At 46.8% G+C, this 57,671-nt stretch carries 54 protein-coding genes (1 of these 54 running past the window's edge); 19 read left to right on the top strand and 35 right to left on the bottom strand.

Translation table 11 applies throughout. The features are described from left to right. Nucleotides 1–777 carry the 3' end of a tetratricopeptide repeat protein gene (locus SIB66_RS10620; protein ID WP_236070340.1) on the top strand. It extends 1,293 nt beyond the left edge of the window, so only the last 777 of its 2,070 coding nucleotides appear in the window; its start codon lies beyond the left edge, outside the window; the stop codon is at nucleotides 775–777. Between the two features lie 1,429 nt (nucleotides 778–2,206). On the opposite strand, the gene SIB66_RS10615 is transcribed toward SIB66_RS10620, so the two are convergent. Both SIB66_RS10615 and SIB66_RS10610 read right to left on the bottom strand, forming a co-directional pair. After that, the gene (locus tag SIB66_RS10615) at nucleotides 2,207–3,412 is read right to left on the bottom strand and encodes a hypothetical protein (protein WP_063421705.1); all 1,206 of its coding nucleotides are present in this window, start codon (nucleotides 3,410–3,412) and stop codon (nucleotides 2,207–2,209) included. A 438-nt stretch (nucleotides 3,413–3,850) separates the two neighbouring features. Then, entirely contained in the window at nucleotides 3,851–4,873 is a 1,023-nt protein-coding gene (locus tag SIB66_RS10610) for a hypothetical protein (protein WP_236073777.1), read from the bottom strand. Nucleotides 4,874–5,496: 623 nt separating this feature from the next. On the opposite strand from SIB66_RS10610, the gene SIB66_RS10605 reads away from it, so the two are divergent. Further along, nucleotides 5,497–6,213: a GUN4 domain-containing protein gene (locus tag SIB66_RS10605; RefSeq protein ID WP_063406743.1), complete on the top strand. Its 717-nt coding sequence runs from the start codon at nucleotides 5,497–5,499 to the stop codon at nucleotides 6,211–6,213. A gap of 64 nt (nucleotides 6,214–6,277) precedes the next feature. Then, nucleotides 6,278–6,772, top strand: coding sequence for an ATP-binding protein (locus SIB66_RS10600; protein WP_011826268.1), 495 nt, complete (start codon nucleotides 6,278–6,280; stop codon nucleotides 6,770–6,772). 628 nt (nucleotides 6,773–7,400) lie between these two features. Here SIB66_RS10600 and SIB66_RS10595 read toward each other — a convergent pair. Then, nucleotides 7,401–7,706 (bottom strand): DUF3104 domain-containing protein, encoded by a 306-nt coding sequence (locus SIB66_RS10595; RefSeq protein ID WP_063397536.1) that lies wholly within the window; start codon nucleotides 7,704–7,706, stop codon nucleotides 7,401–7,403. A 179-nt stretch (nucleotides 7,707–7,885) separates the two neighbouring features. Further along, nucleotides 7,886–8,140 carry a DUF6439 family protein gene (locus SIB66_RS10590; RefSeq protein ID WP_063397535.1) on the bottom strand — a complete coding sequence of 85 codons (255 nt, stop codon included), beginning with the start codon at nucleotides 8,138–8,140 and terminating at the stop codon, nucleotides 7,886–7,888. A gap of 54 nt (nucleotides 8,141–8,194) precedes the next feature. Here SIB66_RS10590 and SIB66_RS10585 point away from each other — a divergent pair, with 54 nt between their 5' ends. Continuing rightward, nucleotides 8,195–8,467: a hypothetical protein gene (locus SIB66_RS10585; RefSeq protein WP_074159195.1), complete on the top strand. Its 273-nt coding sequence runs from the start codon at nucleotides 8,195–8,197 to the stop codon at nucleotides 8,465–8,467. Between the two features lie 17 nt (nucleotides 8,468–8,484). Here the strand turns inward: SIB66_RS10585 and SIB66_RS10580 are convergent, their stop codons facing one another. From SIB66_RS10580 to SIB66_RS10525, 12 genes are all read right to left on the bottom strand, one after another. After that, the gene (locus SIB66_RS10580; protein ID WP_063397533.1) at nucleotides 8,485–8,805 is read right to left on the bottom strand and encodes a hypothetical protein; all 321 of its coding nucleotides are present in this window, start codon (nucleotides 8,803–8,805) and stop codon (nucleotides 8,485–8,487) included. Nucleotides 8,806–8,901: 96 nt separating this feature from the next. Continuing rightward, complete coding sequence (locus tag SIB66_RS10575) at nucleotides 8,902–9,975, bottom strand: class I SAM-dependent methyltransferase (protein WP_063397532.1); 1,074 nt, start codon at nucleotides 9,973–9,975, stop codon at nucleotides 8,902–8,904. A 522-nt stretch (nucleotides 9,976–10,497) separates the two neighbouring features. Then, nucleotides 10,498–10,737, bottom strand: coding sequence for a Nif11-like leader peptide family natural product precursor (locus SIB66_RS10570; protein WP_041384951.1), 240 nt, complete (start codon nucleotides 10,735–10,737; stop codon nucleotides 10,498–10,500). Between the two features lie 1,196 nt (nucleotides 10,738–11,933). Further along, nucleotides 11,934–12,194, bottom strand: a complete 261-nt coding sequence (locus SIB66_RS10565) for a hypothetical protein (protein WP_011129994.1) — start codon at nucleotides 12,192–12,194, stop codon at nucleotides 11,934–11,936. Further along, the gene (gene secF, locus SIB66_RS10560) at nucleotides 12,187–13,266 is read right to left on the bottom strand and encodes a protein translocase subunit SecF (RefSeq protein WP_063406746.1); all 1,080 of its coding nucleotides are present in this window, start codon (nucleotides 13,264–13,266) and stop codon (nucleotides 12,187–12,189) included. Before secF ends, SIB66_RS10565 begins: the two co-directional genes overlap by 8 nt. 3 nt (nucleotides 13,267–13,269) lie before the next feature. Then, nucleotides 13,270–14,757, bottom strand: coding sequence for a protein translocase subunit SecD (secD, locus tag SIB66_RS10555; protein ID WP_063407047.1), 1,488 nt, complete (start codon nucleotides 14,755–14,757; stop codon nucleotides 13,270–13,272). A gap of 3 nt (nucleotides 14,758–14,760) precedes the next feature. Next, nucleotides 14,761–15,744, bottom strand: coding sequence for a pyruvate dehydrogenase complex E1 component subunit beta (locus SIB66_RS10550; RefSeq protein ID WP_011826254.1), 984 nt, complete (start codon nucleotides 15,742–15,744; stop codon nucleotides 14,761–14,763). A gap of 203 nt (nucleotides 15,745–15,947) precedes the next feature. Beyond that, nucleotides 15,948–16,301: a DUF3082 domain-containing protein gene (locus tag SIB66_RS10545; protein ID WP_063397527.1), complete on the bottom strand. Its 354-nt coding sequence runs from the start codon at nucleotides 16,299–16,301 to the stop codon at nucleotides 15,948–15,950. Further along, complete coding sequence (gene ispE / locus SIB66_RS10540; protein ID WP_063406747.1) at nucleotides 16,298–17,257, bottom strand: 4-(cytidine 5'-diphospho)-2-C-methyl-D-erythritol kinase; 960 nt, start codon at nucleotides 17,255–17,257, stop codon at nucleotides 16,298–16,300. Before ispE ends, SIB66_RS10545 begins: the two co-directional genes overlap by 4 nt. After that, entirely contained in the window at nucleotides 17,254–18,096 is an 843-nt protein-coding gene (gene rsmA, locus SIB66_RS10535; RefSeq protein ID WP_063395827.1) for a 16S rRNA (adenine(1518)-N(6)/adenine(1519)-N(6))-dimethyltransferase RsmA, read from the bottom strand. The genes ispE and rsmA overlap by 4 nt, the downstream gene beginning before the upstream one ends. 712 nt (nucleotides 18,097–18,808) lie before the next feature. Further along, nucleotides 18,809–20,164, bottom strand: a complete 1,356-nt coding sequence (gdhA, locus tag SIB66_RS10530; protein WP_063406748.1) for an NADP-specific glutamate dehydrogenase — start codon at nucleotides 20,162–20,164, stop codon at nucleotides 18,809–18,811. A 251-nt stretch (nucleotides 20,165–20,415) separates the two neighbouring features. After that, on the bottom strand, nucleotides 20,416–20,796 hold the full coding sequence (locus SIB66_RS10525; protein WP_063407049.1) for a YraN family protein: 381 nt from the start codon (nucleotides 20,794–20,796) through the stop codon (nucleotides 20,416–20,418). Nucleotides 20,797–21,353: 557 nt separating this feature from the next. Between SIB66_RS10525 and SIB66_RS10520 the strand changes: the two genes are divergently transcribed. From SIB66_RS10520 to SIB66_RS10510, 3 genes are all read left to right on the top strand, one after another. Continuing rightward, entirely contained in the window at nucleotides 21,354–22,370 is a 1,017-nt protein-coding gene (locus SIB66_RS10520) for a DMT family transporter (protein WP_413681287.1), read from the top strand. Between the two features lie 231 nt (nucleotides 22,371–22,601). After that, nucleotides 22,602–23,078, top strand: a complete 477-nt coding sequence (locus tag SIB66_RS10515; protein ID WP_063407051.1) for a pentapeptide repeat-containing protein — start codon at nucleotides 22,602–22,604, stop codon at nucleotides 23,076–23,078. A 22-nt stretch (nucleotides 23,079–23,100) separates the two neighbouring features. Beyond that, nucleotides 23,101–23,532: a hypothetical protein gene (locus SIB66_RS10510; protein ID WP_063406750.1), complete on the top strand. Its 432-nt coding sequence runs from the start codon at nucleotides 23,101–23,103 to the stop codon at nucleotides 23,530–23,532. Nucleotides 23,533–24,737: 1,205 nt separating this feature from the next. On the opposite strand, the gene SIB66_RS10505 is transcribed toward SIB66_RS10510, so the two are convergent. Beyond that, nucleotides 24,738–25,091 (bottom strand): rhodanese-like domain-containing protein, encoded by a 354-nt coding sequence (locus SIB66_RS10505; protein ID WP_041384953.1) that lies wholly within the window; start codon nucleotides 25,089–25,091, stop codon nucleotides 24,738–24,740. A gap of 532 nt (nucleotides 25,092–25,623) precedes the next feature. Between SIB66_RS10505 and SIB66_RS10500 the strand changes: the two genes are divergently transcribed. Then, a complete protein-coding gene (locus SIB66_RS10500; protein ID WP_063406753.1) occupies nucleotides 25,624–25,998 on the top strand; it encodes a DoxX family protein in 375 nt (124 codons plus the stop codon). A 545-nt stretch (nucleotides 25,999–26,543) separates the two neighbouring features. Here the strand turns inward: SIB66_RS10500 and SIB66_RS10495 are convergent. Then, on the bottom strand, nucleotides 26,544–27,179 hold the full coding sequence (locus SIB66_RS10495; protein ID WP_413681286.1) for a gonadotropin-releasing hormone-like protein: 636 nt from the start codon (nucleotides 27,177–27,179) through the stop codon (nucleotides 26,544–26,546). Nucleotides 27,180–28,063: 884 nt separating this feature from the next. Further along, nucleotides 28,064–28,285: a hypothetical protein gene (locus SIB66_RS10490; protein ID WP_063421697.1), complete on the bottom strand. Its 222-nt coding sequence runs from the start codon at nucleotides 28,283–28,285 to the stop codon at nucleotides 28,064–28,066. A 193-nt stretch (nucleotides 28,286–28,478) separates the two neighbouring features. Between SIB66_RS10490 and SIB66_RS10485 the strand changes: the two genes are divergently transcribed. From SIB66_RS10485 to SIB66_RS10470, 4 genes are all read left to right on the top strand, one after another. Next, a complete protein-coding gene (locus SIB66_RS10485; RefSeq protein WP_063406758.1) occupies nucleotides 28,479–28,931 on the top strand; it encodes a 23S rRNA (pseudouridine(1915)-N(3))-methyltransferase RlmH in 453 nt (150 codons plus the stop codon). A gap of 358 nt (nucleotides 28,932–29,289) precedes the next feature. Then, a complete protein-coding gene (locus SIB66_RS10480; protein WP_063421693.1) occupies nucleotides 29,290–29,550 on the top strand; it encodes a 2TM domain-containing protein in 261 nt (86 codons plus the stop codon). 345 nt (nucleotides 29,551–29,895) lie between these two features. Then, the gene (locus SIB66_RS10475) at nucleotides 29,896–30,234 is read left to right on the top strand and encodes a cupin domain-containing protein (protein WP_236069646.1); all 339 of its coding nucleotides are present in this window, start codon (nucleotides 29,896–29,898) and stop codon (nucleotides 30,232–30,234) included. A 181-nt stretch (nucleotides 30,235–30,415) separates the two neighbouring features. Then, on the top strand, nucleotides 30,416–30,892 hold the full coding sequence (locus SIB66_RS10470) for a LexA family protein (RefSeq protein ID WP_063407053.1): 477 nt from the start codon (nucleotides 30,416–30,418) through the stop codon (nucleotides 30,890–30,892). 113 nt (nucleotides 30,893–31,005) lie between these two features. On the opposite strand, the gene SIB66_RS10465 is transcribed toward SIB66_RS10470, so the two are convergent. After that, a complete protein-coding gene (locus tag SIB66_RS10465; protein ID WP_413681285.1) occupies nucleotides 31,006–31,482 on the bottom strand; it encodes a hypothetical protein in 477 nt (158 codons plus the stop codon). 288 nt (nucleotides 31,483–31,770) lie between these two features. Further along, the gene (locus tag SIB66_RS10460; RefSeq protein ID WP_155724662.1) at nucleotides 31,771–31,944 is read right to left on the bottom strand and encodes a hypothetical protein; all 174 of its coding nucleotides are present in this window, start codon (nucleotides 31,942–31,944) and stop codon (nucleotides 31,771–31,773) included. A 64-nt stretch (nucleotides 31,945–32,008) separates the two neighbouring features. Here SIB66_RS10460 and SIB66_RS10455 point away from each other — a divergent pair, with 64 nt between their 5' ends. Continuing rightward, a complete protein-coding gene (locus SIB66_RS10455; RefSeq protein ID WP_063403921.1) occupies nucleotides 32,009–33,283 on the top strand; it encodes a Y-family DNA polymerase in 1,275 nt (424 codons plus the stop codon). A 428-nt stretch (nucleotides 33,284–33,711) separates the two neighbouring features. Here the strand turns inward: SIB66_RS10455 and SIB66_RS10450 are convergent, their stop codons facing one another. The 4 genes from SIB66_RS10450 to SIB66_RS10435 all read right to left on the bottom strand — a co-directional run bounded on the left by SIB66_RS10450 (nucleotide 33,712) and on the right by SIB66_RS10435 (nucleotide 37,670). Then, nucleotides 33,712–34,008, bottom strand: a complete 297-nt coding sequence (locus tag SIB66_RS10450) for a hypothetical protein (RefSeq protein WP_011130018.1) — start codon at nucleotides 34,006–34,008, stop codon at nucleotides 33,712–33,714. Between the two features lie 39 nt (nucleotides 34,009–34,047). Next, nucleotides 34,048–34,302 carry a hypothetical protein gene (locus SIB66_RS10445; RefSeq protein ID WP_011130019.1) on the bottom strand — a complete coding sequence of 85 codons (255 nt, stop codon included), beginning with the start codon at nucleotides 34,300–34,302 and terminating at the stop codon, nucleotides 34,048–34,050. A gap of 345 nt (nucleotides 34,303–34,647) precedes the next feature. Next, nucleotides 34,648–36,702, bottom strand: a complete 2,055-nt coding sequence (gene dnaG, locus SIB66_RS10440; RefSeq protein WP_063406766.1) for a DNA primase — start codon at nucleotides 36,700–36,702, stop codon at nucleotides 34,648–34,650. A gap of 185 nt (nucleotides 36,703–36,887) precedes the next feature. Continuing rightward, nucleotides 36,888–37,670, bottom strand: coding sequence for a CsgG/HfaB family protein (locus SIB66_RS10435; RefSeq protein ID WP_413681284.1), 783 nt, complete (start codon nucleotides 37,668–37,670; stop codon nucleotides 36,888–36,890). A 253-nt stretch (nucleotides 37,671–37,923) separates the two neighbouring features. Here SIB66_RS10435 and SIB66_RS10430 point away from each other — a divergent pair, with 253 nt between their 5' ends. The 4 genes from SIB66_RS10430 to SIB66_RS10415 all read left to right on the top strand — a co-directional run bounded on the left by SIB66_RS10430 (nucleotide 37,924) and on the right by SIB66_RS10415 (nucleotide 41,220). After that, on the top strand, nucleotides 37,924–38,838 hold the full coding sequence (locus tag SIB66_RS10430) for a DMT family transporter (protein WP_063421691.1): 915 nt from the start codon (nucleotides 37,924–37,926) through the stop codon (nucleotides 38,836–38,838). An 854-nt stretch (nucleotides 38,839–39,692) separates the two neighbouring features. Continuing rightward, the gene (gene ruvA, locus SIB66_RS10425) at nucleotides 39,693–40,370 is read left to right on the top strand and encodes a Holliday junction branch migration protein RuvA (RefSeq protein ID WP_063407055.1); all 678 of its coding nucleotides are present in this window, start codon (nucleotides 39,693–39,695) and stop codon (nucleotides 40,368–40,370) included. A 58-nt stretch (nucleotides 40,371–40,428) separates the two neighbouring features. Continuing rightward, nucleotides 40,429–40,698, top strand: coding sequence for a 30S ribosomal protein S15 (gene rpsO, locus SIB66_RS10420; RefSeq protein WP_011130024.1), 270 nt, complete (start codon nucleotides 40,429–40,431; stop codon nucleotides 40,696–40,698). Between the two features lie 36 nt (nucleotides 40,699–40,734). Next, entirely contained in the window at nucleotides 40,735–41,220 is a 486-nt protein-coding gene (locus SIB66_RS10415) for a PAM68 family protein (RefSeq protein WP_063406772.1), read from the top strand. Here SIB66_RS10415 and SIB66_RS10410 read toward each other — a convergent pair. From SIB66_RS10410 to trpD, 8 genes are all read right to left on the bottom strand, one after another. Further along, nucleotides 41,209–44,724, bottom strand: coding sequence for a DNA polymerase III subunit alpha (locus SIB66_RS10410; RefSeq protein WP_063406774.1), 3,516 nt, complete (start codon nucleotides 44,722–44,724; stop codon nucleotides 41,209–41,211). The genes SIB66_RS10415 and SIB66_RS10410 overlap by 12 nt on opposite strands. Nucleotides 44,725–44,800: 76 nt before the next feature. Next, the gene (gene gatA, locus SIB66_RS10405) at nucleotides 44,801–46,261 is read right to left on the bottom strand and encodes an Asp-tRNA(Asn)/Glu-tRNA(Gln) amidotransferase subunit GatA (RefSeq protein ID WP_063406776.1); all 1,461 of its coding nucleotides are present in this window, start codon (nucleotides 46,259–46,261) and stop codon (nucleotides 44,801–44,803) included. Between the two features lie 36 nt (nucleotides 46,262–46,297). Continuing rightward, nucleotides 46,298–46,555 (bottom strand): DUF1816 domain-containing protein, encoded by a 258-nt coding sequence (locus tag SIB66_RS10400; protein WP_063407057.1) that lies wholly within the window; start codon nucleotides 46,553–46,555, stop codon nucleotides 46,298–46,300. An 83-nt stretch (nucleotides 46,556–46,638) separates the two neighbouring features. Further along, on the bottom strand, nucleotides 46,639–48,246 hold the full coding sequence (gene rlmB / locus SIB66_RS10395; RefSeq protein WP_063421689.1) for a 23S rRNA (guanosine(2251)-2'-O)-methyltransferase RlmB: 1,608 nt from the start codon (nucleotides 48,244–48,246) through the stop codon (nucleotides 46,639–46,641). A 14-nt stretch (nucleotides 48,247–48,260) separates the two neighbouring features. Continuing rightward, nucleotides 48,261–48,668, bottom strand: coding sequence for a Mini-ribonuclease 3 (locus tag SIB66_RS10390; RefSeq protein ID WP_063406779.1), 408 nt, complete (start codon nucleotides 48,666–48,668; stop codon nucleotides 48,261–48,263). Continuing rightward, complete coding sequence (locus SIB66_RS10385) at nucleotides 48,665–49,021, bottom strand: STAS domain-containing protein (protein ID WP_081215514.1); 357 nt, start codon at nucleotides 49,019–49,021, stop codon at nucleotides 48,665–48,667. The genes SIB66_RS10390 and SIB66_RS10385 overlap by 4 nt, the downstream gene beginning before the upstream one ends. 73 nt (nucleotides 49,022–49,094) lie before the next feature. Then, the gene (gene carA / locus SIB66_RS10380; protein WP_063421687.1) at nucleotides 49,095–50,234 is read right to left on the bottom strand and encodes a glutamine-hydrolyzing carbamoyl-phosphate synthase small subunit; all 1,140 of its coding nucleotides are present in this window, start codon (nucleotides 50,232–50,234) and stop codon (nucleotides 49,095–49,097) included. Between the two features lie 30 nt (nucleotides 50,235–50,264). Next, nucleotides 50,265–51,320, bottom strand: coding sequence for an anthranilate phosphoribosyltransferase (gene trpD / locus SIB66_RS10375; RefSeq protein ID WP_063403933.1), 1,056 nt, complete (start codon nucleotides 51,318–51,320; stop codon nucleotides 50,265–50,267). 500 nt (nucleotides 51,321–51,820) lie between these two features. Between trpD and SIB66_RS10370 the strand changes: the two genes are divergently transcribed. Then, nucleotides 51,821–53,572, top strand: a complete 1,752-nt coding sequence (locus tag SIB66_RS10370) for an ABC transporter ATP-binding protein (RefSeq protein WP_063406785.1) — start codon at nucleotides 51,821–51,823, stop codon at nucleotides 53,570–53,572. Nucleotides 53,573–53,957: 385 nt separating this feature from the next. On the opposite strand, the gene SIB66_RS10365 is transcribed toward SIB66_RS10370, so the two are convergent. Then, nucleotides 53,958–54,935 carry a DUF7005 family protein gene (locus SIB66_RS10365; protein ID WP_063421685.1) on the bottom strand — a complete coding sequence of 326 codons (978 nt, stop codon included), beginning with the start codon at nucleotides 54,933–54,935 and terminating at the stop codon, nucleotides 53,958–53,960. A gap of 442 nt (nucleotides 54,936–55,377) precedes the next feature. Between SIB66_RS10365 and SIB66_RS10360 the strand changes: the two genes are divergently transcribed. Continuing rightward, nucleotides 55,378–55,689 carry a thioredoxin family protein gene (locus SIB66_RS10360; protein ID WP_236070321.1) on the top strand — a complete coding sequence of 104 codons (312 nt, stop codon included), beginning with the start codon at nucleotides 55,378–55,380 and terminating at the stop codon, nucleotides 55,687–55,689. 1,053 nt (nucleotides 55,690–56,742) lie between these two features. Here the strand turns inward: SIB66_RS10360 and SIB66_RS10355 are convergent. Then, nucleotides 56,743–57,534 carry an ABC transporter ATP-binding protein gene (locus tag SIB66_RS10355; RefSeq protein ID WP_063421744.1) on the bottom strand — a complete coding sequence of 264 codons (792 nt, stop codon included), beginning with the start codon at nucleotides 57,532–57,534 and terminating at the stop codon, nucleotides 56,743–56,745. Between the last annotated feature and the right edge of the window lie 137 nt (nucleotides 57,535–57,671).

Below are 57,671 nucleotides of genomic sequence, written 5' to 3'. Positions count from 1 at the left end.
TATTTAAATTCTGGCAATATAAGTACACGAAACTGTCTAAGGGCATTCGAACATGTCTTAGATCAAGAAGTTTCGACTGAAAGCAGACTCGATGGAATCTTTTATGCTCCTCATGATGTAACGTGGAATAAATTAAAGGAAAATATTGACAAAGTAAGCCAGTCTAATGCACGCATTTTTACAACAATCAGAAACCCTAAGGCAAGACTTATGTCTATGTTGCGCATGAGTGGACATGCCACAAGTAGACATGAGATATTCGAGGAAATAAACAAACATCCATACCAATACAAAAACTGCATGGATAAGTATATATATGATTACGGCCTTGAAGGCTCTATAACCCAACAACCATATTGCCAGCCAACAGACTATGGGCGAATTGATCATATAGAATTTGTTGACATGTTAGATTTATCTACGATTTCAAAGATAAAGTCATCTTATCTAAGTGCAACTTATCTGCCAAATATAGTTCAGTATTCACGATTAAATAGTGCCGTTAAGAGATTGGAAAGAGGTGACCCTCAAATGAAAGAATCTGAGATTGAAATTGTCTATAAGCATTGTTTAGAGAAAGGTTATCTTGATAGGGATATGCAGATTGATTTCGATTTTCTCATCAAGAATAGTAAGGATCGTTTACGCTTCCCAGATTCAATTGAGCACTCCAGTTCAATTCATCCCATTACCTTTATTTACGATAAACATGGAACATCTAGACTGATAACTACCGATAAGTTCTTACATGACCCCTTTGAATTCATCTCTGTGTAGTATGTTTAAATGCCTAGCTTTATTAATACTAATTCTATGAAATAAATCATAACAAAACAACACCTAGGGTTTCTCTGCAAAAAGCCAATTCGAGAATGAAGAGTTACCTAGGGCTAGCAAATACAATCGAAATTTAATAAATCTTACAGTAGCATTACTTTGCTATTTGGACGCTAAAGATTATAGAGTGAGAAATATCACAATTCTCTCTGTTAATAGGGATATAATAAGTAGTAGATCAAAGTGGATAGTTGGAATATTTCATTGTCCGTTAATACTTGTGAGCATTCAGCAAGCTGACTATTGGATTTATTTGGTTTACAAGTATTTATTATTATTTTAAAAAAATATCTAAATAGACAATATTTTAGTCATTCTATTCAGTTATATCCCAGGAAACAACCTAGGAATGCAAACTCTTCAAAATAATGAGGTACTACCTATGGATTAATATGAGGTTATTTTAACTGATTCTTTAGAATTTAAGTTTATTCAATATTGTATCTGGTTTTAACTCCAGAGCATTACTAGATATTGAAGAATATATTTATCCGGAAATATATTCAGATTTTTTTAATATTCGTCGGATTAAAAGTGCAAACACTAGTGAATCTTGTCCATTGAATTTCATAGTTGCTGTTTTCTAAATCAAGTCCATATGCTCGGAATGCTCTTGTCGGAGATGCAAGTCTATATTTACATATCAATAATCTCTATACTAATAACTAAACTGAATCTGTTATTACTATTATCTAAATATACCAAATCTCATTATTGAGTTTTACCCATAATGACGATTCTAATGAAGTTTGATTTCAATGATACAGCAAAGTTTTGCACGCTTCTTCTAAATACTTTTTCCTGGAATTTAAATCATCTTAAGTCGATTAATTAAATAATTATTGCTAGCAATAATTATCAATACCGCCAATAATTTCATTCGGCACAACTAGAATTTGATTCTGATTACTAATTAAAAGATTGCCAAAATAGTAATTTTTTCCAGCGGAAATTTATTCTTTGAGCTGCAATCTTTAGTTCCTTCTTAGAACTCGAATAATTAGCCTGCTCGGCTCTACAACTTATACTATTGATCAATAAAACCTTATGGCTTATCCAATACATAATCCAGCATTGGGCGAAAAATAATCCATAAAATAAACAAAGACTACTGCAATAAAATAGGCTTTTTCCTCTAATCATAAATAACATGTATAAATACTATCTTAGGCTTGACTATCTTCCTATATAAAGTTGGTCTGCTTGACAGATAACTTAGTTGACTTCATGCTTTTCGTGACTATTCAGTACTATTTTTGAGATATTTACTTCATGATTAGAAAGTTATTAGAGTACAACTCTTCAATGTTTTTGAAACATAATTCAAGACAGCAATAAGTTTATCAATAGTTTTGTGTTTCTAACTGCATTATGATTTGAAGCGATTAGGTGACCATATTACCTTGCAACCTGGATTATAGTGGCTAGAAGCGTGACTTATTTGAACAGAGTTTGTCCGATCTATTGCTATGGCTCCCTTCTCCTCTGCTTCCTTGAGTAAACTCCCTAGATTTAGATTGAAATTCCGATAATGATTCTCTAGTTTGCACCTCTCCATATATACTTCAAATGATATTGGATTTAGCATTGACTTGTAAAGATTTAGATCATCAAGTTGCCAGCAAATAGGCTCCAAATGCATGACCTCAATCAAGTTTCGAATGGAAGCAAGCTCTGTAATAAAATCTTTCCGTAATAAGGGAATCTGCTCCACACTATAATTTGTAAATACTATTCCGTACCCTTCCCTTGGGATTATCTCAGCCACATCAGTTTGATAATAATCAAAGGGCATACTTATCAACCTCATCTCATTAGTTAGTGACGCTAGGAGTTTACAACCAATGCGTCCACTTTCCGTAAATTCAGCTGATATGTAAGTTGCTCTAATTGGACCATTATTAAGCCAAATCTTACAGAGATTCTGGCCGCAACCTCCTCCCAACTCTAATATCCAATCAGCGTTAGGATGCTTAGCGCAGAAGGTATACAGACTATTCTCTTTATAGGCATTTGTAGCCAGTGACATCGAATAAGACGATAGCTTTCCAACTAGTGCATCGCGTCCAAGGTAATGGATAGAATCAAATTCTGAAGATGATTGATCTTCAGAAATATCTCTCCAATATCTTATAACTCTTGATAAATTGGTCTCGCCAGTATTTATTAATTTCTGTATCTCAGCAGTTCTTGTGGACCATCCTTTCTCGTATATACTTCGTCTATATTCTTTATTGAGGTTGTCAAAACCATTGCGAAAATATAAGCCATCATCTACTTTTGATAGATGCTCCTGACTCTTTTCGTATGCATCTAACGAATTCTTGACTTCATTTTTATTGTAATAAGCATATCCTAGTAATCTATATGAAGCGTAACTCGCCTTTATCTTAAGTGAGGTCTTGATAGCTTTCACTGCCTCATCTATACATTCAGTGCTCAACAAACACAGTCCCAATCTCCTGTAGTCTTCTGAGTCTTCGGTATACCTTAATCTTTGTTTTAGTAATTTAAGGGCTTTTTCTGTCTCCCCCTTACCAATAAGATCTTCTATTGAACCAGCTCGAAATTCCAACAGATGACTCCTATCAAATCCCGCTCTCATGTTAACAAAAACACTTGATCCTTAGTCTATGACAATTGAATATTTATATCTGCCTTGAGATTAAGCTTAGATTTAATTTAATAGTTTGATATTTAAACGCCTCTGTGCATTTCGGTTAGTTATGGCTGTTTAATAGCCATTGCATTCCTCTGTGACACCTTTTCATCAGCACTAGACCTGTAGGTTTAATCAGCCTAACTCCACTGAGTTCCTGTTTAAATATTGTTAAAGTAAGACTTATTGTCACGACTATATTTTTACTGTAGAATACTTGAATTCTAAAGTAGCTCTCTTCATGAGACCATTACATATCACCATGGTTAAGTATTCTTTCAACGGTTAATATTTTCACGCTTGATCAAGCGATCTCAGTTTTCAAAAGGTGCGTTTGGTTCACTATGTTTGTCACTAAATTTCACCTGAGACCCATGCTAGGCGATACCTTAGATCTGTAGACCATTTGTTTGAGTCAAATTTATCCCAACAGTTTCTATATTCAATACAATCATCATTCATCCAATTAGAGTCCTCACCATCTTCATCCGAAGGAGTCCAAAGCTTTATACATTTACTTCCATAAAGAGGAATTAATCTGGAAAAGTTAGAAGCTGAGGCAATCACATGAGTGGCATTATACAGTAGTCTTAGGTCAAGCAAGGGGTTAGTGCTTGACTGAAGCTTGTATTCTACCCCTTTCTTTTTACACCAATTTATGATTCTATCAGGCACAGGATTAAGGCAACTATGTTTATTTAAGTTGTCAGGCTCGCAAACAATTGTAACAGCATTTATGCCGCTCTCCTCTAAGCATCTTTTATAATAACTCAAAGGCGGCAGTCTCATCGTTCCCTCAATCAACGCGTCTCCACCTCTCACATGCAAAACCAGTGTGTTTGTCGAACTTGTGATCGACTCTCTTTCACTTGTAATGATGTTCCCAAGCAATGCTCTTGGTGCAGACTGAAGTATACTTCGATCAAATTTTATTGTTGAGAATTCAGAATATATGTAATCTCTTATCGAAGAGTAGTCAATAGAAGGTAATACACCTTCGTGAAATTCCTTTTTCGCGACAATGACAGAGCCACCTTCTATGATCCTTGACCGAACAAACAAGATCAAATTCCGCTTCTGTTGAACATGCAGTAATCTAGTCAACTGATCCAAGGAGTCGCCAATACGACCATTTAATAAATTAGCGTAAACAACAAAGTCTGTTTTTGGAAAACCATAAGAAAAATAAACCTCACTGGAGGGAAACGTAATTCCCTTTGCCGCAAGTATCCGAAATAGAAGGAAGTCTAAATTTCGCTTATTTTTAGATGCCAATTCTAATGATACTTTTAGAGTTTTTAGTTGTTCTGGGATTTGATTTGTATTTACACGAGATATAAACTGCAGTAACTTATCAAGAGCTTTTTCTGGCCCCATCTCCTCCAAGATTCTAAGAATAAAGTCTCTAAGCTCGAATTCTGAAGGTGACTGCTCCAATTTTCATGTCCAAATCTTCTTTATCAACATAACCGAGTTTTGACAGTGTTTTCAATATGATTAATTTTTAAGTTTTTGTTTTATTTCTTCTTTTTCCATGTCTGTTTATTCTCTTTATTTTTTAATATACTTCCTGGCTCGAGATTGTCTTCGCTGCTGCTTACTTAATTAACCTCATCCACATTGTCATTATCTTTTCTATTTTTCTAGGCCCTGCCTCTTCTCGACGATTAGTCGATTGAAGAGCCGATTTTTGCTGGTTTTAGTTATTTTTGCTTTCCTTATGGTCTTTACTCCCTGTTCAGTTTTCCATCCAAGCACCCTCTAAGGCTCCTCAGGGAGAAAAAGCCGAAAGTACACCGAAAGAACTCAATATCAGCGATTACAAGACAGAAGATTATGCCTACTTCCGCAGGAAGAACTAATTATTCAAACGCTTGCCAATCTCAATTGTGCCTTTCTTATTGAGAAGTGGCTATCTCTGCCCGTTCGCGCACTCTTGTCACGGTCCCCCTCCCTGACATAGTGGGCCAGCGGCGAGCCAGAAGAGCCGGTTTCGATCCATGATCTCCGGTCCCCCCCCCTCCAACAACCAGAGCGTTGAAGAACTACTGGAACAATTCACCAGTGGTTCAAAGCGTCAACGGCTCAGCTTGGTTAAAACGATTGAAGAACGGGCAGAAGAGCTGGCTGCATTAGCTCAAGCAGCTCTTGCCTCTTTTGACCCAGACGGAGACGACTGGGCTGCAGGATGGATTCTGCAGGTTTTTCAGCGTCATCAGCCGCAGGTTTTGCCCAGCCTGTTGAGCAGCGAGTCGAGTGGCTGGTTCTCGACCCCATCAGCTGTGGGGATCGACTATGAGCCTTTGCAACGCGAGCTGCTAGCCGAAAACTTTGAGGAGGCTGATCGCTTCACCAGTGCAACGCTGCGCAAACTTGCAGGACCTGGAGCCGAGCAGCGTGGTTACGTGTACTTCAGTGAGGTGCATGCGATCAATGGCCTCGACCTGGTCACAATCGATCGTCTCTGGACTGCATATTCACAAGGAAGGTTTGGGTTTACGACCCAAGCGCGCTTGCTGAACGCTCTCGATGGCAGATATCACAGTCTCTGGGCTCGTATTGGTTGGAAACAGGAGGGAACATGGACACGTTATCCAGGCTCCTTTACGTGGTCTCTCTCTGCCCCTGAGGGGCATATGCCTTTAATTAATCAGCTACGGGGTGTGCGCTTAATGGATGCGGTGTTGCATCATCCATCACTTGCAGCCCGCCGTTAGAGCAGATTTCAGTTTGAGTCTCCGGCCTAGAGCACGCGAACGGTTATGGTCAAAACAGGTCTGAATGGTCCTGATGCCTTCCTGGTCACGGGCAGCTTCTAGGCTTCTATTCAGCGTTAGCCCTCAGGGGGTGGCCCCTCTGTTTCGTTGGGCTGATTTCATTCTTCCTTCAACCCTGCAGCTCACTCCTTTGCTGGAGATCCTGCTTGAACCTGTTGCCTGTCAGGACACCAGCTATCGCCTACAGCTGGGATTGCAGGAGGCCTTGGTGAATGCAGTGCAGCATGGCAATTGCGGAGATCCAGGCAAATCTCTGCGAGTTCGTCGAATCTTTACGCCTAACTGGATGATTTGGCAGATCCAGGATGAAGGGATCGGTGTACCGCTCAATGCTCGAGTTGGTTGCCTTCCAGCTCAACTCGAAGCAAATAGTGGACGTGGAATGTTTCTGATTCATCAGTGTTTTGATGATGTGCGCTGGAGCCAGCGTGGCAATCGTTTACAACTAGCCTGTCGACGTCCTAAAGCACTTAACACTGCTGACAGCGTACAAACTTGAATGCTATCAATCATATGAACTAATAATTAGAAGCGAAGCTGATATGTATTCACCATCTAATTAATAATCAAGCAAGAACGTGGATCCATTCATTGTTTTAGTTGACAGCCTAAGTAGTGTCGACATAATTCTCACTTTTTAATTAGTATTTTAGCGCTTGTACAGCTTCATTCATCGATAGACCACTTCTACTTGAAGCAGGCCTTGCCTCTAGCTAAACGCTATTTGCTACGAGGCTATGGCCGACTGAAAGCTTTTCTTCATTGAGACCAAGTATGGACTTGGTGGGCTTCTTAAAATTAAGCTTGACGTTGACAAGTGATCTGTCAATATTTTCAAACAGAGAACTATTTTCTCTATCCAAGCCTTGCTTTTGTTACTCCTCATCGGCAAAAGTAAAGCAATTATCTTTTCCATGATCATTTCCGTAGAGTTGTATGAATTCCAAAGAGCCTAAGAAAAGTTTCGGTCATTCAGCATGAAATAGCACCTTCATGATTTAATCCGCCAAGGTTTTTTAAAAATGATCCCTTCTATATCATGAGCAAATTGATCCAACGTTGTTTCATCTTATTTTCTGCTCTTTATAAGCGATAAAGTCATAACGCCTGCTGTTTTGTCAAGGTGCTCACTTCTCACTAACGCATGCGTTTTGTTGATGTTGAGAGCTAACTGATCGGACCACCTTTGTGACTTGATCAGCATTGACGGTTTTGATTACACCAGTATCAATGCAAGCGACCTGAAATAGGGACGGGTCAGGGCCTCTAGCTCCAGAGACAATATGAATCACTTCTCCCATCCACCAACTCTCAGGCGCATGCCGTTGATTGTCTTGAACAATCACCACATCTCCACAAGTAACAGCAAGGAAGATTGATTCCTCTGGCAAAAAGCCTGGACCTACTTCTGTGGCCCTCGCTAGCGACGCCAACCTGCACTATGCTAGTACGCCTGTCCTAGCATAGTTGTAGCGCTTTGCCTGGTTGAGTGATTGTGGGTTGCTTCGATCGCTGCAGGCCCAGCCAGCGGCATGAATGGGAAGTTCTGATGCAGGTTTGCGTGAGCATTAGGGCGATTGCTGCAAAGGCCATTCCTGTTGCAACAACCGTCTTAATCCCTGCCGCAACCAGGAGCTTTCAGTTCGCGCCTTAGCCAGCGCAGGCTTTGATCGGTAAGGGCCTCAACATCAGAGCGTTCTCCACCTTGAAGCAGCTGGACTAAGGCTCCAGCAAGAAGCTCTGCAGCTCTGCGGTCGGCATCTCCTTTTTGTTGATGCCAGTTGTGATCATTGAGGCTTAACCGAGCATGAAGCTCCATGGCCTGGCGTTGGACCTCAATTGGCCACTCAGCTTGTTTGATTCCCATCTTTATCAACGGATCACTTGGTCTATTTTGCTTGTGATAGCAAAAGCCATCTGAATGGTGATACGGCCACGTCAGGTTCGACTCCGTTGGCTGCATGGGCTGTCAAGGCTGATGCTTTTGGGGCAGCGCCAGGACAGACTGAAAAGATCCCCCAAGATGCTGGCAGCAAGACGGAGCAAACAGAGGAGGCAGCTCGCGCTTCAGATACTGGAAATACCTTCAGCGCAATGGTTGCGGCCTAAGTCGTCTGGCGAGTGGATTTGGCGGGCCCTGCGTTGGGGTGGACCTGGAGTTGCCCTTGGCTGGTGGCTCAGCCAGAGCGGGTAATTGCGTTTGAATTCAGATCAAACGGCTGTTAGTAGATCCTGCTCGACTATTACAAGTGACTTAGAGATATCTGGAATGGCATGCTCCAGAGGAGGCAGTGGCATCTCGCTAGGGTTTGACGTCTGTTGACCGCGCATCCAAGCATTACGAAGAGATTGCCGTCGTTGATCTTCTGCAAGGACCAGTCGGTCTGCAGCGGCTGATGGGCTTTCACCGTGAAGTAATGCCGTTCGCAGGCAAATTCCAAACCCTTGAGCCTCGACTTGCACTTTGCCTTCCATTAAGACAATTTGGAAGGTCCAGCCCTGTAACCACCGCAGTTGAAAGGGATTACTCATGTTGTCCCTTCAGGAAAAAATACACCGGATTTTGCATCTAACAAGAGCACCCTATTTGTGAGACTCGATTGAACTACCGAGTGTCAGGAAACCCGCTTAAGCGTTGTTTTGGAGCGGTTTGAAAGCAGTCCAAACTCGTGTCATGAAGTGAGACTCGGCAGCAATGCCCTCAAAACCGCTTGCTTGGAAACGTGCCTCAATGTTGTCGGAGATGTAATCGCGGTAGTACGGCTCATGAAATATCCGCCGGAAGTTCTCCATGGCAGGGATGAACTTGGGCGAGTCTTCCATTTGTACAGAATCTGCTAGGACCAAAACTCCGCCTGGTTCGAGCACGCGCCAGCATTCGTCAAGAACATTTTGCCGGGCCGAGCTCGGTAATTCGTGAAACAGGAAAACGCACGTGATGCCTTGCACACTTTGATCAGCAAACGGCAGCTGTTCAGCATTACCGCGCACCAGTTGCGCGAGTTCTCCATTGCGGCTATTGAGCGAGCGGCTGGCCTCACGTAAATAAGCTGCTGATAGATCCAACCCCAGCAGTTCAACTTTGGGTAGGGCGCTGCGAATCTGTTGCAGGGTTCGACCGGTTCCAGTTGCGACATCCAACACCCGAAGACTGGCGGAGCTGCGGCTTTGGAAGCGTTTCAGCCCGCGCTTGAGAGGCGCTAAAACCCTGCGCCGCATGGAGTCTGCAGTGCCGTTAAAGAGAATCTCTACCTGCAGGTCATAAAGTTCTGCAGAGTGGTCGCTTAGATAGCCATCGGTTTGATGATGAAAGTTTTGCAGGTAGTAATCGGGATAGATCTCTGAATCGACATCGTTTGGCAGATCATGAATATTGCGTGCCTTGCGCCGCTGCCATGTCGAGGGAAGATCTAACCAGACCAAGGGGTAACGGCTCGCCCATTCCAACCACGGAGCTTCAAAGAGCTGCGTTTTTGGATAAATGCCTTGTTCAGCTTCATGCCAGTCAAGTTGCTCGAGAGCTGACATTGAGCTGCGCAGCTCCATCAGCAATTCTCGCGGAATCGGTTCAATGCTTGGCATCGCATCAGGTGCCAGCAATTCCATCAGCTTTGTGCTCAATTCCTTATGGGCCAGGCCCGCAAGAGTCTTGCTCTGCTGCAGGGTTTGATAAGCGAACTTGGTGAGGCTTGGCTGCGCCATGAACCTGATTTGGGTGTGCTCTATGTCAGCGGATCAGCCTTGCAATTGCTGAGATCTCAGATTATAAGCCTTGCCTATTCAATTAAGGATCTATGACAATGCATATGAAATGCTTCGCGAAGCTTTCGCTTGTGATTGCTTTGAGCCTAATTTCTTGTTGATTAATCCAACAGATCAGGATCCAGTTACGAAGAATGACCAATGGCTAAAGGCCTAATCATAAGGATATTTCGTATTAATCATTGGAAGCATCTATTGATTTGTTGCTAATCAATTGGCCTTTGTGATTGATGCTATTAGAAAGAAGATTGGCGATCTAAATGCATCTTAAAGGCACAGGCCTTGATATTAAAGAATAATGCAAGTTAAAGTCTATATCAATAATGTCTGTGATGCGTTGCAGTGAATAGCTTTGTAAGCTTATATAGAGCATTCGGTTGATATTAGAAGGAATGAATACATGAGCCAAATCACGAAAGGTTCTTTGGCTAGATCAGTTTAAATTGCTACTCGTCCACAATTTTATAGCCAGGGACGCTCGTCTGCGGTTTGATTATTAAGCACTCCATCAGCCTGCTGAAGGTCTTTACTTTCTAAAGCCTGAGCTTGTTTTTTGAGGTTGTCCACTGTGATAGAGAATCCAGCTTCTTTGGCAAGCACCACAAACCAATGAGTGTCAACACGTTGTGCTTCAAGCTTCTGCTGAAGCACCGGATCTGATGCAACTTTGGAAAGCAACGCTTTAAGATCCTCCTCTGGCATGCTGATCAAAGAATGAAGAAGACAATGATTTTACTATAAATGGGAAATACTCTCGAAGAGAATCATATAAGTTGTTCATGTTTACAGAGAATTTTGCTATTGATATCTTGCTTGGCTGGCCGATGTGCTTAGAAATAGTGCAAACCTGCTTTGCTTAGCTTCCTGCGAAGCTCTGTCATTGAGCTTCTGTGGAGTTCATCCCTTTTTCAATGTTGAAGGCTGTCCTGAAATAGGTCTCCTTGAATGAAAGAACACCATTGGGGCTGATTTCCTATTCTTGTGGTTGTATGAGAAACGTTTGCGGTTAGGCGCTTGTGGATCTTGTGGCTAACCATTCTCGCGCATTGAGAAATTGGCTGAGGTGATGCATCCGACCAATCTTCAGCTTTGAAGGTGGCATATGGAGACGAAACAGGCGCCATGAATTGAAAGCGGTACACATGTACTAGCGCGCCAGTATCGCCTTGTCAACTCCATTCATCACTTTTCTTTCAGGCCAGATCTGAATGGCTACACAAGCCCATCAGTGCAGAAGCCGCCCTTGCTGATTTCATGAGAGAGGCCATCTCTTGCAGAGGGGCATCCCACGGGCCCCATGGATCAAGCTGGCAAGTCAGATCGGCAGTTGACTGGCTAACACCTTTGGGGATCAAAACCTATTTGAGCTGCTAAGCCGAAATAGAAATCATCGAAGGGAACCTTTTAGCTGCCTTGCACAACGATGAATACAGCGGCATAGGCTGAAACTGCCATTGCTATCTATGCCTTCTTCCTGCTCAACTTAATGATCTCAACCCGAACTAATCACCGCGATTTCAGATAACATTAGTTTCTCTTCATTGAGGATCGGTAAAGTGCACTCTGCAGCGATAACGAGTGTTGCCAAGCCAGGCTTCGATTGTGGTGCACTTCTCCCCACTGACCGTTGCATCTGCATGTATTTGCAGCCAGGCTCGCTCGATGGCGTTGTTCTGACTCCAATTGATTCAGCGGTAATACTGCCGGCCCAACTCAATGGGACAACGAGCATAATGATTGGAAAACAGTTGCCAACAGTGGAGCCTTCATAGTGAGATGAAAGGTCGCAAAATCAGTCTTTTGATTGAGGACATTATTCCTTTTCTTAACTCGCTAACACGAATTCTAAGTAGTATCAATAACCTTGCGAATAGATCATCCAAGCCTTAATCTTTGCATCATTCAATTGGCCCTTTAATGTTGCCGCCGGCATCTGAACGCCGCCGCGAGACCCCATATCGGCGCCAAAGCGAAGGACTGCAAAACAGCACAATCACAGCAAGGCAGTGATGGCGAACAGCAAAAATCAACTGTGTAAAGGTGAAATGCTCCCAGAGCAAGAGAAACTCTGTTCGTAAATCCCAGAGAGACAGACCCAAAAGAAGAACGGGCAACCAACGATCGCCAGATAGGCCACGGGAACGGGCCCTTTCAGCCATTTGAAATCGTATCTCCTCCCTCAATCGGAGGCTGGGAGGAAGACAACGGCGGTTGTGGAGCAGCAGCAGGGGCTGGTAAAGGCCCTGCCGGAGGACCACTGCCTTGCCAGAGGCTCAACAATGAAGGGGCTAGAGCAATACTCGACCAGCTACCAACCACCACTCCAAGAGCAAGTGCAACCGCAAACCAGTAGAGCGTTGCACCGCCAAAGAGGATCAGAGCGAGCAGAGGCAGCAGGGTCGTACCGCTGGTGTAGAGGGTCCTTGTGAGGGTCGCGGATACGGCACGATCAACCTGTTCCGTCAGTGGCAGTGAGTTGTCTTCACGACTGCGCTCACGAATCCGGTCAAAGACCACCACAGTGTCATTGACCGAGTAGCCGGCAATGGTGAGCAGCGCTACCGCGAAGAGGCTATCCACCTCAAGCGTTATCAACAGGCCCAGCCAAGCGAATATCCCACAAACAATGATCACGTCATGGGCAAGGGCCACAAGGGCCAGAAGGGCATATCGACGGTCGTAACGGAGGCTGATGTAGATAGCGATTCCCGTGAACGCCACCAAAAGAGAAATCAAGCTGCTGCGCAGCAATTGGCCTCCCAGACTTGGGCCAATGGTGTCGACCGATTGACCACCACTCTGAAACGGACCCGCTACAGGATCCATTGCCTTGATGACAGCTTGCCCCTGAGCAGCAGAGAGGAAGGGCAACCTCAAGACCAGAGACTGACCCCCATCAAGAAGCTGAACCCTGGCTCGTGAGAGGTTTGGAGCAACCTTGTCTTTGTCAGCGGGTAACTCAAGAGCCCCCAAAACCTCTTCAACACTTGTGGTTTTCAGCGACTGACAGCTCTTGCTACAGCTGCGCTCCAGCTGGATTTGAGTTCCACCAGTGAAGTCAAGTCCTGGACGAAGGGGAGCACCAATCGAAGGGTTCAGCCAACAGAGGATCAATCCCACCAAACTCAAAACCACAAACAGGCCTGAGATTCCCCAAACTCGTCGTCGTTGACGACAAAGTTCAAATCTCAGTGGGCGTTGACGAGTTCCTGAAGATGATGAAACAGCCATGGATCAGGCGAGAGAAGAAGGCAACTGTTTGGCAGGCAAAAAGTTGGTAGGTCGCCTCAAAGCCTGATAGCCCATCAAAAAACGCAGCAGAGTGCGAGTGCAGCTCAATGCCGTAAACAAACTGAGCACAACACCGATGCCGAGGGTGGCGGCAAAACCTTTAACCAAACCCGTACCCAGAAAAAAGAGCGCTGCGCAACTAATCAGAGTGGTGAGATGGCCGTCAACGATCGACGACAAAGCCTGGGAAAATCCAGTCTCGATCGAGCGAATCAAGGTGTTTCCACGCCGCAATTCATCTTTGACACGCTCAAAGATCAGCACATTGGCATCCACTGCCATGCCAATACTGAGGATGAAACCCGCAATCCCAGGCAGGGTAAGGATGACAGGAATCAGAGCATACATAGCGAGATTGAACAGGGCATAAAGACTCAATGCCAACACCGCCACCAAGCCCGCAAGGCGATAAGCAACCACCATGAAAACAGCCACCAAGGCGAGACCAGAGAGCGCTGCGATCAAGCTGCGGCGAATGTTTTCAGCACCAAGGGTGGGACCAATGGTTCGAACCTCGAGAATTTCTACTGGTAATGGCAACGAACCACCTCGTAACTGAACTTCCAGGTCGCGGGCATCTTCAGCATTGAAATTACCGCTGATCGTGGCCGCACCACCAGTAATGCCAGCGGCTCTGAACTGTTCCCCGACGCTGGCTTCACTGATCGACCTTCCATCAAGAACGATGCCAAGTAGACGACCTGTGCCAGCAATTGATTGTGTTAGCTCGGCGAATTGATCTCCGCCTTCTCGGTTGAAGCTAAGTGTCACCTCCCAGCTGTCAGGAACGTTCTGCTGTTGCTGACGCCCAGCTGTGACCAGATCCTTCCCGGTTAAGGACGTGGGCTCGAAGAGTTCAGCGATCTTGATGCTGACTTTCTCATTCAACTGTTCCAGCTGCTCGACCTCACTGCCAACACTGCCTTGCAAACCAAAGGCCTGCTGCGCTTCAACAAGTTGCTGTTTGTCGAGTTCATCATCAGAGGGAGACTCTCCGGATATCGCACGCTCCTGCTTGGACTTGAGAATGCTCTCTACCTGTCGTTTTAGGCGCTGAAGGCCGCGAACCTCCTGTTCTGTGCCAGGTTTTTGAGCTCGAAACTCAAGTAAGGCCGTCTCGCCAAGCACCTTGGCAGCCCTGGTGGGATCCTGTTCTCCTGGAAGCTGCAACACCAGTTGATCGTCACCAATGGTCTGCAGGGTGGATTCGGCAACACCCAAGCCATTGACGCGACGATCCAAAACAGCTTTGACCGCCTCTAGCTGATCCGATTTCACGCGAGTGATCTCACCAGCGGGCTGCACTTCAAGAGTGAGCTGACTGCCACCACGAAGATCAAGGCCCAACTCAAGCGGAAAGCTTGCAGTGACAGAACCTGCCGCAATGGCAAGAGCAAGAATGAGCGCAAACCAGCCTTGTTGACGTGCCATCAATCAAAGCCCCTTAAGAACAATCTGCTGAGCCGCTTCAACAATCTGATGAGGCTGAATGATCGTGAAATTCTCCAATTTGCCGTTATAGGGAGTGGGAATGTCCTGACTGGAGAGGCGAATTGGGCGAGCATCGAGTTCGTCAAAACACTGCTCAGTAATCAGCGCAATCAACTCAGCACCAATCCCACCAGTTTTCATACACTCTTCAACCACAATCACCCGATGGGTTTTACGGATGGAGCGAACAATGGTCTCCATATCGAAGGGCTTGAGACTAATCAAATCGATCAATTCCACATCGATGCCGTCTGCCTCCAACTGTTCAACAGCCTTGAGACAGTGATGACGCATACGGGAATAGGTGAGGATCGTGACGTCTTTACCCTCACGAACCAGATCTGCTTGATCTAGGGCACAGACATAATCACCGTCTGGGAGCTCCTCAATCAGGTTGTAGAGCAGCACATGCTCGAAAAAGAGAACTGGATTGTTGTCTCGGATCGCGGCTTTCATCAAGCCCTTGGCATTGGTTGGCGTGCTGCAAGCAACGATCTTGATCCCAGGCACAGCGTGAAAATAGGCCTCAAGTCGCTGACTATGTTCAGCACCGAGTTGGCGTCCCACACCACCAGGCCCACGCACCACGGTGGGAATTGTGAAATTTCCGCCACTGGTGTAACGAAGCATTCCCATGTTGTTGGAGATCTGGTTGAAAGCAAGCAGCAGAAAACCCATGTTCATGCCCTCCACAATCGGGCGTAGGCCAGTCATGGCGGCGCCAACGGCCATACCCGTAAAACTGTTCTCGGCAATCGGTGTATCCAACACCCGCAACTCGCCATATTTCTCGTAGAGATCCTTGGTGACCTTGTAGGAGCCGCCGTATTGGCCGACATCCTCTCCCATCACACAAACATGCGAATCTCTGGCCATCTCTTCATCGATGGCATCTCGAAGAGCATTAAAGAGAAGCGTCCCTGACACGTTTTCGTTGCAATCCCGGCCATGCCGGTGGAAGAGGCCAAGCTATCTCAGCCTGAGCAGCATTAGCCTCCTGCGGCAAATGCTGAAAGCAGCAAAACGGACAGCAACAGACCAGGAGAGAGCAACAGCACCAACTGACCAAGATCGTGAGGCGTCATCTGTAGAAGTCCTGAATCGGCAATCAGGCTGTCAACCCACAAAAGCTAGGCAGCATCTGGCTCCTTGCCAGCAAACAAACTGCGAATAAACACAAGGGTTAGTCCAAAACCAATGAAGGCAAAGCTGAATGTGGCTAGAAAACACATGCCGATGATCAGGGTTTTAAACCCCGAAGCAATGCTTTGGGCAATCGCAGAGCTGTAATTAGGCGAATGAAGAGCGAAATAAGTCACTGTCTTCTGGCTCAAAATCAGGCAAAGCCAGGCAAAAAGTCCACTGGTGATCGCCCCAGAAAGAAAACTGAGCGGGCCCTTGCGTGGTGTCACAGGCGTCTCTGCCAATGTGTTGGATGACTCTGCATCTGCCTTCTCGAAAGAGCTGTTTTTGGAATCGCTCATGCTTCCAGTTTGATGCCTTCACAGCGGAACGCGCAGCACCAACTGCTTAAACCAGCTGCGGCGAAGGCAGGCTGTTGGAGCTGAAGTGCAGCCTGAGCTGAAGCAACGTCAGCAAAAAGGGCAAAACAGCTTGGACCAGATCCACTCATCGATACTGCAAGAGAACCAGGCAAATCAGTGAGCAACTTCAATGTGGTTTGCACAGCCGAAACTTCGGGTGCAACAACCTCCTGAAGGTCATTGCGCAGAGGTGGCGGATCATCAGCCCGCAAAGGATTCAGCCAAGAAGATTCTCTGAGCTGCTGACGACGTTGCTCAAAATCAGATTCCTTTGAAAGATAACGACTACTGAAAAGTTCCTTACAGCGTCCATAAGCCCAGGGGGTTGAAACGCTCACTGATGGATCCTTCACCAACACCACGGCCATTGATGCTTTCATCGCTTGTAGCGATTCCAACCTTTCCCCACGGCCGAAACACAATTGGCTTCCACCTGCCAGGCAAAAGGGCATGTCGGAGCCAAGCTCAGCCGCAAAACCTTCAAGTTGACCCTGAGAAAAATTGAGATTCCAGAGACCGTTTAACCCCACCAGTGTTGCTGCACCATCACTTGAGCCGCCCGCAAGACCAGCTCCAATTGGGATGCGTTTTTGCAATTCAATCGCGGCACCAAGGTCAGAGAACCCTGAGCGCTCGCGTAATAAATGCGCAGCTCGCACGATCAAATTGTCGCCAGCAGTGCTGAGGCTGGAATCATCGCAGCGAAGGCTGATGCTGCCATCAGCCGTATTGCGGAAATGAAGTTGATCAGCGAGTTCGATGCTCTGCATCACCATCGCTAGCTCATGAAAACCATCAGACCTCAGGCCAAGCACCTCAAGATGGAGATTGATCTTGGCTGGCGCCGAGACGCTAACCAGATCCCCTGAAGCAGCTGAAGGGTTAGATATGCTCATGGCTCAGGGTCTACTAGATCCGCCCGATTCAAACCCCTCGCCAATTCCACCCAAGTGGCAGGGGACAGTTCTTGGGGGCGTTGCTGAAGGCTGATGCCAAGATCATCAGCCAGAGCATTCAGTTCAGCAGCAGGAAGAACCTTGGCAAGAGTGTTGCGCAGCATCTTGCGCCTGGCCAAAAAAGCCTGACGCAGCAAAGACTCAACACGTTTGGCGAGCAGTGGCTCAAGGCGCTGTTCAGGAGCAAGAGGTTCAATCAAGATGACCTCAGAATGAACTTTCGGCGGCGGTTTAAAAGAGCGCGGCGGCACTGGGCAAACAGTTGTGCAACGAGCGAGCAACTGCAGGCGCACGCTTAGAGCACTAAAACAGCTCTGCCCGGGCAAGGCACGAATCCGTTGAGCGACTTCCTTTTGCAAAAGAAGCACAAGGCGTTGATAGGGATGATCAACAGGTCGATCCAAGCGACCGAGAAGACGCTCAAGCAGAGGACCGGTGATGTTATAGGGAATATTGGCCACCACTTTGGTCGCAGCACGGCCATCAGCAAGAGTCAATGGAACAGACAACACATCACCTTCTTGCAAGCTGAAGCGGGCTTGATCTGCAAAACGCTGCCTCAACCCAGAGACCAGATCGCGATCAAGTTCAACAGCATGAACAGCAGAGGCAGAAGAGGCCAGCAACCTTTCAGTGAGTGCTCCACGACCAGGACCTACCTCCAGCAGACGATCATCTGGTTGAACATCAGCTGCATCGAGAATCTGAGTCAACACAGCGGCATCGATTAGCCAGTGTTGAGCAAAGCGCTTGCGAGCGTGATGTCCGGAAAAGGCCATCCCTCAACTTTGCACCAATCGGTATAGAGGGCGGCGCAATTGATTGAAGATCAAAAAAAGCTGCAGACAAAACTCGGAGTCAAACTCGCTGTTCCAATGAAAAAGCGGCGATAGATCCCTGATTGTTCCAAGTCTGCGCACTGCATGGATTCTTGATTGGCATCAAAACAACTCAGCTCAAACAATTGGCTTCATCTATAGACCGACAACACCCTTTCCTGCTCATCCCACCAAGACGATCAAAATGGAGTGCTTTTGGAATCCGGGCTCGATTACACCACTAACAACATTGGCTCCACATGATTCAAGGTCTATGCACGTGGTGGCGTTGAAATTTGGGATTCATCCAACCGAAACATCGATTGGAGAGCTTCTGCTGGTTTTACCGTCCAATTCTGATTCAAGCTAAAAAAATCAAAACAACCCTGTTGATCCATTGAGTTGCTTTAATTAGCATCATCAATGTTAGGGCGTCAATTCGAATCCAATCGAGTGTGTTTCGATATTGACGGTCACATCTAATAACGACTTCAAAAAAATCTGTATTTTTATTGGTTTTTTTGCAATCTATGCAGGCACAATGAAAAAGAGAGATTATTAAAGTTCTATCATCGTCAACCCGATACACAGAGTGTAAAAATCATGAAACTTTGCTTGTCCCTTTTGATTCGACCTCAGCCGAACATAATCATATGTATTCACTGATATAAAATCAAACAATTCCATAAGCCAGCATTGCATCAGCAACTTTCGTAAATCCTGCAATATTGGCTCCTGTAATGTAATCAGTGTAGTCTTCGTATTTATGACTATGCTGAACACATTTGGAGTGAATTTCCAACATAATTGACTTTAAGCGTTGATCGACCTCTTCACGACTCCAAGATAGACGCAATGCATTCTGACTCTGCTCAAGGCCAGAGACTGCGACACCCCCAGCATTTGCAGCCTTGGCAGGAGCAAGTATTACTTTTGCATGACGAAATTCATGAATGCCGTCAAGATTGGTTGGCATGTTCGCACCTTCAACAACTGCTTTAACACCATTGTTGATCAGTTCCTGTGAATCTGAACGGTTAATCTCATTTTGAGTAGCACAAGGGAAGGCAATATCACAGGGAACATTCCATGGACGCTTTCCTGCGTAAAAATCAACGCCTTTGTAGTGGTTAGCAAATTCATGGATTCGCCCACGGCGAACAGTCTTTAGCTCCTTGACAAACGCAAGCATATCGAGATTAATGCCGTTTGGAACGTGTACAAAACCATCTGAGTCAGAAAGAGTAACAACTTTGGCTCCTAGTTCAATGGCCTTTTCAACTGCGTAGAGGGCTACGTTTCCAGAACCGGAGATGGAACATATTTTGTCAACGAGAGAGTCCTCTATATGATTGAGCATATTTTCACAGAAATAAGCACATCCGTAACCCGTCGCTTCAGTACGAACAAGACTTCCACCGAATGACAGCCCCTTGCCAGTCAAGATTCCACTAAACCGATTTTCAAGGCGCTTGTACTGACCGAACATATAACTAATTTCACGAGAACCGACTCCGATATCACCAGCAGGTACATCTGTGTCTTCACCAATATGTCTATGAAGTTCAATCATCAGAGATTGACAAAATCGCATTATCTCCCGGTCACTTTTGCCTTTAGGATTAAAGTTAGATCCACCCTTCCCTCCACCCATCGGCAGACCAGTAAGACTGTTTTTAAAGGTCTGTTCAAAACCTAAAAATTTCAGTACACTCAAGGTGACATTGGGATGGAAACGTATTCCACCTTTATAAGGGCCAATGGAATTATTAAACTGTACACGCCATGCTCGATTTGTGCGGATATTGCCTGAATCATCTTCCCAGCAGACTCTGAAGATAACGACGCGGTCAGGTTCCGTCATCCGCTCCAGAATCTGTGCGTCTTTGTAAACACGGTTGGAAAGAATAAAAGGAATTAGAGTTTCAACAACTTCATGGACGGCTTGATGAAACTCAGGCTCTCCAGGATTTCTCTTCATCAGACCTTTCATGAAATGATCTATTTCATGGCTAGTAGCATCAGACATCAGCTGTCCTTTCTCAAGAAGTCACTTAGTATGATTTCATGGCAAGCGCCTAAAGTGACTTTAATACAGAATATTATCCAGATCAGCTTAAAAGTATGACCAAGGCATTCTCAGGAATCATGAAAAACTTGGCAATAAGCAGATAACAGCCTGATCCAGTTTTATGATGCATTTTATCCGCATAGCAAACAGTTGAGGAAGTTAAGGAACTGTCAGCAATCTGTCTTCAAGAGATGATGAATTGAGTTGCTTTAATCAGCAGCATCAATGTCAAGGTCGTCAATTCGAATCCAATCGAGTGTGTTTTGACTCGGCGGTAATGGTACCAAAGCCAACACCAATTCCAAGCTGTGTTCAGCGAAGTAAGGATGAGTTGCCAGCCAACATCCAATCGCACGCATCAATCGCAGTTGCTTTCCTTTGTTAAAGGCACACAATCCCCAATGATCTAATCCACGAGAACGACGAGACTTCACTTCCACAACCAGCAGCCGTTGCTGCTTCTCAAGCACAAGATCTAACTCGCCATAGCGACATGACCAACGTTGGCTCACCAACTGCCATCCGCGTCTTTGTAGGAGGCGTAACACCCGCTCTTCGCCCCAACACCCCTTCCGGGTTGAATCCATCATTTGCTGCTGCATTCACATGAGAATTCCACCCATGCATCGATGCTGTACCAATACACAAAGCAGCACGTATGAATTCAACGCGAAAAGTTCAAGAGAATGATGTCCCAATTATTGCTTATTAAAGTGATAGGTAGATTCATTACTTTAAAGCTAAACCCAATAGGATAGACAAGACCAGTAGTTTTTTTATTGCTGACAAGGTTTAGATTGTGCTGCATTTAAAATCTATTCAATACACTTTATGATTCGCCGGGCGATTGCCTTGTTTGATAGAATTGCATCTTTGAGACTATTTAAAAAAATATTTATCAGTGAATTGATTGAACGGTATGTTTTTGAAGAGTTATCTCCAATTGGGGATTCCTAAATTGAAGCGATTGAGGAATTTTGCTGGTAACAGTGCAGAGTAAAGTCCTAATGCAAAGCAGCATGAATGAACCTCAATGCTAAATTTGTAAATAAGATGAGTTGAATAACGGTATTCTTATGCTTGTTGTTATTACAAGCTTTGGCTAATAAGGAAATGGTTTGCAGATGACCCTATTGATCATGCTCAAGTGATTGAGCTAAGAAGCCTTAAGCAGATGAACTGGGATGCTTCTTATGGCCGTAGAATGATAAAATATATAGAAAGAAATTCGATGGGACAGACAAATCAAATCCAGGGATCTCGATTTCGATATGTACTTCTCATCTTAATTGCTCTAATCTGGGGATCTCAGTTCTTACTTAATGATCTTGCTCTAGAAGTCTTTACTCCTCAAGCAGTTTCATGGCTTAGAGCGACGATTGGCTTCTTAACACTGAGTGGATTCTTGTTGATCTTGCCTGAAGCTCATGATAATCCGGTTTCAAAGATAAGTTATTGGCGTCAAATCATTATAATTGGCTTCTTTGAAGCAACTCTTCCTTTCTTCCTTGTTGCCTGGGGTCAGCAACATGTCAACAGTGCTATTGCCGCGATCCTGATGTCTCTCGTGGCAATCTTTACTCTTATTTTAGTTGTTGTTTTTGTTCGCAGTGAACCAGTTACGAGAGGAAAGTTTATTGGTATTGCCCTTGGTTTTGCAGGTGTTGTTGTGTTGTTATGGCCTCAGGTTAGCCAGTCTCAACAAGGCAACAGCCTACTTGGAAGTGCCGCAATTTTAACCGCTGCACTGAGCTTTTCCATTAGTCTTGTATTGATTAGAACCCTGCCAGAGATGGGTACTCCGATAAAAATAGCAAGAGATATACTTCTTTGTGGTGCCATCGAGTTAGGAGCATTACTGCTTTTGCTTGGCCAACCTTTAACACATCACCATATCGAGAGTAATGCGGTACTAGCAATGGTTGCTCAGGGTGCTTTTGCTGGAGGTTTGGTTTATGTGTTGTATGTTCGTCTTGTTGGTCTTGCTGGAGCTACATTTGCCGGCTTCGTTAACTATCTAGTTCCTTTAGTAGGAGTTTTTCTAGGGGTTGTTTTCCTGCAGAATAAGCTTTCGGCAAGTGCCTATGCTTCTCTGTTGATTCTAGCGCTTGCAGTCTTTGCGAGTGAGTGGAAGCCAACCCGTAAATTAGTAGGTAGGCAATAATCTCAATAGTAAATCTTTAAACAGTCTTTTGTTTTCTTGTATTGGTTATAGGATTTATTTTATTCGATTAACCTGACAAATTATCTACTTGGATGATTCATGGGTAAATGTTGATAGCACTCGTAGAAGCTTTTATGGGGATGCGGATGCGTAGCTCAGCAAACTTCTTTCTCAAGAGCCATCATTCCTCTACCTATGGACCTATGGTTTAACTATTTAACCCCTAACCCAATGTTCGCCCGACTACTTGGCTTTTCTGCTGCTGCCCTTCTACTTCTATTGCCATTGCAACCCAGTTGGGCAATCATGAATCATTCCCAACAGGTGTTGGTCAATGCAGATTTCTCGAACCAAGATCTGCGAGGTGACACATTTAATCTTGCCAACCTGCGAGAGGCCAATCTATCTGGGAGTGATCTAGAAGGATCCACCCTTTTTGGAGCCAAGCTTCACGATGCCAACCTCAGCAACACCAACTTGCGAGACTCCACCCTTGATTCCGCCATATTTGATGGAACTGATCTCACCAATGCAGTGCTTGAGGACGCCTTCGCCTTCAACACCCGCTTCAAAAACGTGACCATTACAGGTGCCGACTTCACCAATGTGCCCCTGCGAGGCGATGCTCTCACAACGCTTTGTGAGGTGGCGGAGGGAACCAACCCGATCACAGGTCGCAATACGGCAGACAGCCTGGGCTGCAGCTAAATACTCCACGCCAACCACTCCGATGAGTTTTGATCCCCGCAGTCTTGAACGTCTACGTGAACTGGGTCGCCAGTTACCCCGGCCCTTGCCAACACCAGTTGCTTCAAGTACAGCAGAGCCTCGAGCAAGCAAACGTCGTCATCGCATCGAAACCGAAGACGATCCCCAGGCCCTCTTCCAGGAATTGATGCAGGTGAGCCCTGATGGCAAAGTTCCTCCTCACTTGATGGCCCGCCTTAAGGCCGCCGAAGCCAAACGACAGACTCAGGAGTCGGCTGAAGGAGTCCGCCAACAACAAGGCGAAATGAACCCCCTCGACAGATCCTCCTCCGCCAGAAAAGGTAAAACGACCGTTGCCAAGACACCCCCGCTGACGCCTGGCAGCACAGAGGAGAGTCTTTATGTTGCTTTCGGGCAGCTGCTTCTCGAAGACGAAGACGAAGACGAGATTTGATCGTCTTAGAACTGAATCCGGCTTGATCAAGTCCCGTGAAGAAAGTGCTTAGCCTGCATATCTTTTCTTAAGACAATGATCGATGCAAAGGGCATCTTCAAAGAGGGCTTAGGTAAAAGTCTCATTAACGAGAGAAGGCAACATTCAACGATAGAACCCTTCATCTGAAGGGTTGATCTAGAGCAGAAAAGGGTTTAGATCTAAATTGTTAACTCCAGAACCTTTGCTTTGAGATTTTCTTTTACCTCTTTTCATTTGAACCCTAACCGATGAAGTCAAAGACTGGTTTGATTGTTTTCGTTTCTACTGGATTGTTTCGTGTCGTTCTTGCTGCAGTTTTAGCGGTAACAGCAATTCCATCAATGCGGATGTCCCTAGCAACCCCCGTAAAGAAACAATTTGAACTCACTACAGGCCAAAGGGAGTTTTTCGGCAGTTTGATTAAGAATTGGAATCAAGACTCATTCTAGTTTCTTTAAGTCTTTCAGCTGCTTCCATCGTCAAAGCAATAACACTTGCCTGTGGAGATGCCAATCTGAAAGGCGGTCACCTTTTGCCGTTGCTGTTAATGCTAGGCAAGCAGACAATGCAATAGATCGATTTGAAAGCTCATTCACTAATAATAATGTCGCTGCATGGTGTTGATGACTAAGTTCCTAAAACTATGATCTTAGCCTATAAAGATTATAGAGGGCAGGAAGATTTTCTTTGAATCACTAATGACAAATTGTTTGTGTGATAAATCAATAATTTCTTGTGCAGACATGCCAAGAATGATTCAGCCTATCGTTTTCTAAGGCTCTTCATTTAGATATAATCCTTTCAGTCTCTTCTGCCTAAGTCTTTATGAATAGGTCGGATCCTTTTTATATCCCCAATCTTGTTCAATCAACCGCTTCACCCGCAAATTAGACTTCTCTTTGAGCTCAAAAATTGTTTTTCCATCCTGATTGTCAATTTGAGATGGTCTTCACCTGCCAACATTTGCAATTGATGACTGCCCATCTTTCTAGATGAGCTATTATAATTTTTTGTCTTTTTGCATGGCTATTCCTAGCATAGATAGTGATCAGACCGGTTTTTAACTTTTCAACATCTGTACAGATCGAGTAAGCTGATAATTCTTTAGTTAATTCCTAGGTTCGAATAAATGTCAGCGTAGTTCTATATCAATCTGGAGCTTTGCATGTGTTTTGAACCCTTGCTTAATAGCGGGGCACGCTTGAGTCGACATTGATGCTCCACGCGTCGATTCCGCCTTCTAGATTCCAGACCTGATAACTAATCTCCTGCTCTAAAAGCCAGGTCCCGAAGTTCCAACTGCGTATGCCAGCATGGCAAATCACGACGACAGGACGGTCGTTTGGTAATAGTTGAGGCAGAGTTTCCATCCAATCAGAAGATCGACTCAGCGGTAAATGCAGTACATCGGCTGGGAATGGGGCTAACTCAAGCTCCTGGTCTTCTCTCACATCCACACAGATTGGTAGAGAGGAGGAGTCGCTCAACCAGCGATGCAGATCCTTTGCAGAAATAGGGGTTGGAGTGGGCTGATTCATTGTTAAATGATTGGCTTCGATGTGAGTTTCGTTCATCTCGTTCCACTTTGATCGCCATTGGTACGGATGATCCTGTATTGCAGTTTGATGTAATGCAATCACTATTAATCTGCCTTACCAAGGTTTACCACTGAGACCATGGCCAACCCTTAAAGGGAATCACATCAGTGTCTCACAGTCAAGTCTAAGAAGATCATATTCATGACATTACTGTGCCTCTTAGCAGCCTGTAGGTTGTTCATCTTTTGCTGAAGAGTACTCCTTCCACTGCTCTTGCTGCTATCAGACCATTGTAATTGCAGAGATTGGATCTAGTGTGTGCTTCATCCAAGCCTTTAGCTGTCTCTGATGACCACACGCGTTGAGTGATCAAATCAGTAGACGCGTCTAGTCTTGAACTCGCTCATGTTCATTGCAGATAGCTCTCAATCCATCAGGATTACTTTCATGAATGCCTTTTTGTAAGGAATCCACACCAATTAGGCCAGTACAACATCATTCGTAGATAATTAGCAAAGAACCAATCAGACCAATGCCTCAACCACATGTATGGAAGTTAGTTGATTTCATCGGCAGGCTTTGTTTATCCGCTGTTTTTGTTGTCGCAGTTCCGTCAAAGATTACCAAGTTCTCATCAGTAGTTGAAGTAATCTCAGGGCAAGGGATCCCTGAATCATTAGCACCCTTCTTGTTGTTGGCAGCAATTGCCTGCCTTATTGTTGGCTCAGTACTTCTTCTATTTGGCAAGAGCCAAAAACTTGGAGCATCACTATTACTTATTTTTCTTGTGCCTACGACAGTCATCTTCCATGCATTCCCCTTTCAGCCTAAAGCACTATTTATGAATCTTGGTTTAATTGGTGGCCTTACTCTAGCCTTGACCAGACCAAAATTCATCGAAAGATAATTTTGCTTATAAACATTAAAGTATGGCTTTTTTGTTGTTCATCTATTATTCATATTAATAACTCTTTTTTATCTGGTCAGGTTAAATAAAAGCTTATATAGCTTTGCTGAATAGCAACTATCCAATAGCTTTAACGACAACATCAGTCTGCCTTATTAGCAGCTCTATCCTTAAAAGTCTTAAGCATTTAATTTTTAATTTAAAGGTGTCTTATTCTGCCTGATGATCAACTCTGTCACAGCAAGTTTTGGTACTATAAACATGAATCTCTTAATATTAATCTTATTCTTATTCCCGTCTAATTTAGCAAGCGAGATCTGTTTTGTTTATTCACAAGGCTTGTTTTAATGGTAAGACTACATATTGAAACCATATGCCAATCCTTTCTTTGTTGACCCATTCTTTATTTTGGCATGATGATCTTCACTTTTAACCACTCTTTTAGGCTTTCAGTAATGCTTCGTGGTTTTGATCCCTGCTTTTTTATTGACTTGATATCATGATAAATACTAATGCTTTTGATTTAGTTTGCCAGATCAGTCGAATCAACCTAGTACAGGACCTGAATTAGAATCCAGGTAGTCTGCCTGACCACTATCTAAATAAGGCTTGACGGTGTTATTAAAATGATCTCCGCTACAAGTAAGCATGATCAATCCGTTGCTTATTTCCCAGTCCCAGTCTTGTTCTTTTTCTTGCTTGGCAAATTCTAAATTTCTTATTGTTAAAGGTAATGAGGATGTGATTAGTCTGATGCCCTCATTCTCTTGTTCTTCAATCACGTCATTACACTCTTCTTTTAGAAAAGCATCCCATTGCTTTGCAATCGCTTCTAATTCCTTATTATTAGAGTTATCAGAAAGCCACTGCCTATTGAAATCAATCGCGCCAATATCTCCTCTACTATCCTCAAGAATAGATCTCAAGAGGTAGTCTTTATTTCGGTCAAAAAGTTCTATTTTCTGGCCATTCGACAACAGCAGTAGTTGTGCTGGAGGGGGAGATTTATAGGCTCTGCCAATAGAAGGAAGGTCAAGTCCACCGATCCTTCCCAGTACATCATCCCAACAATAATTTAACCAACGATCCACCCAGAAAATCTTATAAGAGATTAATTGTTGTTGACTAAGTCTGAAGTGGTCAAACAGGAAGTCTTCTTGCTTCATGATGCTTGCTGTCATAGGTGCCTTTTGGCTTGACAATAGATTACAGCTTCTACCACTGAAGTTGAGAAAATGTTTGAGAACTATGTGAATGGCCTTGTTTGTAAATACTTCTATTACCATTAGTTTTATTATCTTTATGTAGGCAATTAATTTGCTCGATGCTGATTCTAACCAGTTCATCGCCTATCGATATCAATATTACTCTTATCAAGCGAAAATAAGAATAATTACTTTAGAGACAGCTGAACCACTAATGTTAATCTTTATCCAATGGTCTGTTGAGCTTTATTGATATCAGGGGTTTATGCCCAAATGTCTGTTTTTTAAAACTGTATTGGTGCATCAATTCTTCATGAATCTATTCCATAAGTGTTGCTAAGGATTGGCTCCTTTTATTTTTAAATCTAATTGGATTTATTCGCTACTTGCTTTGAACTCTACTCCCTGTAATTTTTATTTGCTTAAGATGAATCCTTTGTAATCATCTCAATAACCAATCGCTAATTCATATTAATTGCCGTCCACTCTTCATATCGCTTATGTACTTTGCCTTGAATATTGTACCGAGGATGCTTCCATGTGCTAGGCAGCTTATGCCACGAAGGCCTTCCCATATTGCATCTGTCTACAGTTAGATCCATATTTAAGCCAATATAATTATTAAGAATAATGCCTGCAGAGATGGCTTTCAGTTGATCAAGGCTTAGTTCTTGATCGTGGCGTTCCATGGACATTGTTTTACTCTGGTTGAGATGGTTGTTTGCCTTCGATGCATTTAGCTTCTCGCTGATCACTCGCTCTGGAGGTGATCTCGTTCAAATGAAAGTGTGACCTAGCTCATCGATCTCTAACTCCAGGGAATACTCCGCTTGCGAATGGAGAGCGCTTGATGTGGCTGTCTACTTCCTTTCCTTCTTTGCCAGTTGTTTCTTTCGCCATTTCCTCCAGGGAGGGACTGTGTGATCACAAGCGACCCACCAGATTAAAAAACCAGGCAAAAACCAGCCACTGCTGCCTCCGGCGAGCATCACCCAGATCCCATGTGCAAATAAAGGCCAAGCCAACCATTGTGACCACTCCTTCGCATACAGCTCCTGCCACTGCACCCAGAGCTTTCTCACCCTTCTCCCCGTAGACGATATCGACCTTTTAGCAAACCATTAGATGCTGTTCTGACTGGTCCTAATCGATCGCGCCATTGACGGCCTTCTATGCGCTGCTTCGCTCTGCGGGATTGCGCCTGAAGCACTTCAAGTAACATTCTCTTCTGGGGATCTGTTGAACAGCGCTTATAACCGAGCATCATGGAGAGTGATGTTGCTGCAACGGTTCTTGAGAAACTGTGCGTTTAGAATCATCGCCGTTGGCAAGGTACGCAAAGGCTGGATCCAAGACGGCCTAGCGATGTATCAAAAACGCCTACCAGGCTTGATTATCACAGAGGTTCGTGATGCATCTATGCCGCGAGAAGCGGAAGCGATCAGGGCCGCACTCAATAGCAACGAAGTGCTGGTTCCTCTTAGCGAAGAAGGGGAAGCGCTGACTTCAGTGTCCTTTGCTAAACGCCTTGAACAATATGGCTCTCAACGTCTTGCCTTTGTGATTGGTGGCGCTGATGGCCTATCAGCAGAGCTGAAAAACTCAACCCAATGGCAGCTCAGTTTGTCTGCGATGACGCTTCCTCATGAACTTGCTCGCTTGTTGCTTGTGGAGCAGCTCTACCGAGCTAAGACCATCCTGCAAGGAGGTAAATACCACAGGAGCTAACGATTCTGCAGATCTGAATTGCGATCACTGATAAAACAGCTGCTTTCGATTAATGCGATAACTCTTGAGCACACTGAAAAGGAAATCATTTTAAGACAATGATGATTCGCAAATGTCAGATTGCTTCAGCAATATATGCCACAACACTCTCTCCAGAATGAAATTCAACCATCCTCCCATTCTTTATCAGTTGCCAGCCTGGGCGTCTGTTAATTCTTAGTTAACGAACTAATATTAGAACCTCAAAATAGGATGCTGTTCAAGTTCATGTCACTAATATTTACTTTGAGCTGACCAAGCTTGCAGTTGACTTTAAGCTGGTTATTGTCCACCTAATGATCAATAGAGGTCTTTTGATATGCCTGATGACGAAATTTTGCGCAAAAAAGCATTATCACAACTCAGGAAGAAAAGGGCACTGAAGAGACAGGTTCAAACCTATTTCACTGTGAACCTTGCTCTGATTGTGATTTGGTTGGTAACTGGCATGGGCTACTTCTGGCCCATTTGGCCTATTTTTGGATGGGGCATTTCTCTTGCTGTTCAGTCTTGGAAGCTTGCTCATCCAGAGAGAGACTTCAGCACAGAAGAGATCGAGGCAGAGATGCGCCGCAGTTGATTTAAATCAATACTATTATATACACCTATCTTTTTCAATTGGCTTCAGTTAAGTGAATGCCCAGAATGATAAGTGAGTTATGATCTGAGGAATATTAAGGCCTAAATGCTTCTGCGATCGAATCTTTCTCTGACCAGCTAATGACTATCAAACGTGTTTCATTGATGCAGCCTATGACGCTAAGTCCCTAATCTTCTTGCGTCTACACCTTTTTAATTGATCATGCAAAGACTATTGCTTGCGCCACTGTCAATTATTGTGGTTTCGACCATTTCATCAACATCCTTAAATGCACATGATAATGCTAAATATAGCAAGGATCTTGGTATTAAGATTGAAACACTTGTGCAAAGCACTAAGCAATGGGATGGAAACTTTCTTCCCGATTATCCAACCAGCAACGCTGAAATCACAGTTCTGCGTATCACGATTCCAGCCGGAGTCACCCTGCCATTGCATACCCACCCAGTCATCAGTGCAGGAGTAATCCTTCAAGGCACGCTTCAGCTAACTCTTCAAGATGGAACGACACGCCTTTTCAATCAGGGAGCTGCGCTGATTGAGACAGTGAATACAGTTCATACCGGGAAAAGTCTTGGTCCAAAAGACACTGTTGTTCTCGTTTTTTATGCAGGCAGTAAGCATCTTCCGAGGACTGTTCAGGTGAAAACGAAAGCCCTTTGAGAAAGGTTCCTTAGACAGCGCTTAAAACTTAAAAGCTGGCAGGTGCTACAGAGCAGCTCGATCAAGCACGAGCGATCCTGTAAAGAGGTTGCTACCGCTTGGGGACACACCCCTATCAAGCCAAATCAGAAAATCACCCCACTGGAACGGGTGTACTATCAGGTTGATGTTCGATGTCGCGATGGAGTTCAGCGAGCCTCTTCTTCATTTGCGCTCCGAGCGGAAGCCGCAGATCCTGCCATTAGCGAGTGAGCACGTGGCGGCAGGCTTCCCCTCCCCTGCTGAGGACTATATCGAGATCGGTATCGACCTCAACGAACAGTTGATTCGTCATCCGGCTAGCACCTTCTTCCTGCGTGTTAGCGGCCACTCAATGACAGGTGTTGGCATCCACAATGGCGACCTCTTGGTTGTCGACCGCAGCCTAGATGCACGCCCCGGTCACATCGTGGTGGCGATTCTTGATGGTGCCTTCACACTCAAACAACTTGTCCGCCACCGTGGTGTACTGCGTCTAGAAGCCGCCCATTCCAATTACCCACCGCTGGATCTGGCCCGCTTCGGTGACGTGCAAATCTGGGGTGTGGCAGTGCATTCCATTCATAGCCTCAACCCTGCGCAGCAAATATCCCACTCAACACAACGCCTACATGAATAGGCTCAAAATAGGCAAGACGATGAATAAGGCTGCCCGGCATAGCAATAGTGTTGTTGCTCACCTTTAAAGATATTGCCTTTAAATCGTATATAGAGATAGGCAAGTTTGGTGGATCAAATGGCTGACTTTTGTTCACCCAGATCGCGTAAGGCAAGGATGCGATCAGACCAATAAAAATGAGAGGAGCCTTTGAAATCCCATAACGTGTCGGTCAACTGACCAAGCCATTGACGCCTTTCTTGTTGTTCATTTGCCTCTTGATCGGAAACCCAATCAGAAACAGAGGTGTGGGAGTAATTCAGGGATTTCTCCTCCGGCCCCCTTGCCCAGCCAAGATCTTCCAGATACTCGTGAACACATTCATCTACAAATGCAAACCAATCATGTAAGTGTTTAATACCATTGGCTTTAATCGCTTTTTGCTGAAGCTCTGAGGCTCCTTCTTGAGACTCAACATGGCCATGCACAGCTAAGATTTCTTCTCTGATATTGAGCCATTCGCAATCACCCTGTGATTGAAGCTCATAGTAACGTTCGCGGAACTGATCATCTTCCTTGCAAAGCCATTCGATCCAGACCTCTTCCATCAACTCTCTGATCTCTTGCCTATCTCCTCTTGATAGCCATTCAGAGAAGGTTTCCTTATTGACTCTCTGCATAATATCTTTCTGATGCTTGCTTAGAGTTGGTGCCATTGCAAATCCTTTGGTCTTGTTGGTTTTACAAAAGACCCGACCGATGCGGTTGCTCATAACATGGAATCAACCTATGTGGCCAGGTTCAGCTAAGACGTCATAGACGACTTTTTGTAGACATTGTTAGGGATTCAGCTACGCCTCGCCGGCCATTGAGCCAGTATCCTCTATTGCAAAAGGTTTCTAGGTCACAACGACAGGCTTGAGGTTGGAAACCTTGATGCAGCCAAGCAAGACCAATGCAGCCAAACAACCAATCAAAGTAATGATTGGCCGCCAGTCTGCATTGACATTCTCCTCGCCACATTGACGACAACCATTGCGACTGGCTGTCACAGCAAAGCACGTTCTCGCCATCAAACAGGCGCTAGTATCTCTGTACTAGGATAGGGCATAGTTTCGCTCGCTTCCCTTCAGCGCCATGTCTCGGGTCACGGCTCTGATCGACGGCAACAATTTCTATGCCTCCTGTGAGCAAAGCCTTGACGCCTCGCTGATCGGTCGTCCTCTGGTCGTGCTCTCCAACAACGATGGCTGCATTGTTGCTCGCAGCTCCGAAGCGCGTGCTCTCGGAATCAGCATGGGCACGCCCTATTTCAAGGTCCGTCACAAATTGGACCGACTTGGCGTTGTCGTGCGCAGCTCCAACTACGCCCTCTACGGCGATATGAGCCAACGACTGATGAGCTTGCTGGAAGCACATTGTGAGGAGCTGGAGATTTACTCGATTGATGAAGCCTTTGCTTACATCAATGGTCCCTCTGATGACAACCTAAAGCCCTGGGCCCGTCAACTACGGGCCCAGGTGCATCGCAACCTGGGCCTACCGATAGCAATCGGACTTGGCGCCAGTAAAGGTCAGGCCAAACTTGCCAACCACCTGGCCAAGGCCATACCGGCTCACGCTGGAGTGTTCAACCTACTCACCGCTAGTGATCCAGATACATGGCTCGAGAGCGTCGCTATCGAAAATGTATGGGGGATCGGTCGCAAGTTGGCCCATTGGTGCCGACTTAGAGGCGTAACCAATGCCCGGCAATTGCGCGATATGCCACGTAGCCAACTTCATGCCCGCTGCGGCGTTGTAGGCATACGCCTACAACGAGAATTACAAGGTTATGCCTGCCTTCCTCTAGCCCTAGCCCCAACATCAAAACAGGAAACCTGCGTTAGCCGCAGTTTTAGCCGACCAATCGCCAACCTAGAGGAATTACGCCAGGCAATCGCAAGCTACGTGGTGCGCGCCAGTGAAAAACTGCGACGACAACAGCAACGGGCCGGGATCCTCACCGTATTCACACGTACCAGCCCATTTGCGCCATCGTTTTACAGCCAAGCCGCTACCATCCAACTGGATTTGCCAAGCAACGACACTGCAATCTTGCTAGCAGCAGCCTTGCCACTAGTAGAGCGAATCTACCGGCCCCATCGCCGCTTAAACAAAGCCGGGGTGCTGATGCAAAACCTACAGAGCGCAGACCATCTGCAACAACACCTGTTGGTAGCAGTTCATGCCGATGAGCAGCATCGTCGCGATCGACTAATGAACACCGTCGACCGACTCAATCACCGTTACGGCAGCGGAACCGTGAGTTGGGCTGTTTGTGGCATGCAGCCAGGATGGAGCATGCGTCGTCATCAACTCAGCCGCGCGGCCACAACTCGCCTCAATGACGTGCCGTTGGTGCTGGCCTGAAATTTAGAATTGAATGTCAACAGATCTCATTAGTTAGTGGATTGGGCTGGATTTGATTTGCTCGGTTCCATCCACATCTCCAATCCATAAAGAATGCGCCATGCAGAGAAGAAAGAAGTGAGGATAAATAGAAAAGTTACTATGAAAAAAGTCTTGGTTATTAGACGAACAAATGAGAGCCTGGCTGATGGCCTAGAAGGCGACAAGTGTGTGGTTTCATGAGCCAGGCAAGTAGAGCAAATTATTGAAGACCCTCCCGTTCGCTGAATACTCTTGGCAAATGCTTCAGTAATCTCAACAGATTTACCGCAAAGTCTGCAAAGGTGACTGAACGCCATTAAAATAATCTCAAGGCAGAGTAACTGATCTACAGATATACAATGAAGAAGAGAGGTTTTGTTATTTGATCATTAGGGGGTGCATGCATTTTAAAATTGCTGCAGAAGCTGCACCTCCTCTTCGCGACGATTCAACAGCAATACCATGCGCTCACCATGGCAAGCGAGGCCGGTCTGATGACGCAGCAGTTCAGTACTAGCCAAGGCGACCCCACAAGTTTCAACCAAAAGCACCGGCAAAGTTGCAGCATGACCTTGCATGCCCTGCAAATCAAGCGCCTGACGCACTGCGCGTTTTGATTTATCCATTCCCAGCCGTTCAACAAGCTGAGGCCAGAGATGATTCACCGGCGTGCAACCAGCAAAGGCAATAGGGACGTCACTCATCAGAGGCTAATCGCAGCAACCTTTGGATTAAAACAGCGATCATGAGGAAAGTTGTTGTACAGCTCCTGCAATCATCGCCGGGGTTACCGGAATCGTCTCGATTGCATCGGCATTATCAAGATAAGCGTCGAAGGAAGAGTAGTGATCCACATGAGGATTCGCCCCGTCCTTCGCACAGGCTTCTGTCCAGTCGCCATCTTCAGGTTTTACCACGATATAAGCCTGGAGAGACTCCTCTAAATCACCTCCATCACCAATGCCCTCACCGTGCCAAATCGCTTCGTAGAAGCTCATGCCATCAAATTTAAGAAGAGATCATCACTTTAAAGAGCCATGGTGCAGTTAAAGGGCCTCAGTACACCTCCGTAGAGACAACCATCTGCTTAGAATGACAAGTGAGTTTCATCTTTAAGCTCCACAACTTGACGCCTTATCTGACAGCCCTACAAAGGATTCGCTGACCTGCGCAGCTGTTGCTAATGGACTGAAACGTAGATGGTAAAGCCTCGCTGAGCGGTGCATTCAAAAGCTAGAAAAGATCAGCGAGAAGATGCAAGCAGGAATCGTGATGGTCAATCAAGACAACAAGTTCTTTGATATCGCCGATTGGCTTGTGAAGCGCATCCACAGACTGATGACCTAAGCCGGAATGACATCCTGGCCTGAGAACCCACCACACCGCTGCTGATCTAAGTGACCAATATGCTTGCGCTCGCTGTAATAAAGCTCCTGGAAACGCAACGCATCGCTGTTGAGCTCCTCAAACATTGCTTCGATACGCTTTTCCATATCGACTGATTCAGTAGGTTGCTGTCGCTCTTCTTGAATCAAAGCAGCAATACAACGCTCAAGAGTTTCAAGACGCTGACCACCCCAGGCCTCAAGAAGATGACGACAACGCTTGAGGGATTTCTGGCGTTCTAGAGCCGCTGCTGTGCCCCGGAGCTGAAGCAGTGGCTTAGCCATAGCCGCCAAATGAACCTCGCCAAGCTCTAATAACGGGGTAAGACGAGCGACTAGAGCACTGTTCTCCAGGAGCAACTGATCGGTAAGTAGCCGTGGTAACTCAATATCCTCCAAATCATGACCAGAGTCAGTTCCTCGACTGATCGCCTCTAAACGTCCTGCACCAAGATTGGTTTCCTCCAAATCAGTGATCGCCGCCCAAAGCAAACGGTGATGTTGTAAGGCAAAATCCTCCAGCTCTCGCTGTCGTAACTCCCTGCGAATAGCAGCCCGATGATTTGAGCAATGGAGATATAACCTCAGGATTTCCGCCTCGCTGCGCTCCCGTTGACTGGCCTCGCCAGGTTGCTCATGGCGACTTGAGCGGCCATGCCAGCGCTGCCCTTTCACTTGTTGGCGCAGGTCTTCCTCCAACTGCAAGGCCAACCGGCCCTGCCCACCGCTCAAGCGTTCGGCAACCTGTTGCAGGTAGTGGGTCCGTACGGCCGACTGGGGCAACTTGCCGAGCAATGCAACCAGGCCACTCACTGCTTGCTGAAACTGATCCGCTTGACTTAAATCACGGCCCTCCAACACCTGTTGAATCTGCCAATCAAGCCAAAGAGGTGACTGATCTAATAGAGCCCTGTAATCGCCAGCACCATGATCTTTGAGAAATTCATCGGGGTCTTTGCCAGAAGGCAAATGAAGCACTCGTAATTCCAACTGGCCTTGCAAAGCCAGTTGTTCAACTTCGCCAATGGCTCGGTTCGCAGCTCGAACACCGGCTCCATCAGCATCAAAATTAAGCACGATCCGCTTCCCTTCGCTGCAACGGCAGATCTGGGTGATCTGCTGACTACTCAAAGCAGTGCCTAAGGAGGCCACTGAATTGGTGACACCTGCAGCATGCAATGCAATGACATCGAAATATCCTTCGACTACCACAGCCCGGTCATCCTTACGGATGGCATTCGCCGCTCGATCCAGTCCAAACAAATGCTTGCCTTTCTCGAACACGTCTGTCTCAGGTGAGTTGAGGTACTTCGGCTCTGAGCCATCAAGACTGCGTCCACCGAAACCAATCACCCTTCCCTGGCGGTCGTGGATCGGCACCATCACACGATGACGAAAGCGATCATAAAAACCTCCTCCCCCCTTGCGCGCCACAACAAGCCCGGCGGCTTCCAGTAATTCAGCAGATAAACCTTCCACCTGCTGGAGGTGCTTGAGTAAACCATCCCATTGCTCAGGGGCATAGCCAAGCCCGAAGGATTCCAAGGTGACTTCACTAAGGCCCCGCTTCTCAGTGAGGTAATTCAGCGCACTTGCACCAACTGGCGTACGCAGCTGGCCACGAAACCAACCGGCCGCCAATGCAAGCGCACGATGAAGCTTGTCTCGACGAGAGAGCTGCTGACGTAGTCGTTCCTGCTGGGGCCCCTCGACCGTCTCAACAGGTAGTTGATACTTGCGAGCAAGCTCCAGCACCACATCACCAAAACTCTGGCGCTGAAACTCCATCAGGAACTTGATCGAGTTTCCACCAGCTCCACAAGAGAAGCAGTAATAAAACTGCTTCGCTGGCGAGACCGTCATCGATGGTTTGCTGTCGTCATGGAACGGACAGATCCCTACGAATTCACGGCCCTTTTTCTTTAGAACCACATGTTCGCCAACGACATCAACAATGTCGGCACGCTCCTTGACGGCCTCGATGGTGCGCGGGTGAAGACGGGGGACGGGCATGACCTTATTTTGCTGGTTGCGCTGCGAGAGGTCGAGAAGAGAACATGATCAGCAAAATCAATCCATTCGACAAGCAAGGCCGAGATCAATAACAACTTAAAACCTCTTCAACATCGTCCTCTATGTATTGGCAGCGCAAACGGCGTAATCAGCCCTGTCGAAAAATGACAAAACTTTGGTCGACATCAATCGAGTTGCAGCACATCACGTGTATTAGAGCGTCGAATTGCTTCTTGCTGCTGATAAGACGCCAAACAACCATCACGAATCACCAATAGGCAATTCACATAATCAGCACCATCAATGAGAGCTGCGCGAATGGCTTTTGATGCGGGAGTGCGATTACTTTCGCTGGATGATTCTTCATAACTAAAAGTGCCTGCAGCCGCAAGGCCATAGGCCCCTGCCCCGCTTGCACCGGATGCACCTCCTACAAGCCCAGCCAAGGGAGCCAAAGATCCGCCGGAGCCTTTCTGCTTAGCTGTGCTGGTCGCACGTCCCTCTACTGTTCGCGCACCAACAACCTCTCCAGTGGAGGAATCCACTACCCGGAGGTCGATGGAAACATAAGCCTTTGATTCCGAAACAGTCTTCGAGCCTCCAAAACCCATAAAGCGCATCCCACTTCCAGATTGCTTTGTTTCAACTCCATCCTCGTAGCCACTCACACGCCCCATAATCAAATAGCGGGCGCCACGCATTTGACGGCTACGTGCGGCGTCTCCGTCGTTTCGCACAATCCCCAACTCGGCAAGCTCTTGCTCAGAGAGGACGGCCTTGAGATTCTGCCGTTCCACCACTGTTAGTCCACCAGCAAGGGCTAGTTCATTGGAAAGAGCATCCGCGAGCTGACGGCTCACACGCGGGCTCCACCAAGACAACCTTCCTACCTGGTTTTTAAAGTCAGGTACAGAAACCGTTGGGCCAGCCCAGGCGGCTACTGGAACAAACACAAAGGACGCCACCATAGCAGTAACTCCAAAGGAGGAGAGTTTCATGGCTTTTGAATCCATTAGAGATTTCTACAGTCGTGCAATTTAAAAAGAATTAGGAGAGTGGGTTGCTTCTCTTAAAGCAACGCGACTTGTTATCACCAATTTGGAACGTCATGGCGATCTCAATCCTATTGCTGGTCTTTCCCTTTTGGCAAAGGCTTTCAGGGATGGCCTCTTTTCTTGTGTTGTTGACTATGCCATTGCCTCAGTTCTGTGGATGAGATGAATGATGTCAATGCAGGGCAACAACCAACTGCAGACAAACAGCCAAAGGCGCGGGTTCAAATCACTCCTGCTCGCCGCTCTGGCCTTCAGCTTGATGACCGTTTGCGTCAAACACCTTGGAGGTCGTTTACCTGTCGCAGAAATTTTGTTCGCAAGATCTCTGATCAGCCTGGCAATTACTTGGTTCATGCTTAGTCGGGTTGGGGTTTCCCCCTGGGGACACCGTAAAAGGTTGCTGTTATTGCGCGGGCTGCTGGGCACAGCGGCATTGTTCTGTGTATTTGACGCCCTGGTGTCCTTACCCCTTGCTACCGCAACTGTTCTGCAATACACCTATCCAACATTTATTGCGTTAGCGGCATGGATGTTTTTAAGAGAAAGAATCCATCAACGTATTGGCATAGCAGTACTTCTCGGTTGGTTCGGGATCACCCTGGTTTTAAAACCCGAATGGCTTGGCACAAGCTTCACCGGTTACTCCCCTTTATCTGTCTCTATTGCGCTTTCAGGTGCTCTATTTACAGCTCTGGCCTACGTCTGCGTACGTGAGCTTTCCAAGCAGGAACATCAACTCGTGATCGTTTTCTACTTTCCATTGACATCAATACCAATAGCCCTGCTCTTCCTTGGGAATCAGGGAGTCTTGCCAGTTGGAATCGATTGGCTCTGGATACTGGGTATTGGCCTATTTACCCAACTTGGGCAAATCTGGATTACCGAGGGATTAACTCTTTTGCCAGCAGCCACAGCAGGTTCAATTGGCTATTTCCAAGTTTTGTTCGCAACTCTCTGGGGTGTCCTGCTGTTTGCTGAACCCGTTGATGGCTGGTTCGTGATTGGATCTCTGATGGTACTAGGAGCAACACTCATCAGCTTCAGAAGCAGACAAGAAAATATCCAAAAGCAACCAACATGAAAAAAAGATTGCGAACTCAATCTTGTTGATCGAGTTGTAAGCTATCGGATGGCAATTTCTGTAAAAAATCCTTAAAAGCTCACCCCTAGGAGCGCCTGACGAGATCTAGATCTCGTCACCTTTAGGACGTAGAAACAAGTCGAAACGAGTCCAAGTTGGTAGGGAGACCGGTTTCAAAATGAACCTCATCGTTTGATTATCTTCAGAACCCAACCAATGAATTCTTCTCTAGGGAAGAAAAATGGAGTTATTTATTTTGCTCTGTAAGAAGGCGCCATGTTTTTTAATCAACTACAACAATCGTAGTCAGGTGGAACAGGAATGTCCATGATGAGGTTGTCTAACCTCGTCATGCCTATAGGCAACACGGTATCCATGTTCTAGTTCTTCTTTGGGTCGATTGTTAGGGTTCCTCTTTTGAAGATGGTCATCAATAGACAGTTAAACGCTAACCCACCTTTTTTTGATAAGACTAGAGCAACTATTAAAACGCAATGTCTACAGGCTTTGAATCAACAGGTAGCTGCTAATCAAAGTGAACTATTACCTTCAAGACCCAATGCTCATGTAGTTGACTGTTATCTCGCTTTTCAACATGCACTCGGCCCATCTCTGCTGAATTCCCCGTCTCAAGATCTAGGAGACTGGTAATTGCCGTTTGCAATTACTCAGTCTGTAGTAACAGGGCTTCAGGCTGACATCTACTGGCAACGGCACTGATAACTCTTGCAGGAAATGAGTTTTAGACCGGTTACGCAAAACAAAACAAGCTCCAGAAGCTCTGAGCAGGACCTCGAACGATCAAGCAGAGGCTGGACAGATCAGGCAGCATGGATGACATCAAGAGCAACCTCATGATTGGCTGGCTGCAAGGGCAAAAGGTAGAAGCCTGGCAGCAAGGGACTCGGCAAGGAGTCGTTCTGGCATGTGCTGGTGTTGGTTACGAGGTTCAGATTGCACCGCGCCATCTCAGCGAAATGGAGCACGGGCAAAACACATTCATCCTCTGGATCCATCAGGTGCAGCGTGATGATGGACCCAGCTTGTTTGGCTTCCCGGAACGACGAGAACGGGACATGTTTCGTACCTTGATTGGTGTCAGCGGCGTGGGGCCCCAGATGGCCCTCGCTCTTCTAGAGGAATGTCAGACCGGAGAACTTGTAGAGGCGATTGTGCAGGGAGACCTACGCAAGCTTTGTCAGGCTCAAGGTGTAGGCAAGCGCACAGCCGAACGTCTTGCGGTGGAATTGCGCACAAAGTTGGCTGAATTTAGTTGTCGTGATCCTGGAATGTCCCTGGTGGACAATGGTGTGATCGATTCGCATCAGCTCAAGGATTCAAGTCTGCATGAGCTACAGATCACCCTTGGGGGCCTTGGTTACGAAGATCTTGAAATACGCCGTGCCATAAGGGCTGTGGCCAGCGGTGCTGCAATAGGAGCCAGTGACATGCCTGAGTCTGTCCCCTCTATCGACGACACTGACGCCTGGCTGAGAGCAAGCCTGCGCTGGCTTAGTCAGGAAGCTGCCTAAACAATGGTCCTCAAAGAGTTAGATTGTTTTTTTGGTCTCTTAGGGCAAAACGACAAGCATGTCGCTCGATACAACAGAAAAGCAACAGCTGATCAACGCCAACCAAACCCATGGAACCGATACAGGGTCTGTGGAGGTGCAAGTGGCAATGCTTAGCGAGCGGATTACAAAGCTCAGCTCGCACCTGCAGGAGAACAAGCACGACTTCTCATCCCGTCAGGGACTGCTCAAGATGATTGGTCGTCGCAAGCGCCTGCTCAGTTATGTACGCGGAAAAAGTGAACAGCGCTATAACGGCCTGATCACCAAACTAGGCATCCGCGGTTAAATCCCTTTTGGCGATTTCCCTCTAATTCTTAAGCAGATGGCTGAACGAAGCAAAGCTATGCCTTTCGGCCCAGAAAAGAGCGGAACGGCTAACAAAATCCTGCCCCAAAAGAGATCCAAATTGCCAAAGATCAAGAAAGCAAAAGCGACTTCCAGCAGTCAGCAGGCCATTCCAAAGCCGGTGGCAAATCGCATGCTGCGGCGCGTGATCTTTGCCTCGGGTCTGCCTACTGCTGCAGGGATGGGTGTTTTTGTAGTTAGTTATCTGATTGTGAGCCGTGGCATTGCTGATATCTCACCATTCATAACGCTGATCACTTCAGGAGCCTGCTTCCTCGTTGGCTTGATAGGACTGAGTTATGGGGTTCTATCTGCCAGCTGGGAAGATGCCCCAGGCAGCCTGCTTGGATTGGAACACATTGGTCGCAACATAGGAAGAATGCGCGATTCAAGCAAAGCTAATCAACCTGGCTCAAAATCAGAGACCAAGCCAAAGGAATCCGGACAAACATCAGACAAATAGTCGGTCGCTGCATCGAGCTTTGAATGCCTGCTGTTGAAGGGAACTGAGTGCAGCAGAAGCGTCTCGAACGCAGAATTGATGACCTAGGCATACGTAACGCACCTGGGGACCCTGGCGAACCGCTGCCACCACGGGTACCCGCACGCCAAATTCATCCTTGGCTGGGCGATGCTGATGGAGACATTCACGAAGCTTGTGCTGCACAGTGATGTCACAGGCTTCATCAGGCATCAACTCCACCAACAGCAGTCGTAGGTCATCGATGGCGCGGCAATCATCAATGATCAATTGGATACGGTCGTCGCGACGATCAACAGAGGCCCAGATGAGCAGTCGCGCTTCCAACATGAGGTGATCTGATAGGCGGGCATAGCTCTTGGGGAACACCACAGCTTCGCAACCACCGGTGAGATCCTCAATCTTGAGAACTGCCATGCGATCGCCCTTGCGGGTTGTGACTTGGCGCATCTCCGTCAGCATCGTGATCACACTGACCTTCGCCTTGTCAGGCTGATCCTCAAGGCTGGCAAGACCTATGGGCGCCAGCAATTGAGCTGGAGCAGTGAGCTGCTTGAGAGGGTGATCAGAAAGGTAGAAACCAACCAACTCTTTTTCAAGTCTCAGCTTTTCAGTCGGTGGGTAGTCGGGAACCGGTGCTGCCTTGGGTGCAGTGCTCAGCTCATCAGACGTTTGCTCGTCTGCTGCTCCAGCTACAAGATCAAATAGGTTGCCCTGACCACTTAGTCGATCACGGGCACGAGAAGCAGCCCAGTGGATCAGAAGCTCCAAGTCGGCAATTAACTGGGCCCGGTTCGATTCAGGGTCTATAGCATCTAGGGCTCCGCAATGAATAAGAGATTCCAGCCCGCGACGATTCAGAACATTGGAGGGCAGACGATCACAGAGATCGGCAAGGGAGACAAAGGGGCCATCACCATCGCGATTGGCAATTAGCTGTCTGATTGCACCATCGCCAAGATTTCTCACAGCAGAAAGACCAAACAAGATGCGATCACCAGCAGGGGTGAAATCAATCCCTGAAGCATTCACATCTGGCGGCATCACTTCAATCCCCATCGCATTGCAATTTGAGATATAGCGCTGCACCTTGTCACTAGCGCCAGCATTGACTGTCAGTAATGACGCCATATAGGCAACTGGATAATGTGCCTTTAAATAGGCAGTTTGATAAGTAACAGCTCCATAAGCAGTTGAGTGACTCTTGTTGAAGCAATATTCGGCGAACAAAACCATTTGGTCGAAAAGCTCATCGGCGATCTTCTGATCAACACCACTTCGACTTGCACCTTCAACAAAAATACTGCGATGTTTCTGCATCTCTGAAACCTTTTTCTTGCCCATTGCACGCCGTAGCAAGTCAGCTTCGCCCAGAGAATAGCCAGCTAGATCCTGGGCAATCTTCATGATCTGCTCCTGATAAACCATGATCCCGTAAGTCTCCTTAAGGATTGGTTCAAGGGCAGCATGAGCAAAATCAATTGCCTCTCGACCATGTTTCCGATTGATGAATTTTGGAATCAATCCGGCATCCAAAGGACCTGGTCTGTACAAAGCTAAAATTGAGGAGATATCTTCAAGAGATGAGGGGCGAAGGTCACGCACAATCTGTCTCATCCCACTCGATTCAAGTTGAAAGATGCCCTCAAGATCTCCTCTCGCAAGTAAGGCAAAAGTTTCAGGATCCTCTGGTGGCAATTGATCAGGATCAATTCTCTCTCCATTGCTGACTTCAACAAGCTCAAGTGTTTTGTCAATCATGGTGAGATTCTTGAGCCCAAGAAAATCCATCTTCAACAACCCCATCGACTCCACATCCTCCATGAAGTATTGAGTAATTATCTGTCCATCGTTATTACGCTGAAGCGGTACAAGATCATCTAGGGGCTCAGCAGCAATGACGACTCCAGCGGCATGAACGCCAAAGGTTTTATTTGTACCTTCAATGCGCATCGCCATATCGACCCATTTTGTAACGACAGGATCGTTCTGATACTTCTCACGGAATTCAGCATTCGGCGAATCGCTGCCGATCATCGCAGCTAGTTTTGCAGGCTTTCCCCTTACTACGGGAATAAGCTTGGCAAGTCGATCGGCATCTCCATAGGGAATATCAAGCACCCGGGCTACATCCTTCAAGACGGCCTTGGAGGTCATTCGGTTAAAAGTGATAATTTGAGCAACCTTGTCTTCGCCGTAACGACGTGTGACATAGTCGATCACCTCACCACGACGTTCAATACAGAAATCAGTGTCAATATCAGGCATCGACTTACGCTCAGGATTTAGGAATCGCTCAAATAACAATCCGTTTTGAACAGGGTCAATGTTGGTAATACCAAGGGCATATGCCACGAGTGAGCCAGCTGCTGACCCCCTCCCTGGTCCTACTGGAATGCCCTGTTCACGTGCAAAGCGGATGTAATCCCATACCACAAGGAAATAGGTGGGGAAGCCCATCTGTTCCATCACACCCAGCTCATAGGTGAGCCTTTCGCCGTAATGGTCATCAATTGGATCTGCCGTTGCCAGTTTCAACCTTTGCCGTAGCCCCTGCTCAGAGACCTCGTGTAGATAACTCACGGCGGTATGTCCTTCAGGAATCGGGAAACGAGGCATCTGATAACTACCGAGGATTGAGTATTCCTCAACCTTTTCGGCAACGGCTGCTGTGTTGGCAATAGCCTCTTGCAGCACATCAGGTTCGAGATGATCGGCGAATAGCCGTCCCATCTCCTGTTCAGACTTGATGTATTCAGTGCCTGTGTAGCGCAGACGCTTCTCATCACTGATCAACTTGCCTGTCAGCACACAAAGCAGGGCATCATGGGCCTCCACATCGTTCTTGCTGAGGTAATGGGCGTCATTGGTAGCAATCAGCTCAATCCCTAGCTCTTTGGCGATGCTCACAATCTCCACATTGACGATTCGGTCTTCCGGGGAGCCGTGATCCTGAACTTCGAGATAGAAGTCTTTGCCAAAGACCTCCTGGTACCAACGGGCCACATCCCTTGCTACATCAATGCGACCGCGCAAGATGGCTTGAGGAATCTCCCCACCAAGACAAGCGGTGGCAACAATTAACCCCTCGCTATAGGCCTTCAGCAGTTCTTTATCAATGCATGGCCTTGCAAAGATGCCTCGGCCGCGCATGCCGCGCAGATGGCTAATGCTGGTGAGTTTCACAAGATTGCGATAGCCAACAGCGTTCTTAGCAAGCACCACCAGGTGATAACGACGCTCCTTCTTCGGTTGCGGATCCTCAATAGACCCGTTGATCACATACATCTCATTGCCGATGATCGGCTTGATCTCAGCGTTCTTGCAAAGCTTCAGCAGTTCAATGGCGCCATACATCACACCGTGGTCGGTGAGTGCCAGAGCGGGCATGCCTAGCTCCTTGGCTCGCTTCACCATCTGGGGGAGCTGTGTAGCTCCGTCCAGAAGGCTGTAGTCGCTGTGGTTGTGAAGAGGAACGAATGCCATGCCCCCAGCCTAGGAGGAGGCGCAAGATGCAGGGTTGTTCAAGTAGCCAAACGCTGCATCTAGTGCAATAGATCGTTTAGGGAATGAAGTTTCCCTGCGGCTGATTTGCCATCACGTTTGCTGCTTGCTCATAGTGAAAAGCCACTTGTAGGAGGCGTGACTCCTCCAGCACATTTGCAATCAACTGCACCCCTATCGGAAGGCCATCGTCATCGAATCCACAGGGAAGACTGATGGCAGGTAAGCCAGCCAGGTTGGCTGGGATCGTCAGCAGGTCAGCCAGGTACATGGCAAGTGGATCATCAGCGTGGGCACCGACTTGGAATGCAGTGGTAGGTGATGTGGGTGTCAGCAGCACATCGACCGTTTGGAAGGCCGCATCAAAATCTTGACGGATCAATGTGCGGACCTGCTGGGCTTTCTTGTAGTAAGCATCCATGTAACCAGCCGACAGGGCATAGGTGCCGATCAGGATGCGTCGCTGCACCTCGCTACCAAAACCCTCTGCGCGACTTCGGGCTGTCATCGCGGCTAGAGCATCAGCTCCTTCAGCTCGGTAGCCGTACTTCACCCCGTCGTAACGCGCCAAGTTGGCCGAAGCCTCCGATGGGGCAATCACGTAATAGGTGGCGATGCCATCGCTAAAGCGTGGGCAACTCACCTCAACCAGTTCCGCTCCCAAGGATTGCAGCTTCTCTGCAGCTGTCAAAACTGTTCTCTTCACTTGCGCATCCAAGCCGTTTTGGTCAAAGCACTCACGAATCAAGCCGATGCGTACCCCAGACATTGGTTGCGAAAGGGCAGAGCAATAATCGGGAACAGCAACATTGAGACAAGTGGAGTCACGAGGATCAGATCCTGCGATCACTTGTAAAAGCTCAGCAGCATCGGCCACGTTGGTCGTGAATGGTCCAACCTGGTCAAGAGAACTGGCAAAAGCCACCAAACCCCAACGACTGACACGGCCATAGGTGGGTTTAAGGCCTACGACTCCACAAAATGAAGCGGGCTGACGGATTGAGCCCCCAGTATCCGAACCCAAGGCAGCCATGCATTCACCTGCCGCAACAGCTGCTGCACTGCCACCAGAACTACCACCCGGCACACGGCTGATATCCCAGGGATTGGATGTAGCCCCAAACGCAGATGTCTCGGTCGAGCTACCCATGGCGAACTCATCGAGATTTGTTTTCCCGAGAAGCACAGCACCGGCCTGCCAGAGGCGCTCAGTGACGGTGGATTCATAGGGCGGCACAAAGGTTTCCAGCATTCGACTGGAACAGGTGGTGCGTATTCCTTTCGTGCAGAGGTTGTCCTTAATTGCCAAAGGCACACCAGCCAGAGGTGGCAGAGACTCACCCGCAGCCAAGGCCTCATCGATGCGATCGGCATCGGCACGAGCTCGAGCTGCTGTGATATCCAGAAAAGCGTGCAGAGTGGGATCCACCACTGCGATACGAGCAAGTTGGTGATCTGTGAGTTCCCTGGCGGAAACCTCGCCGAGCTTTAGTTGCTGACGCCATTCAGCGATCGCCATCGGCTTGCGGTGCTGTGCTGTGCAGCAGCGACGCTATCAGTCGTCTGACCAGCCTTCGACTGCGATCGTCAGCGGCTCAACGCGACGACAACGCACGAGGGTGTGATTCACAGACGCAGGTCCCTCAAAAGAGAGATCCGCAACGAAGGTCGATATCTTGACCTCAAGACTCTTTCGGGTCAAAAAAGGGCCGAACCAATAGGTGACATTTGGTTCACGGGTTTCAACCCTGGCCCACCAAGCCAAACCAAAGCCATTGACGAGGCTACGCAGGGGCCTAATCAATGAGCCCATGATTGAGGTTTGCGGATGAGCATTATTTTGCCTCGTCATGTTCCAATTGGTGTTCCGCTGTCGGCTGCGAAGGAATTTTTGGATCAACGCTGAACACTCTCTTCATCAGGTGATTGATCCTCACGAACGTCAAAATTGCAATCCTGACTGGTCAGCAAATCCTCATCCTCAATCGAAGTTCTTTCTGCCTGCAAATCCCCTATTTTGCGATCCATCGGTGGTTCATCATCTTTGGAACAAAGTTGCTGGTTAGCCAGGCTGGACGGCAAAGCCTCCCCAAACCGCTCAATCTCATCTGGCTGATGGATTGGCGAATGATTGGTCTTGGCAATGGGTTCTGACTCCACGGAAATGGAGTCGCAAGAGATGACCGGCAAAGGGCATTGAGGCCGCACGATCCTGGGGGATGGAGTTTGGCCATGAACCCCCTTCATCCAGCCACGACGGGCAACCTCGTATAAACACATCGCAGTAGCAACAGAGGCATTCAGACTGGGAGTAACCCCCCGCAATGGAACGCGTACAAGCTGATCGCAATGGCGACGAGTTAGGAGAGAGATCCCCTGCTTCTCTGATCCCGTTACGATCACTAAAGGTCCGTCTAGATCGACATCTGGAAGGGTGATGTCCCCTTCCTCCGCCAGGCCAATAACTCGATATCCCGCCTGCTTCAGTGCTTCTAAAGAGCGATTGAGATTCACGACACGCGCTACTGGTAGATGCTCCAAAGCGCCTGCTGCAACCTTGGCCACCGAACCAGTGAGACCAGCACTTCGTCGTTGTGGGAGAACAACTCCATGGGCGCCAAGAGCCTCTGCAGATCGAATAATGGCGCCAAGATTGTGGGGATCCGTTAGGCCATCGAGGGCAAGTAAAAGGGGCGATTCCCCAAGACCCGCACATCCCTCGATCAGACTTTGCAAATCAAGGGTCTCCGCGGCAGCAGTCTGTAGAACAATTCCTTGATGCACAGCACCACCTGTGAGTTGACCGAGACGAGCCCAGGTAACTTCTTCCACCAGTACTCCTGAAGACTTGGCCTCACGAAGCAATTGCAAAAACCTTGGTGCGCTTCGTAAATCTGATGTGCACCAGATGCGATGAATCGGGCGCCCAGCTTCCAGAGCAGCTTGGCTGGCATGACGTCCCCAAAGCAAATCATCGGCAGCAGCAGGTCCAAATGTTTCTGCCTCTGGAACGCGATCCGAAGTAGATGGATCGAATCTTTTTGAAGGCAACTGCCTGTTTGCAGGACGTGAACGTTCTCCCAAGGAGGGACGTCGCCCTAGCCGTTCATCGCTGCGACGTCGTGATGGTCTCTCATCACGAAATCGACGAGCCTCTTTTCTGTCAGTTTCACTTGCACGCCCTTGTTCAGAGCGAGGCCGATCCCGGCTAAAACGCCCCTGCTCAGAGCGAGAACGATCACGGTTAAAACGGCCCTGCCCAGAGTCTTCACCATTGAAGACTTTTGAAGGGCTATCACCAGCTTCTCCATCAGGCCTGGAGCGATACACCCCTCGCGATCCAGAGGAACGACCACCCGATGGGCGGCTGCCGGAAGAGCGGCTTCCGTAAGCAGATCGACCAGAAACCCCATCGCCATCCCGTCGGATCCCACCAGGACGACCTCCTCTAGGACGACCACCACGAGGGGGGTTGCCTGAACGGCGATCAAAGCGGGAGCTCATAAGAAGAGAAGAAGCTATAGCAAGTCGTGTTCGGTCTCCTCCAGTTGATCCAAGAGCTGCGCAAGCCGCGCCGGATTCTGCAAAAAGAGCCAGCCAACCATTGTCTCAAACCCTGTGGCCTTGCCGTAGGTCGCTGCATCTCCACGGCGTGGTCCTCGTCCGGATTTGTTACGACCTCGCCGTACCAAATCCTTCTCATGATCTGAAAGATGCGGATCTAAGCGAAGCAGAGCTTCTGCCTGAGCAGCGGCCTTAACCTCGTCAACAACAGCTCGGTGTAGATCTTCAGATCTGCCAGGTTGGTAACAATGACGCAGACGCTGATGCAATTCCCAAACAGCATCACCAAGCCAAGCCAACTGCAACGGTCCCAGTTCATTAGCACCGCCAATCGCTGACTGACTACGAATCCAATTGTTCAAGCCTTCAACTGATTTAAAGCCGTACGCAGATCAACTGCCAGGTGGAGAAAATCCTCAAGCCGCACAAGTTTTACAGTTTGGACGACCCTTGCATTGCCCACAAGGGCAAATGACCGTTTGGCATCGGTGCACTTCTTTGCAGTTTGAACCAAAGCCCCTAAGCCAGAAGAGTCAAGAAAGTCAATCTTGTTCAGGTCAATAACCAAAGGAGCAGCATTGGCCAAGAGCACATCCTCTACGTAGGTGATGAACTGCTTCTCGGAATAAGCGTCTAGCTGGCCAGTGAACTGGAACACCAGACAACCCTGCCGACGTTCAAAACCCCCTCTTAGAGAAACGGTCAGTCGCTGCAATTCTGTGATGGGACCAGTCCCCCGGGACGCAATGGCACGAAGTGTAGTGATACTGAGTGATCCGCACCACGCTTCAGCGACGATCTGCCATCAGCTCAACAAAGTGAGCGAAGTGGTGGTCTGCATCATGAGGACCAGGACTCGCCTCCGGGTGGTATTGCACACCAAAAACAGGTCGATCCCGATGCGCTATCGCGGCAACAGTGCGGTCATTGAGATTGAGATGGGTCACAACCACGTTGACCTGTGACAGAGACGAGGCGTCAAGTGCGAATCCATGGTTTTGACTGGTGATCTCCACCTGCCCCGTTGTGCCGCAGGGATGGTTGAGCCCGCGATGGCCATAGGCCAATTTGAAAGTACGGCCACCCATGGCAAGCCCAATAATCTGATGACCCAGGCAAATGCCAAACAGGGGGATATCAACCTTATTGAGAAGATCTTTAACCAGGGCAATACCACCAGTCACGGCAGCAGGGTCACCAGGTCCATTAGATAGAAAAACGCCCTCGGGTTGTGAACTCAACACGGTGGCTAAATCTGAACTGGCCGGCAGGACGGTGACCTCACAACCGTGAGCGACCAAACGGTCGAGTATGGCCCGCTTGATACCGAAATCAATCGCGACAACGCGATAGGGCGAATCAATTTGTTGCTTCAACCTTTGATCAAAGCCCACAGCACAAGTTGATCTCCAGCGGTATGGATCTTTCGTTGAGACCTGATCTGCAAGGTTTAATCCCTCCATCGATGGAGCCTGCTGCAACAGTTCCATCAGCTGCTTAGGGGTGGAACCATTGCTGCTTATGACCCCATTCATCGCTCCGACCTCGCGCAGATGTCTCACAAGCGCCCTGGTATCAACACCTGAGATACCAACAACTCTTTTCTCCTCCAGCCAAGTCTGCAGCGACTGTTGGCAACGCCAACTGCTCGGCGTTGGGGAGAGTTGACGGGCGATGACACCCTTTGCATGAGGCCGGGATGATTCTTGATCATCAAGATTTACGCCTGTGTTGCCCAACTCTGGATAGGTGAATGTGACCAACTGACCGGAGTAACTGGGATCCGTAAGGACTTCCTGGTAGCCCGTCATGCCGGTGTTGAAAACCACCTCGCCCATCGCGTCACCGCGATGACCAAAGGCCTCCCCCTCAAGCACCGTGCCATCAGCAAGCATCAAGAGCGCCGAATTTCGCGATGAAGCAATCATCAGCAGAAGGATCCCGAAGTCATCGCAGTCTCATTCTCCAATTTGATGATCAAGTGCCATGCGGAGCCCTTCTAACCTTTGCCAGGGGAGGCCTTCCTGCAGGCAAGTCTTTGCAGTAGAAACACCTGCTCGTAAATCATCTTGTAGGCCAGCAGCCCAGAGCACTAGTGCTGTGTTCAATGCCACTACATCCCGTTGAGGGGCGGTGCCACCTCCCTGAAGTACAGCGGAAAGAATCGCTTGATTTGTTGCCAAATCACCACCCTGGAGAGCCTGCAAAGGAGCTCTAGTAAGCCCGAGTTCTGCCGAATCGATCGATGCTTGTCGCAAGTGACCATTCTCAAGCAAACGCATTGCATTGGCTCCCTCCAACGACGCTTCATCAAGGCCTCCAGCGCCATGGACAACAACGGCCCGCTGCAAGCCAAGCCGTTGCAATGCTTCCGCCATTGGATTGAGCAGCTCAGCCTTAGCTACCCCGAGAACCTGGGCATTTGGTTGCAAAGGATTCACCAGTGGACCCAGAAGATTGAAGACGGTGCGCACTCCAAGGCTGCGCCGCAACGGGGCCAAGTTGACCAAAGCGGGGTGCCAGGCTGGGGCAAATAAAAATGTGACGCCTACCTCAACCAGGGCCTCCACCACGGAGACAAGAGGGGCCTTGAGCTGTAGACCCAGGCCCTCAAGAACATCTGCTGAACCGACTTTGCCACTTGCACTGCGATTGCCATGCTTAGCCACATTCGCCCCGCAGGCGGCAGCAGTAAACGCCACTGCGGTTGAGATGTTGAAGGTGTCTGCACCGTCGCCACCTGTTCCACAAGTGTCGACCATAGGGATGTCTGGCAATGGGCACGGCAAGGGACAAGCACCTCGCAACACCTGGGCCATGCCTGATAACTCATTTCCTGTTACCCCCTTGGCTCGCAAAGCCGCTAGAAACGCACCGGTCTGCACAGGGGTTAGTTGTTCCGCCAACCAAGCCTCCATCAAGGCAGTTGCTTCCACCTCCGGAAGGTTTTGTCCCTCGAGCAACATCTCGAGGATTTGCGACCAAGAGGAAGAGGCAGTAGCTGAAGTAGGCATCGGAGCAGAAAAAAACCCGGGTGCAAAGCACTCCGGGCTGGGTGATGGGGACAACACCACTATCCCCTAAAACTTTGCTACTGGCGAGAATTTCTACAAGAGAACAGCAAGAAAGACCTCTGATCCATTCAAACGGCGCTATTGAAGCTGGATAGGAACGACTTTCTGATTGCTGCAACTAGCGCCAAGGCCAAAGGTCTCAGGCATTTAGCGTTGCGTCATTCAATCCCAAAAACTTAAGGATCTTGAGACCCTCACACTAAAAATCTTGCACCCCTGAAGGACGATGAATCGAATCAACAATCAGGGCATAGAGACCAGATTGACATCCGGAGCTCGTTCGTTAGTGAGCAGCAACGTTACTTAATCGCCAGCATTCACCTGGATTGGATGGTTCTAATACTGATTAGCTAAGGATCTGTGATCGCAATGTTTCAAGAATCCCTCTAGGCTCGCTCATCAAACTGGCTGCATAGGTTGAACCATGTAGCGATACCTGCATGGCAGCATTTCGCCTCGATCTCATTGGTCGTTATCTAAAGCCCCATCGCCGCACTGTGCTGATGGGTGCAATGGCCCTCGTGGTGGTGAACATTGTCAGCGTCATCATCCCCCTAGAGGTGAGGCGCATCATTGATGATCTCCAAGAAGGCTTTGCCATCACTGACGTGATGCGTCAGGCCAGCTGGATTGTGATTCTCGCCAGCATCATGGGCATCGTGCGTTTGGTGTCTAGGCAACTGGTTTTCGGTGTCGGTCGCCAAGTGGAGGTGGACCTGCGCCAGCGCATCTTTGACCACATGCTTAGGCAGGAACCAGGCTGGGTGCAGGAGACCGGTAGTGGTGAAGTCATCAGCCGCGCAACCAGCGATGTTGAAAACATTCGTCGTCTACTTGGCTTCGCGATTCTTAGCCTTACCAACACTGTGTTGGCTTACTGCTTCACTCTTCCCGCGATGCTGGCCATCGACCCAGGCTTAACCCTGGCCGCGATCTCTCTCTATCCAGTAATGCTTGGCACTGTGCGCCTGTTTGGGGGGCGAATGATGCGGCAACAAAAACGCCAGCAGGAAGCTCTATCAAGTCTCAGCGAACTGATCCAGGAGGATCTCTCAGGCATAAGTGCCATCAAGATCTATGGCCAGGAGCAACCTGAACAGGATGCCTTTGCTGAGCGAAACAACACCTATAAAGATAGTGCTATTCGCCTGGCACGAACTCGCAGCACCCTCTTCCCCTTGCTGGGTGGAATCTCCTCGGTTTCACTGCTCCTACTTTTGGCACTTGGCAGCGGTCAACTGGAAGAAGGCACCCTCAGCATCGGCGGATTGGTGGCCTTGATCCTTTTTGTAGAGCGCTTAGTTTTTCCTACTGCACTACTTGGTTTCACCCTCAACACGTTCCAGACCGGACAGGTGAGCTTGGAGCGTGTGGAAGAGCTTCTGCAGCGTATCCCGATGATTCGCAACTCAACCACACCATTAAGCCTGGAGACCCCGCTCAAAGGTCGAATCGAAGCACGTGAACTGCGGATTCGTTACGACAAAAGTAAGACCGACTCGCTTTCGGGACTGAGCTTTGTGATCAATCCAGGTGAACTCGTCGCCGTGGTGGGGCCAGTGGGATGTGGGAAAACGACCCTGGCAAGAGCTCTAGGAAGGATGGTGGAAGTTCCAAGGGGGCAACTTTTCATTGACAACCATGATGTCAATGATTTGCTGCTCGAGGATCTGCGCAGCAATGTGGCACTTGTTCCGCAAGAGGGCTATCTCTTCACCAGCAGCCTCGCCGACAACCTTCGTTACGGCGATCCTCAGGCCTCTATGGAGCGAGTTGAAACATCTGCGAGGCAGGCCCGACTGATGGATGACATCAGGGGCTTCCCGGATGGATTGGAAACGCTTGTAGGCGAAAGAGGCATCACTCTCAGTGGCGGGCAGCGTCAACGAACTGCTCTTGGCAGAGCACTTCTAGTGGAGGCTCCTGTTGTGGTTCTTGATGACGCTCTAGCCAGTGTGGACAACAAAACAGCTGCGTCAATCCTGAGTTCGATTCGTGCCCAACAGAATCAGACAATCCTGATGATTAGCCATCAGCTTTCTGCGGCCGCTGCCTGCGATCGAATTCTTGTGATCGAACAAGGACGGCTGGTCCAACAAGGCCATCACACTGACTTACTTGCTGTCCAGGGACCATACCGCAGCCTTTGGGAACGGGAGCAAGCTAGTGATCAAATGGAAGCCGTTGCCTAAGCAAATAAAAGTTATTGTCAATGAAATGAGTGAATTACAATTAAACCACTATCATTTTTTGTAAGAACATGCTAGAATTTAAGCAATAATAGTCTACCTTGTATTGCATTTAAATTTCTTTTGTTAGTATTGATATTGATGGCTAACTTTCTTTGATTTGCCTCTCCCCTCCTTTTTTTACTATTGCTACCAGGCCTGTTTAATCCTGGCCAGGTAATATATAGTTCAATTTCTGCTTACATAGTTTTACCTTGTTGCTAACTGTTTAGTTTAATTTGGCTCAATACATACGCCAGTGACAAATATTTTTGTAAACAATTTATACAATAGAGTCTTCTTTTGTGTCAAAGATAATTTATAAATCTGTTTCAAGCTCGACTTGTTTTTACGGGTTCTTATTGGCCGTGAATGGTTGATCAAGCTTCTGTTTTGTCAGATAGTTTAGTAGAGCCATTCGCTCATCTGGTATTATTCCAGCTTCTAATAATTGCTCTAATTCATGTGCACGTTTCAGTACATACTGACAAGCTAATTTACTAGCATTCTCATTCAATCCTTTTAGATATGTATGAACTCGTCCAGTTGTGGTTGTTGAAGCATCATTATTTAGCCCTAGCCCTTGTCTAAACAAGTCGGCAGAAAACACATTTAGCGCCCTAAGCATGCCTAGGGCATCTGCTACTAGTTCATCAAATAGGTTTAATCTCATTTCGCCAGCTAATTGTTGGGTGGCGAGATGGGTTAGCTCATGTTCAAGTCGCCAATGTTGAGAGATTTCAAGCCATGCTTTTGTTGTCGGTTTCCCTGGGATAACACTTATAGGCAGTGAGCTATATGGAGAGCGATGTAAGATAATCAACTGACATCGTTCCTTAATATTTATATTTTGGATTAACCCCCAGTGAATTAAACCAGCAACAGCTTGGGCATGAACAGAAGATTGGATATGTGTTTGTTCACAGCGGTATGCTAAGCAACGTACCACATTCAAAAAATCATCCTGATCATTTATCTCTATTACAGGGTATGTTCCGCAGGGGTGGTCGACTAATCGAACTGAAAAACCTTGTAGATCCTTAAGCTTCAGAATGTTATCATTTTCATCATTATTCATTGCTTTACCTCGTAGTACTAATTGTTTGTATCTCTCGGATTTACTCGCTCCATTATGAGGATTAATCCATAGCTGTGGTAGATAGTAACGCAAACTCTCGAAATATCCTTCGCAAGCTGTATCTTTTAGCCATTTTTGCCACCATTCTATTCCTGGTTGATTTGCTAGTGGAAGGCTTGGCCATTGTTTAGCAGATGCAATGAAGGGCCTACAGTACTCTTCAAGTGATATGTTTGAGTGCACACTCATTTCTTATTAGGGAATTAGCATTTTCGTATTATTATCATAAAACAAAGATTTAAATTAGTCTATAGAACAAATCTACAGATAATTTACCCGCCCCCCCAAAGAAATTAAGCAAGTTTTTAGCCTAAAATTCTTACTATTACTATAGTTTGCTTTAGTCGAGCATTAGAGTTTTAATTGGCCTCGTAAATATTTCCTTGTGACCAATTGCATTGGTATTCAAATGAGCTATTTGTACGCATAGCTTGTATTCATGAATTAGATTGAGTAATAGAATTTATTTATTCTAAAAAATTATGATCACCATATCAATGAACTAGCAACACTTGACTTTCACTCATTAGGTTTTAATCTATCGCTAAAAAATACTCCTTTTCAGCTTTCGGTTTAGAATATATATGACATGCTAATATATTAGGTACATTGACATGATCACACTACCTCCATGGGAACAATCACTGTTTTTAAGTTCAGCTCAGAGGATTGTGGCACCTGTCACCGCATGAGTCATTACGATGAAGCCGTCAGTAAGGAACTTGGCTATGGCTTTGTCAATGTTATGCTTCAGGATACAGATACTTATCGTCGTTACCGGCGGTTGTTGCTTGCCCAATACCCAAATAAAGTTGGCATGGGTTGGCCTACTTATTTGCTAGTTAGTGATCCAGAGGGTGAATTCACTATTCATGGTGAACTTAAAGGAGGCATGCCAAAGGGAGATTTTCGTAAACGATTGGACTCAATAGAAATCCACTAATGCTTTTTATACCTAGATAGTTTTTGTACCTTTTATCTTTATATACAAATTATCACTTTCGATATATTTGTCCTTTGTTTTATTTAAACGGATCACTTATCCAAAAATACTTGAGCTTACAACTCTCAGTTCCACAGGTATGTCAACCTAATTGATTGCATCTAATCCTACACTTCAGCGTGTCTGTTATTAACTAAATTGCATTAATCCGACCGTCTGCACTCTTAATTGGTATCTAGATATTTATCACTATAATGAATTGCATTGTTTGCTTATTATCAATCACCAAATGAATCCAGGGTGATCATTTGATATGACATGCATTATTAATATGCAATAACTCACCAGTTGCTTTTTACTTAGAATATCAAGATTAGTCTATTCTTTAAAGTTTCTCTTTGGCCAAAAATATTCAGGTTATCGTCAGAGTCTCTACCTATTGTATATTCTATCTATAATTTTATTTATCCAAATGAGTCTACGTTTCTTTTTATTCATTAAAATATTCTTGTCAAACGTATTTGTGGATTTTGGCGCTTTTGTTAATACTTCTTTTTAGGCAACGTTCATTTGTATGTTGTAGCGATGACTTTTGCGTATCTCGCTATACTAAAATTATAATTTCCTTCCTATTGTTAAGTCCCTCTCAACTTTAGATATGTTCTTGTTCTCACTCCACAGACTTCATGAGCTCTAAATCCTGTAGTTCTTGTGGTGGCTTTATGTTTAGGGCCGACCGTTCGCTTGCCGGTCGTTTGGTTTGTATGACCTGTGGAACTCCATTGGGGTCAAAGACTAGAAGCAGACAAATTCATCTATCAAGAAGCACACCATTAAGTTCAGCATTTCGATTACGCTGGCAGACAATCCTAATAATCTTTATCCTAAGTTTATTGATTATATTAATCATGGCTTGATTTTTTTAAATACTATACTGATTAGTCAGAAGAGACCTTATTGGTTATTTAAAATCTAACGATACTGCTTTCCTATTGTGCTAACAATAGCTTAATGCTATGAATACACTTTTCTGACTATACATATTGTTTGTAACTACCCTGGAATGACTTGATAATATCCATTAGCAAAGATAATTTCAAGTGGTGTTTCATAGAGTTTTCCTAGTGGTTCTGATTGTAGTAGATCGTTAGTTGCTCCATCGCGAATGATTGCTCCTTTCTTTAGGAATATGATTCGTTCGATTTCTTTTACTATATCTTCTACACGATTTGTTATTAGAATGATCGTGGTTTTGCCTTTACATAACATACGAATGTATTTTAGTAACTGGTGTCGTGCTTTTAGATCCAGTCCATTTGTGGGTTCATCTAATATTAAAATTTCTGGTTCATTTATCATTGCCCTTGCGATTAATAGTCGCCTCCTTTCTCCATCTGATAATTCACCGAATGATCTTGCATCAATGTCTCCAAGTCCAAGCTCTGAAATAAGGTTCTGTACTTTTTTGATCTCTTTTTTGTTCGGGCTATGGTTACGGTTAATTCCTATTGAGCCATAAAGTCCAGATAACACAACATCCTTCGCACTAATATAATTTGGTGTTCGTACCTCCAGGTCAGTGGAAACAACCCCTATACGTGAACGAAGCTGATTTAATTTAATTGTTTGATTACTGAAGATTTTTAGCGTAGAGCCCTTCTTTACGATGGGATATATATTTCGAGTAATTAATTTTACCAGTGCTGTTTTACCAGATCCATTTGGCCCTAGGATTGCCGTGTTTTCTCCTTGCTTCAATTTTAAGGAGAGGTTTTTAAAAACTTGGGTAGTGCCAAGCCAGGCCTCTACTTCCTTAATGTCAAGCCATGGGTTTTCGTCTTTCATTAGCTTAAGAGCAAAATTTCTATAATTCTCTTGCCCCTTCATTTTCTTCTTTTTTTCTTTTCAGTCAAGCAACTGTGGTCTTAGTTGGTTCTATGCAATAATAATCTTTGACTTCCACCTCTAGCTATCACCACATA

Origin of the sequence: Prochlorococcus sp. MIT 1318, assembly GCF_047304505.1 — a bacterium.
In the GTDB taxonomy this organism is placed as follows: Bacteria; Cyanobacteriota; Cyanobacteriia; order PCC-6307; family Cyanobiaceae; genus Prochlorococcus; species Prochlorococcus marinus_D.
The sequence above is the reverse complement of the archived record's forward strand: the minus strand, read 5'-3'. Positions and strand labels throughout refer to the sequence as shown.

Bases quoted from the DNA above. Each gene is read 5' to 3' on its own strand.
- SIB66_RS10415 (WP_063406772.1), top strand. From the start codon at position 40,735: ATGGCTGAACGAAGCAAAGCTATGCCTTTCGGCCCAGAAAAGAGCGGA.
- carA (WP_063421687.1), bottom strand. From the start codon at position 50,234: ATGATTGCTTCATCGCGAAATTCGGCGCTCTTGATGCTTGCTGATGGC.
- rpsO (WP_011130024.1), top strand. From the start codon at position 40,429: ATGTCGCTCGATACAACAGAAAAGCAACAGCTGATCAACGCCAACCAA.
- trpD (WP_063403933.1), bottom strand. From the start codon at position 51,320: ATGCCTACTTCAGCTACTGCCTCTTCCTCTTGGTCGCAAATCCTCGAG.
- ispE (WP_063406747.1), bottom strand. From the start codon at position 17,257: ATGAGCATATCTAACCCTTCAGCTGCTTCAGGGGATCTGGTTAGCGTC.
- SIB66_RS10365 (WP_063421685.1), bottom strand. From the start codon at position 54,935: ATGAGTGTGCACTCAAACATATCACTTGAAGAGTACTGTAGGCCCTTC.
- dnaG (WP_063406766.1), bottom strand. From the start codon at position 36,702: ATGCCCGTCCCCCGTCTTCACCCGCGCACCATCGAGGCCGTCAAGGAG.
- SIB66_RS10355 (WP_063421744.1), bottom strand. From the start codon at position 57,534: ATGAAAGACGAAAACCCATGGCTTGACATTAAGGAAGTAGAGGCCTGG.
- SIB66_RS10565 (WP_011129994.1), bottom strand. From the start codon at position 12,194: ATGGCTGAAAGGGCCCGTTCCCGTGGCCTATCTGGCGATCGTTGGTTG.
- secD (WP_063407047.1), bottom strand. From the start codon at position 14,757: ATGGCACGTCAACAAGGCTGGTTTGCGCTCATTCTTGCTCTTGCCATT.
- SIB66_RS10480 (WP_063421693.1), top strand. From the start codon at position 29,290: ATGCCTGATGACGAAATTTTGCGCAAAAAAGCATTATCACAACTCAGG.
- SIB66_RS10545 (WP_063397527.1), bottom strand. From the start codon at position 16,301: ATGAGCGATTCCAAAAACAGCTCTTTCGAGAAGGCAGATGCAGAGTCA.
- SIB66_RS10505 (WP_041384953.1), bottom strand. From the start codon at position 25,091: ATGAATCAGCCCACTCCAACCCCTATTTCTGCAAAGGATCTGCATCGC.
- SIB66_RS10360 (WP_236070321.1), top strand. From the start codon at position 55,378: ATGGGAACAATCACTGTTTTTAAGTTCAGCTCAGAGGATTGTGGCACC.
- ruvA (WP_063407055.1), top strand. From the start codon at position 39,693: ATGATTGGCTGGCTGCAAGGGCAAAAGGTAGAAGCCTGGCAGCAAGGG.
- rsmA (WP_063395827.1), bottom strand. From the start codon at position 18,096: ATGGCCTTTTCCGGACATCACGCTCGCAAGCGCTTTGCTCAACACTGG.
- gdhA (WP_063406748.1), bottom strand. From the start codon at position 20,164: ATGTCTGATGCTACTAGCCATGAAATAGATCATTTCATGAAAGGTCTG.
- SIB66_RS10410 (WP_063406774.1), bottom strand. From the start codon at position 44,724: ATGGCATTCGTTCCTCTTCACAACCACAGCGACTACAGCCTTCTGGAC.
- SIB66_RS10590 (WP_063397535.1), bottom strand. From the start codon at position 8,140: ATGGGAATCAAACAAGCTGAGTGGCCAATTGAGGTCCAACGCCAGGCC.
- rlmB (WP_063421689.1), bottom strand. From the start codon at position 48,246: ATGAGCTCCCGCTTTGATCGCCGTTCAGGCAACCCCCCTCGTGGTGGT.
- SIB66_RS10600 (WP_011826268.1), top strand. From the start codon at position 6,278: ATGGTCCTGATGCCTTCCTGGTCACGGGCAGCTTCTAGGCTTCTATTC.
- SIB66_RS10610 (WP_236073777.1), bottom strand. From the start codon at position 4,873: ATGGGGCCAGAAAAAGCTCTTGATAAGTTACTGCAGTTTATATCTCGT.
- SIB66_RS10495 (WP_413681286.1), bottom strand. From the start codon at position 27,179: ATGACAGCAAGCATCATGAAGCAAGAAGACTTCCTGTTTGACCACTTC.
- SIB66_RS10510 (WP_063406750.1), top strand. From the start codon at position 23,101: ATGAGTTTTGATCCCCGCAGTCTTGAACGTCTACGTGAACTGGGTCGC.
- SIB66_RS10575 (WP_063397532.1), bottom strand. From the start codon at position 9,975: ATGGCGCAGCCAAGCCTCACCAAGTTCGCTTATCAAACCCTGCAGCAG.
- SIB66_RS10605 (WP_063406743.1), top strand. From the start codon at position 5,497: ATGATCTCCGGTCCCCCCCCCTCCAACAACCAGAGCGTTGAAGAACTA.
- SIB66_RS10435 (WP_413681284.1), bottom strand. From the start codon at position 37,670: ATGGTGGCGTCCTTTGTGTTTGTTCCAGTAGCCGCCTGGGCTGGCCCA.
- SIB66_RS10430 (WP_063421691.1), top strand. From the start codon at position 37,924: ATGATGTCAATGCAGGGCAACAACCAACTGCAGACAAACAGCCAAAGG.
- SIB66_RS10585 (WP_074159195.1), top strand. From the start codon at position 8,195: ATGGTGATACGGCCACGTCAGGTTCGACTCCGTTGGCTGCATGGGCTG.
- SIB66_RS10370 (WP_063406785.1), top strand. From the start codon at position 51,821: ATGGCAGCATTTCGCCTCGATCTCATTGGTCGTTATCTAAAGCCCCAT.
- SIB66_RS10525 (WP_063407049.1), bottom strand. From the start codon at position 20,796: ATGATGGATTCAACCCGGAAGGGGTGTTGGGGCGAAGAGCGGGTGTTA.
- SIB66_RS10500 (WP_063406753.1), top strand. From the start codon at position 25,624: ATGCCTCAACCACATGTATGGAAGTTAGTTGATTTCATCGGCAGGCTT.
- SIB66_RS10455 (WP_063403921.1), top strand. From the start codon at position 32,009: ATGTCTCGGGTCACGGCTCTGATCGACGGCAACAATTTCTATGCCTCC.
- SIB66_RS10400 (WP_063407057.1), bottom strand. From the start codon at position 46,555: ATGGGCTCATTGATTAGGCCCCTGCGTAGCCTCGTCAATGGCTTTGGT.
- SIB66_RS10515 (WP_063407051.1), top strand. From the start codon at position 22,602: ATGTTCGCCCGACTACTTGGCTTTTCTGCTGCTGCCCTTCTACTTCTA.
- SIB66_RS10450 (WP_011130018.1), bottom strand. From the start codon at position 34,008: ATGAGTGACGTCCCTATTGCCTTTGCTGGTTGCACGCCGGTGAATCAT.
- SIB66_RS10485 (WP_063406758.1), top strand. From the start codon at position 28,479: ATGTTGCTGCAACGGTTCTTGAGAAACTGTGCGTTTAGAATCATCGCC.
- gatA (WP_063406776.1), bottom strand. From the start codon at position 46,261: ATGGCGATCGCTGAATGGCGTCAGCAACTAAAGCTCGGCGAGGTTTCC.
- SIB66_RS10445 (WP_011130019.1), bottom strand. From the start codon at position 34,302: ATGAGCTTCTACGAAGCGATTTGGCACGGTGAGGGCATTGGTGATGGA.
- secF (WP_063406746.1), bottom strand. From the start codon at position 13,266: ATGGCTGTTTCATCATCTTCAGGAACTCGTCAACGCCCACTGAGATTT.
- SIB66_RS10580 (WP_063397533.1), bottom strand. From the start codon at position 8,805: ATGAGTAATCCCTTTCAACTGCGGTGGTTACAGGGCTGGACCTTCCAA.
- SIB66_RS10460 (WP_155724662.1), bottom strand. From the start codon at position 31,944: ATGGCGAGAACGTGCTTTGCTGTGACAGCCAGTCGCAATGGTTGTCGT.
- SIB66_RS10470 (WP_063407053.1), top strand. From the start codon at position 30,416: ATGGAGTTCAGCGAGCCTCTTCTTCATTTGCGCTCCGAGCGGAAGCCG.
- SIB66_RS10570 (WP_041384951.1), bottom strand. From the start codon at position 10,737: ATGCCAGAGGAGGATCTTAAAGCGTTGCTTTCCAAAGTTGCATCAGAT.